27 protein-coding genes and 2 pseudogenes are annotated in these 43931 nt (G+C 46.7%); 16 read left to right on the forward strand and 13 right to left on the reverse strand.

The features are described from left to right. Positions 1-639: 639 nt before the first annotated feature. Entirely contained in the window at positions 640-3450 is a 2811-nt protein-coding gene (locus JGK14_RS21435; protein ID WP_293212561.1) for a TIGR03960 family B12-binding radical SAM protein, read from the reverse strand. Positions 3451-3605: 155 nt separating this feature from the next. Further along, positions 3606-3950 (reverse strand): STAS domain-containing protein, encoded by a 345-nt coding sequence (locus JGK14_RS21440; RefSeq protein WP_293174936.1) that lies wholly within the window; start codon positions 3948-3950, stop codon positions 3606-3608. A gap of 382 nt (positions 3951-4332) precedes the next feature. Between JGK14_RS21440 and JGK14_RS21445 the strand changes: the two genes are divergently transcribed. Together JGK14_RS21445 and JGK14_RS21450 are read left to right on the forward strand one after the other, a co-directional pair. Next, the gene (locus JGK14_RS21445) at positions 4333-4527 is read left to right on the forward strand and encodes a hypothetical protein (protein ID WP_293155487.1); all 195 of its coding nucleotides are present in this window, start codon (positions 4333-4335) and stop codon (positions 4525-4527) included. A 539-nt stretch (positions 4528-5066) separates the two neighbouring features. After that, positions 5067-5303: a hypothetical protein gene (locus JGK14_RS21450; protein WP_293174939.1), complete on the forward strand. Its 237-nt coding sequence runs from the start codon at positions 5067-5069 to the stop codon at positions 5301-5303. A 4-nt stretch (positions 5304-5307) separates the two neighbouring features. Here JGK14_RS21450 and JGK14_RS21455 read toward each other — a convergent pair whose 3' ends face one another. The 4 genes from JGK14_RS21455 to JGK14_RS21470 all read right to left on the reverse strand — a co-directional run bounded on the left by JGK14_RS21455 (position 5308) and on the right by JGK14_RS21470 (position 12422). Then, positions 5308-5571 carry a hypothetical protein gene (locus tag JGK14_RS21455; RefSeq protein WP_325315463.1) on the reverse strand — a complete coding sequence of 88 codons (264 nt, stop codon included), beginning with the start codon at positions 5569-5571 and terminating at the stop codon, positions 5308-5310. A gap of 138 nt (positions 5572-5709) precedes the next feature. Beyond that, the gene (locus JGK14_RS21460) at positions 5710-8532 is read right to left on the reverse strand and encodes a PAS domain S-box protein (RefSeq protein WP_293206672.1); all 2823 of its coding nucleotides are present in this window, start codon (positions 8530-8532) and stop codon (positions 5710-5712) included. A gap of 729 nt (positions 8533-9261) precedes the next feature. Beyond that, on the reverse strand, positions 9262-12060 hold the full coding sequence (locus JGK14_RS21465) for a Vgb family protein (protein WP_325315464.1): 2799 nt from the start codon (positions 12058-12060) through the stop codon (positions 9262-9264). 209 nt (positions 12061-12269) lie between these two features. After that, on the reverse strand, positions 12270-12422 hold the full coding sequence (locus JGK14_RS21470) for a hypothetical protein (protein WP_325315465.1): 153 nt from the start codon (positions 12420-12422) through the stop codon (positions 12270-12272). A gap of 359 nt (positions 12423-12781) precedes the next feature. Here JGK14_RS21470 and JGK14_RS21475 point away from each other — a divergent pair, with 359 nt between their 5' ends. The 6 genes from JGK14_RS21475 (at position 12782) to argH (ending at position 20580) form a co-directional block, all read left to right on the forward strand. Then, positions 12782-13507, forward strand: a complete 726-nt coding sequence (locus tag JGK14_RS21475) for a DUF502 domain-containing protein (RefSeq protein ID WP_293155504.1) — start codon at positions 12782-12784, stop codon at positions 13505-13507. Between the two features lie 508 nt (positions 13508-14015). Continuing rightward, entirely contained in the window at positions 14016-14648 is a 633-nt protein-coding gene (nusB, locus tag JGK14_RS21480; RefSeq protein WP_293174954.1) for a transcription antitermination factor NusB, read from the forward strand. Positions 14649-14844: 196 nt separating this feature from the next. Further along, positions 14845-16548, forward strand: a complete 1704-nt coding sequence (ftsY, locus tag JGK14_RS21485; protein ID WP_293174957.1) for a signal recognition particle-docking protein FtsY — start codon at positions 14845-14847, stop codon at positions 16546-16548. Between the two features lie 614 nt (positions 16549-17162). Then, the gene (locus JGK14_RS21490) at positions 17163-18650 is read left to right on the forward strand and encodes a PP2C family protein-serine/threonine phosphatase (protein WP_293174960.1); all 1488 of its coding nucleotides are present in this window, start codon (positions 17163-17165) and stop codon (positions 18648-18650) included. Continuing rightward, entirely contained in the window at positions 18640-18879 is a 240-nt protein-coding gene (locus JGK14_RS21495; RefSeq protein ID WP_293174963.1) for a hypothetical protein, read from the forward strand. The genes JGK14_RS21490 and JGK14_RS21495 overlap by 11 nt, the downstream gene beginning before the upstream one ends. Before the next feature lie 315 nt (positions 18880-19194). Continuing rightward, positions 19195-20580, forward strand: a complete 1386-nt coding sequence (argH, locus tag JGK14_RS21500; protein ID WP_293174966.1) for an argininosuccinate lyase — start codon at positions 19195-19197, stop codon at positions 20578-20580. Positions 20581-20684: 104 nt separating this feature from the next. Here argH and JGK14_RS21505 read toward each other — a convergent pair whose 3' ends face one another. After that, on the reverse strand, positions 20685-20876 hold the full coding sequence (locus tag JGK14_RS21505) for a hypothetical protein (RefSeq protein WP_194066729.1): 192 nt from the start codon (positions 20874-20876) through the stop codon (positions 20685-20687). An 885-nt stretch (positions 20877-21761) separates the two neighbouring features. On the opposite strand from JGK14_RS21505, the pseudogene JGK14_RS21510 reads away from it, so the two are divergent. The 5 genes and pseudogenes from JGK14_RS21510 to JGK14_RS21530 form a co-directional block, all read left to right on the forward strand. Then, positions 21762-21923, forward strand: a pseudogene (locus tag JGK14_RS21510) (peroxiredoxin); the annotation flags it as partial. Between the two features lie 239 nt (positions 21924-22162). After that, on the forward strand, positions 22163-23461 hold the full coding sequence (gene iscB / locus JGK14_RS21515) for an RNA-guided endonuclease IscB (RefSeq protein ID WP_325315466.1): 1299 nt from the start codon (positions 22163-22165) through the stop codon (positions 23459-23461). Between the two features lie 63 nt (positions 23462-23524). After that, a pseudogene (locus tag JGK14_RS21520) lies at positions 23525-23824 on the forward strand (peroxiredoxin); the annotation flags it as partial. Positions 23825-23893: 69 nt separating this feature from the next. Continuing rightward, positions 23894-24349: an NUDIX hydrolase gene (locus JGK14_RS21525; RefSeq protein WP_293185753.1), complete on the forward strand. Its 456-nt coding sequence runs from the start codon at positions 23894-23896 to the stop codon at positions 24347-24349. Between the two features lie 158 nt (positions 24350-24507). After that, on the forward strand, positions 24508-25314 hold the full coding sequence (locus tag JGK14_RS21530) for an alpha/beta fold hydrolase (RefSeq protein WP_293185754.1): 807 nt from the start codon (positions 24508-24510) through the stop codon (positions 25312-25314). A 433-nt stretch (positions 25315-25747) separates the two neighbouring features. Here JGK14_RS21530 and JGK14_RS21535 read toward each other — a convergent pair whose 3' ends face one another. Further along, positions 25748-26674, reverse strand: a complete 927-nt coding sequence (locus tag JGK14_RS21535) for a pantothenate kinase (RefSeq protein WP_293292988.1) — start codon at positions 26672-26674, stop codon at positions 25748-25750. A 291-nt stretch (positions 26675-26965) separates the two neighbouring features. Between JGK14_RS21535 and JGK14_RS21540 the strand changes: the two genes are divergently transcribed. From JGK14_RS21540 to JGK14_RS21550, 3 genes are all read left to right on the forward strand, one after another. Next, entirely contained in the window at positions 26966-29062 is a 2097-nt protein-coding gene (locus JGK14_RS21540) for a GAF domain-containing sensor histidine kinase (RefSeq protein WP_325315467.1), read from the forward strand. A 414-nt stretch (positions 29063-29476) separates the two neighbouring features. After that, a complete protein-coding gene (locus JGK14_RS21545) occupies positions 29477-31204 on the forward strand; it encodes a diflavin flavoprotein (protein ID WP_293185758.1) in 1728 nt (575 codons plus the stop codon). A 348-nt stretch (positions 31205-31552) separates the two neighbouring features. Continuing rightward, complete coding sequence (locus JGK14_RS21550; RefSeq protein WP_293199177.1) at positions 31553-33298, forward strand: diflavin flavoprotein; 1746 nt, start codon at positions 31553-31555, stop codon at positions 33296-33298. Positions 33299-33456: 158 nt separating this feature from the next. Here the strand turns inward: JGK14_RS21550 and JGK14_RS21555 are convergent, their stop codons facing one another. The 5 genes from JGK14_RS21555 to JGK14_RS21575 form a co-directional block, all read right to left on the reverse strand. Further along, complete coding sequence (locus tag JGK14_RS21555; protein ID WP_293185761.1) at positions 33457-34908, reverse strand: HAMP domain-containing methyl-accepting chemotaxis protein; 1452 nt, start codon at positions 34906-34908, stop codon at positions 33457-33459. Positions 34909-35543: 635 nt separating this feature from the next. Then, the gene (gene pgsA / locus JGK14_RS21560) at positions 35544-36062 is read right to left on the reverse strand and encodes a CDP-diacylglycerol--glycerol-3-phosphate 3-phosphatidyltransferase (RefSeq protein WP_293185762.1); all 519 of its coding nucleotides are present in this window, start codon (positions 36060-36062) and stop codon (positions 35544-35546) included. Between the two features lie 627 nt (positions 36063-36689). Then, complete coding sequence (locus JGK14_RS21565; RefSeq protein ID WP_293191465.1) at positions 36690-37400, reverse strand: sugar transferase; 711 nt, start codon at positions 37398-37400, stop codon at positions 36690-36692. 394 nt (positions 37401-37794) lie between these two features. After that, positions 37795-42135 carry a hypothetical protein gene (locus JGK14_RS21570; RefSeq protein WP_293233357.1) on the reverse strand — a complete coding sequence of 1447 codons (4341 nt, stop codon included), beginning with the start codon at positions 42133-42135 and terminating at the stop codon, positions 37795-37797. Between the two features lie 221 nt (positions 42136-42356). Continuing rightward, on the reverse strand, positions 42357-43529 hold the full coding sequence (locus tag JGK14_RS21575; RefSeq protein WP_293191469.1) for an RNA-guided endonuclease InsQ/TnpB family protein: 1173 nt from the start codon (positions 43527-43529) through the stop codon (positions 42357-42359). Positions 43530-43931: the final 402 nt, after the last annotated feature.

The raw sequence follows: 43931 nt of genomic DNA on the forward strand, positions 1-43931 counted from the left end.
GGAAAGCACTCGTAGGTGTCGTGACCTTACTAACGTAGCCTAGTTAAAGACTTAGACTGGCTATCTCGTCCACTTTTGTCCAGTGTTTAGCGGATAGCACTCAACAGACTCTACTCTTGGCATTCGACTGCAACCTCCGCCCCTGCCAACCCTAAAACCTGGTCAGTCGATTTTAGATTTTAGATTTGAGATTTTAGATTTACAAGCACAGATGACTCTGGGAGCTTGAACCTTGGTCTAAAATTTTGGGATCTCCACGAATTAAGTCCGGGCTTGTATCCGTTTTCGATCGAGGTCAAAAACATCTATTGTTGAATACCCGCGGGCTCGGCTTGAACCATGAGATTTTTGACTAAGCCGACGATCGACAACCACTCGATCGATCGAAATTAATCGATCAATTTGGTTCATGCTCCGCTCCTGCGGGTTTAGCGCTAGATTTAGCCCGTGAATGTACAAAAAGGCTTGAAGTTTTGAACAGAAGCAATTTGCACCCAGCCCGCGTTGCTGGTTGGCTCTTAGCGACGAGCGACAAAAGCGCTCAAGCCGCTGCGGCTTCCATAACAAGCAATTATAGCTTGACACGACACATCCCGATCGAGAGCCGAAGGTGAAATATTTCACCACAGCTTCCCTATTTTAACCATAACCCAAGATTAGCTGACTGCGCTGAACCTGCAAAAGCTGAATTTCCTGCTGGCTGACTTGTTCGAGCATGAAAACAAGATGTTCGGGCTTGAGCAAGTTGCCGTCGCTGCGACAACTGCCGGTATAGCGCAAGACGGCTGTACCTTCGGATTGCTGCACAAGTTCTAGTTTGTGCAGCCGATCGCGCAAATTGACATCCCGCGTCTTTCCCGACTTAGTAGTGTGCACCCGCCAAAAAGCCTCTGTTTCGGCGATCGCCTTCACCCAAGCTTCCCAATTGGCAGGATCTGCGACGGAGACAGGGGTAGAATTATCCCGGTCAGATTCGCCATTTTCGGTCAACAGGCCTGTTGCAGCCACAGTAATTACGTACTCCGCTGCTTCTAACAACTGACTGGCAGAAGGAGCTTTGAGGTCGATCGACTCAACCTTGTAAATCGGGATATTTTCCGGCAGAGTCGCGGCCAATTTTGCCCGGAAAATCTCAAGATCGATCGACTCAGTGAGTTCAAAATCAGCAATTTCCCCAGTGCTGGTAACGCCCAGAGGCAGAGCATTTGCCACAGAAATCCGAGGATTTGGGTGGAAGCCCCCGGTAAACGAAATGGGTAAATCAGCCCTACGGACAACTCGATCGAACAATCGCAGCAAATCCAAATGACCAACCAAAGCCATATCGCCCACCTTCCCAAACCAAACCCGAAAACGCTGTTTCCGTTCTGTATTCGGCACAAACTCCCCAGCAAAATCCGGAATTGGCAGGGCATCTACAACCACATTGTGTCCGAAATCTGTGCCGCAAACCCCGCAGCGCGAACACCCTTCAAAGGAACAGTCGGGAACCGTCGCTGCTTCTAAAGCATGAAGCAAATCAAGTTTTAGCCAGTTTTTATCAATTCCCGTGTCTAGGTGATCCCAAGGTAGCGGGCGATCGAGAAAGAGGGGGAGAAGAGGAGAGGGGGAGAGGGGGAGAGTGGGGGAGGGGGAGAGGGGGAGAGGGGAAGATGTGGGAAAATCTTGTTTATCTTCTCTTCCTTCTTCCTTCTTCCTTCTTCCTTCTTCCCTCTTCCTTCTTCCTTCTTCCTTCTCCTCTTCCTTCTCAAACAGATTCCATTCGCCGCTTTCAACTTGGCGGTATTTCCAGGTAAGTCCCGATTCATCGATCGCCCTTGTCCAAGCCTTGTATGCTGTATCCAAGCTTTCCCACCACGCATCCATACCAGCGCCAAGTTCCCAAGCGCGGTGGACTACAGCGCCCAAACGTCGATCGCCCCTACCGACAAAATCCTCCATTGCCGAAATCCGCACATCGGTATAATTCACCTTGATATTTCTCATCGCTTTGAATTCACCCTTCAGCAATTTTTGCTTGCGTGAAAACTCGGCAGTAGAAACCGAATGCCACTGAAAAGGAGTGTGAGGCTTAGGCGTAAAATTAGAAATTGTCAAGTTAAAATTCAGTGGCCGCCTGCCATTAAGCCTGCATTCCCTTTGCAGCCAGCGGACTGTTTCGGCGATTCCCAGAACATCAAAATCGGTTTCTCCGGGCAAACCGATCATAAAATACAGCTTGATTTTATCCCAACCGCGATCGACCGCAGTTTTGACACCCCGCAACAATTCTTCGTTTGTCAAACCTTTGTTAACGATGTCGCGCATCCGCTGCGTGCCGGCTTCCGGGGCAAAAGTCAAACCGCTTTGTCGCGTGCCGCCGAGAATGTCGGCAATATTATCGTCAAATCTGTCAACCCGCTGACTGGGTAAAGACAGAGAGATATTTTTGTCTTTGAGGCGGTTTTTGATTTCCATCCCCACAGCCGGAAGTGCTAGATAGTCGGAACAACTCAGGGAAAGCAGGGAAAACTCGCTGTGCCCGGTGGCTTTCATTCCTTCTTCTATCGCCTCTACGACTTGCTGCGGTTCCACATCGCGGGCGGGGCGAGTCAGCATTCCCGGCTGACAGAAGCGACAGCCGCGGGTGCATCCCCGGCGGATTTCGACTGTCAGTCTGTCGTGTACTGTCTCGACGTAGGGTACTAGCCCGATCGAATAAGCTGGTATGGGAGTTGCTACGCGGCGCAGAATTTTTTCTGGGACTTGCGGGCGGTTGGGATGAACAGAACCATCTGCCGCCATATCGTAGAATTGGGGGACATAAACGCCAGGAATTTGCGCTAAATCCAGCAATAGTGCTTCTCGGCTCAAATTATTAGTTTTGCCTTCTGCCAAAATCAAGCCAATTTCTGGCAGCAATTCTTCTCCATCTCCCAAAGCGATGAAGTCAAAAAAGTCAGCGTAGGGTTCGGGATTGGAGGTTGCGGTTTGTCCGCCAGCAAAAATTAGCGGCAAATCGCCGCCATTTTGGGCATTTGTCGCTCTTTCTTTCCAAGTTAGGGGAATGCCGGCTAAATCCAGCATTTCCAGAATGTTTGTTGCTCCGAGTTCGTAGCTGAGGCTGAAGCCGAGAATATCAAATTCTGTGAGCGATCGCCTGGATTCTACAGCAAACAGGGGAGTTTTGGTCGTTAGCGCAGCCCTCGGAGAGGATCGCAGTTTTGCTGCTAAGTCTGGTGCGGGCAAATAAGCTCGATCGCACAACTGTCTCGGCAAGGCATTCAAAATATTGTAAAGGATGATGTGTCCCAGATTGGAAGCACCAACTTCATACACTTCTGGATATGTGAGCACCCAGCGTACAGACGCCCCATCCCAAGGCTTGCGTACAGCCCCCAACTCGTTTCCTAGATAACGAGCAGGCTGATTGATTTCTGCTGTAAGTAATTCTTCGATTTTTACTGCCACGGCTCGACTCGCTCTCATATTTGCGACTCTTAAGCAGCCTACCTTAAAATCTGCCAATACGCCAACGGCAGTCCTATCTCTTTGGAGCCCTTTAACTCAAGTTGCTGTGTTTGCTTACTTGTTTTCACTGGTGAGTAGATTCTAGAAGTGCTTGTTTACACAAGACAAGAGTTTGCTGCTTCAAAGCTTTCGACATTTTCAAATATCTCAAAAACTCGATCGAGTTGGCTGAGTTCCAGAATCATTCTAATTCCGGCGGTAACTGAACACAGACTAAACCTGCGTCCCATTTTTTTCGCCTGCTTGAGGCCGGAAATCAATGCCATCAAACCCGCGCTGTCAATAAATGTTACTGCGCCAACATCTACGAGTACCGCTACTACTCCAGGGGCTGAAATTGTTGTGGTTAGTTGCTCTGTGAATTCTCCGGCTGTGGCTGCATTTAGGTGGTCTAGGGGTCGAATCACCCTAAGTGGTTTATGGGCAAGAAGTGTCTGCATATATCAAACCTATGGTTGCTACGTATTTTCAACTACCGTACTGGACGGAGGTAAGCCTAAACCTACTTGACACCTACGAGCGTAACCCTACCTGAGGAAAACCGATCGGTAGTTTTGAGTAGTTTACTGAATCTTTATTTATTTAGTCTTTTTTATAAAAGTTTGTGCAAGATTTACGGAGTAAAGGTAAGCTACTATACTATTTTTTATTTGTGCGACGAGGTTTAGTGTTGGCAATCGTAAAGATTGCGATCGACCTTATCCTAGCTGTTAGGTTAAACTGAGCAATGTAATTGAAATCACTGGTTAGTTCTGATTTGGATCACTCACTCCATCGACTGTTAAGATGACAATAATACTGTACGGAGTTCTCCGATATACTATGCAAGCAACTCATGCTATTCGTCAACTTGTAGAAAAAGCCCTCTACATTAAGCAGTTGACGCCTGACATTGAAAACGAAATCAACAACGAGCTCACCCGTTTGGGCTACATCTCGGATATTGATTATGAGGCTTTAGAGTTATTAATGGATGAAATGGATGCTGGCCGGGTGCAATTGGTATCTAGTAGATAGTTGGAACCGGAGAGCGCGGAAAAATCACAGATTGAAAAAAAATCCTTGCACGGTGGGAAAGACGGGAGTCTCAGAAGCATTTACCCCGGCACGGTACTTTTAAAAGCTCGCACCCAGTTGATGAGCTTGATATTTGAGGCGATGGTTTGTTCACCTCACTATCAAAAAAATACTTTTACTTCAATTAAATATATAACTTTTGGGGCTTGACAAATGAGGTGTAATAGTAATTTATTAATGATTACTGTTACCTAGCTGAGGTGGAAAACCGGTTTGGAACGATCGCAATTAAATTTGTTCGATCTTTCAGACTGAAGTCCTCATCAAACAAGAGAGGAGTTCAGTCCGAACGATCGAAAGTGATAACGGTTATTTTACCGGAATATATATAATCAGGCGCGATCGCCAGTTGTGTAAAGTTTTGTAAAAAGTATACGGGATTTGCATAAAAAAGAACAAGTTGCGCCGATAGCTCAAATAGAGAGGCTCGCGTCCTAGTGGCGAGAGAGTCTGTCAACTTGTATCTCAACTTATGTAATATGTCAAGAGAACCAGATAGCACGGAAACTTCAATCAACAGTCTATTTGCCAAAATCGAGACCTTGCTGATGCAGACTTGGCAAGAAACAGGCCACGGATGCCTAACTATTGAGAGCGAAAAAATCAGTCCGAAAAAAATCCAAGTAATTATTCGAGGCTCTACTTACTATCGCTATGTTATTTCCCCTGAAGGCATAAACAAGTGGGTTTTAAAGCAAATTGCCGAAGGGGATTGAGCGATTAACGGTTGGGTAATTGGTAATTGGTAATTGGTAATTGGTAATTGGTAATTGGTAATTGGTAATTGGTAATTGGTAATTGGTAATTGGTAATTGGTAATTGGTAATGTAATTGGTAATTGGTAATTGGTAATTGGGAATTGGGAATTGGTAATTGGTAATTGGTAATTGGTAATTGGTAATTGGTAATTGGTAATTGGTCGTTATATAATGAATTTGCGATCGCTCCTATCCAAGAAAATTGATTAGTCGTGAGGATTTCCATCCTTGCCGAGTCAATCAAAAAGGGAGCATCTCATTTTTGCAAAAAACATTTTTTTTACAGTGCGAGCGTCCCCGCTCGCGTGCTATATCAGCACGCGAGCGGGGACAGCACTACAGATGCAAAACTGAGATGCTCCCATCAAAAATCGATCGCCCGCGACACCAAACTTGCCACCACCGCCACCAACTCAGCAGGATCGAGAGGCTTGGGTAGGTGAATTTGAAAACCCTGTCGCAGCGCCCGCACCCGTTCCTCCAGCCTACCGTAAGCTGTGAAAGCCACCGCCGGAATTTCCCTGTCCCCCATTTGCTCTCGCACTTGCGGCAGCAGAGCCTCTCCTTCAGCGGTTTGTATGCCGAGATCGATCGCCAACACATCCGGATTCAGCCTAGAAATCGCTTCCAAGGCTTCCATTCCCGAGATAGCAGTCTCCACCTCAGCTCCGCAATCTTCGAGCACTGTACGCGCAAAATCCAAGGAATCCCCGTCGCCATCAACCACCAACACCCGCACTCCCGAAAGGTTGCTGCTAACAAAAGACGGATCTATAGGGGATCTGGCCGGGGTTTCTCGAACCACAAACTCCCCAGCCCCGGTAACAGAAAATCCGCTGTCGCCCTCTTGCTGTTTAATTGGCAATCTAACGAAAAAGCTCGCTCCTTGTCCTTGGCCAGCCGATTCTACTTGCACTGTTCCCCCGTGCATTTCCACAAAATGGCGCACGAGAGCCAAACCTAGACCCAATCCGTTGTACGATCGCGTTGTAGAGGTATCAGCTTGGCTGAAACGCTCAAAAACGTGCGGCAAAAACTCTCCTGGAATCCCTTGTCCCGTGTCGCTGACTTCAATTTCCACACTAGGCGGTGACAAATTTTCACAACAGGCGGATTGTCCGGGCATACTCGTCCTCTCCACCTTGTGCAGCGCCACCCTCACCTGTCCTCCGTCAGGAGTAAACTTAATCGCATTCGACAGCAAATTCCACGCCACCTGCTGCAAGCGGCCGGAATCGCCAAACATCCGCCCCGCAGTTTGGTCGAAATCCGTCACAATTTCAATATTTTTTGCCCCAATCGCCGGAGCGAGAGTATCGATAGCACCTTCAACAGTCGAAATCAAATCTACCCACCGCAAATTCAGCGACAGTTGGCCAGTCATAATCTGCGACACGTCCAACAAATCCTCAATTAGCGTCCCCAGCGATCGCGTATTGCGGTCGATCGTTTCCAGAGCCTTAACAGTCGTTTTTTCATCAAACTTGCGGTGGCGCAGCAGTTGCGCCCATCCCAGCATCGCATTCAACGGCGTCCGCAATTCGTGGGACAAAGTTCCCAGAAACTCATCTTTAATCCGGTTCGCCCGCGCCAATTCCTCAGCTCGATCGTGCAGTTCTTTTTCCAACTCCTTGCGAACCGTCAAATCGAGAATAAAAGCCACTGATTCTTGCCGCTTTTCCCCCAACAAAATATACCCCACCAACACCGGAATCCGGCTGCCATCGGGCCGAATGTATTCCTTTTCGTAGGGACTGCAAACGCCCTCGGCCTTTGCCTCTGCGATGCCGATTTCGTCCAGCGGTAGGTACTCCGGCGGTGTAATGTCAATCCAGCGGAGTTCCCCGCGCTGCAACTGTTCCCGCGTGTAGCCAACGAGGCGCAAAAATTCGTCGTTAGCCTCACTGATACCGCCGTCAACATCGCCGAAGAGAATTCCGATCAAGTTAGATTCTGCCAACATTCTCAGCTTTTCTTGACTAGCTTTGAGTGCTGCTTCTGATTGCTTGCGATCGCTCACATCTTGGATGTAAGCCGAGCAACCAGAATCGGAAGGATAAAAACGCACTTTCAACCACTTATTCCATAACGGCACGAATTCTTCATATTCGACTGTTACCTTGTCTGCTAATGCTTTGGTGGCGATTTTGTAAGACGGTAAATCCACGGCCCAGGGATATATTTCCCAAATATTTTTCCCGATCAGTTCTGCTTGTAAGTTGCCAAAAATCTCTTGACCTTTGTGGTTAATATAGGTGAATTTCCAGTTTGAATCGAAGGCGACAAAAGCGTCGGTAATGCTTTCGAGAATGTTAGTAATTCGAGCGTTTGCCGATAGTAGCGCTTGAGCTGTTTGTTCTGCTTGTTTGCGAGCTGCTTGTTCCCGGGACAAAGCCATAACACGTTCTTGTTCTGCCTGTTGGCGATCGCTAATATCGATGCAAGAACCGATGTAACCGGCAAAAGTGCGATCGGGTCTGTACAGGGGTACCCCTGTACTCACAACCCAGCGGTACTCCCCGTCATAGCGCCTCAAGCGGTACTCGATCCGGTACTCGCTGCGGGCGTCGAAGGCTCTCCGGTAAACATCCATATATTTTGGCAAGTCGTCAGGATGCAAGCTTTCCATCCAACCGATGCCGATTTCTTGCGCCAAAGTTTTACCGGTAAACTCCAACCAAACTTTGTTAAAGTAATCGCCAAGTCGATCGATATCCGACATCCAAATCATCACCGGCGCGGTATCTGCCATCATCCGAAACCTGGCTTCGCTTTCTTGGCGCTGTGCTTGAGCTGCTTTGCGATCGAGCCGTTCTTTAACTTCCCGCAGGGCCCGCTCGATCGACGGCACCAACCGCGTCAAACGCCGTTTGAGAACATAGTCTGTAGCCCCGCTTTTCAAAGTCTCAATTGCCACTTCCTCACCCAAAGTAGCCGACACAAAAATAAACGGCACTCCCGGACAAGTAGCGCGGGCCATTTCCAGCGCTGCTATCCCGTTAAAACAAGGCAGCATATAGTCTGCCAAAATAATATCAACACAGTGTTTTTCCAGCGCTACGGCAAAATCTTCCCGAGTTTCCACGCACAGCAAAGAAAAGTCTAGACCGCCATCCATGAGATATGCCTCAATCAGCTCGGCATCTAGGGGACTGTCCTCTACCAAGAGGATATTGAGCGTTTTCACAAAAATTCCTTAATATATTTTACAGAAAAATGCAATCAAAAATCCTTGAATACTTCCATTATTTACCTAATTTCCATCGCCATTCTAAAGAAAAGATAAAAAAATGCTCAGCTTACTGCTGGAACCTCTGCGCCAGGAAAGCGACTGCATCCTGAGTTCCGATCGCAAAACAACTATCTTTCTGAGTTCTGAACACAGAAGAACCCGATTTCTACCCAAAATCTGTGATACCTGTTTAAAAAAACAATGCAACTTTAGCCAAGCTGCAAACCCATACAGAATAAGTCATGACCCATCTCAAATCTCAAATTTCAAATCCTTTGAGCGATCGACCTTAACCCAGAAACCGGGTTTTTGACCCACCTAAGGCCCGCACTGTTTTATAGCAACTGCCTGAAACATACTCATCTATCCCAAGATAGATCTTTGCAAACTCGCTTTAATTCATAAACTCAGTTTCTTCAAAAAATTGTTTTTTGACCACAACAGACAATTTAAATGCGTTCGTTTTGGATGCACAAAAACTCGGTTTCTACGCAACCTACTGAATTACATATCACCTTAGCAAGGAATGTATTCCCTGTCAATAATTGTCCACAAAAAAAACAATTTGAAGCCAATACGCTTAACTTAAGAACAATCCGACTGGCAAATAATGCCTGTATTGCCTAGAAAATCGCGAAGTGAAATTCGTCAAAAATCGTTAAGTTAACCGTATTGAATTAGACGCTAAGCCAGCGACACAATACTAGCTCGTTCGTAAGGCAATTTGTTGGTCGGCAAAACCTCGATACTAATTTCCAGCGAATCCAAAGCCGGATTTTGTGCTAGCAGCTTTTCGGTCAAATTCTTATTCAAAATCTCCCATAAATCCGTTTCATTTGGATAATCAACCAAAAAATTGTCTATGCTTTTGTAAATCGGCACAAAGTCGGGATATTCAGCCTGCGTAATTCCTGGCTTGTACTGATACTTGACATCAATGTTCAGGTTATTCAAACCCTGGTGAGCGATCGAATAATTAGGAATCTTGAAATCCCAGGCTTCCCCTAATTTACCATTTGTAGTGCGACTAACGGTACTGCTGCGATCGTAAGGCAATTGGTTCGTCGGCAAAACATTCAAATCAACAGTCACCGAAGAAATTGCTGGATTTTCGGCAAGCACTTTTTCCGTCAAATTTTTGTTAACAATTTCCCAAAAATCAGTTTCGTTAGGATAGTTAACTAAAAAATCATCAACGCTCTTGTAAATCGGCACATAATCGGGATACTGATAATTTTGAATGCCCTCTTTGTACTGATAATTTACAGCAAAATTTAGGTTGTTTAACCCTTGATGGTTAATTGGGTAATTTGCCGCTGTAAAATTCCACTTCTCGGTCAGCTTACCATCGGAAGGAAAGAAAGCAATTCCTATCGGACGCTGTAACTTGCTGTCGGGAGGGACAAAAATAGAACTGTTACTCGACAAAGGATTGCTCGATATTGGCAGCGGTTCCCCAGTTTTGCCATTGTACCGCAAAACTGCACCAACATTGTTAGCATTGGCGCGGTTGTCAAAGCCAACTGCAAACAAATTGCCGATCGGCGAAAATGCCAAACCACCTACATAATTGCTACTGGGGGAAGTATCAGTATAATTGGTAGATAAAACCTTGACCAAATTCCCACTTTTTAAATTGTAGCGCCTGATATCGTTAGCAAAATCGCTCACGTAAAGGTCGCCGTCAGCGGGCCCGATTGCCATGCCCAAAAGACTCACAAATCCCTGACTCCGAGGCGAAGGATCGGGGGAAGCAAAGATACTTGACTGCCCAGTTTGCGGGTTGTAAAGCAGCACCTGGCTGGCGAAACCTGCACTAAAATCAGCTTTGCCATCACGAGCAACACTCCCCTGCGTTGTCACGTACAAATTGCCGTCAGGAGCAAACAGTAAATTGTTCGGCCCATTCAATCCTCCCGCTTGCTGTTTGCCCGTTGCAAATACATCTATAAATTGTCCTGTTTTGCCGTTGTATCTAAGAATTTGATCGGTCAAAAAACTGCTGACATAAAAATTACCGTCGGCACCAAAAGCTAAACCGTAAGGACGAGATAATCCGCCAGTTTCATCAGCAGTAGTGTTCGGATTGTCGCCGACAAACTTATCAATAAATCTGCCACTAACTCCGTCATATCGCAATACGGCAGATGCTGTCGGCTGTCCGGAATTCCCTGGCTTGTCACCGCTGGCAATGTAAATGTCCGGCTTACCGTCGCCGTTGCCATCTGGGCCAAAAAGAATTGTATCTGGACTAGACAAACCGCCGCTGCCCGCTGGGATAAATTCGCTTAAAAGATTGCCCGTACTGCCGTCAAACCGCAGTACATTATTGCCTCTGGTATTGCCAACTAGGAAAGTTCCTTGAGGATTGCTTGGTTGAGTGCGAGTAACTTTGCTGGTGCGGTTATAGGGTAATGTTTGGCTTGGCAAAACGTTCAAGTCGATCTTAATTGCTGCCAAGCTAGAATTTTCGTTGAGGATATTTTGAGTTAATTTTTTGTTGACAATTTCCCAGAAATCTGTCTCATTGGGATACTTGCTTAAAAAGTTATCAATTCTCTTGAGAATTGACAGGGAATCGGGATATTCGTTTGGGGGAATCCCCGGTTTGTACTGGTAATCAACATCGAAATTGAGCTTGTTCAATCCTTGGTGATTAATTGCGTAGTTTTTCAAGGAAAAGTTGCCATTTTCTTTTGGTTGACCGGCACGACTGCGGAAAACTGTAGTTGCTCGTTCGTAGGGCAATCTGTTCGTTGGCAAAACTTCGATTTGGATGGTAACATCGGTCAGTGCCGGATTTTCGTCTAGCACTTTTTGACTGAGATTTTTGTTGATATTTTCCCAGGTGTCCGTTTCGTTGGGGTAGTTAACTAGGAAGCTATCAATACTTTTGTAGATTGGCACAAAATCGGGATATTCATTTTTGGTAATTCCGGGTTTTAAGCCGTAACCAATTTTGATATTGAGGGTGTTTAAACCTTGGTGGTCGATGGTATAATCTGGGAAATTGAAAGCCCATTTTTCTGAAGGTAATAGCGCAGCAGTTCGGGATTGCGATCGCTCTGGAACTATACCAGTATCACCGATAGCAAAATCCATGCCTGTAAGTTCGTCTCTGTGAAGTGGAGTGGAGATATCGGTCTGGGATGTTAGACTGCGATCGACTTTAAGATTGTCGTCTGGTGAGTGCGGGAGCCGGAAGTCGGTGATTTGGTCAAAAAGGTCGTTAGCGAAGCCCTCGTAGAGGATCGCACTACCAGTCGCACCGGCAACCAAATCGGATGTTTGAGTTAAATCGGATCTGGTATCAAATAAAACATTAGTATCCCCGATCGCAATTTGGGTCAATCGATTTAGGCGATCCTCTACGAGGGCTTCGCTAACGAACTTACTGCCAAATAAGTCTGGTATTTCTGCTGAAACACCCGCAATATTTCCCTGAAGAGGTTTTGCTTCAAACAGTCCGGCTGTATTCAACATAAGCTATTATTGGCGAGATTCCCGCGATCGCAGATAAATTTGACTATATTTTACGGTTTTTCAAAGAATAGTCAACCAGTTTGAGATTTGAGATTGGAGATTTACTCGCAGAATTGAATTTGGGATTATGAACTTTGGTGTAATTTTTTTGACCTTCCAATCAGGAGTCTACGTGGCACGGCATCCATTTTTTAGGGGAGTCAAATAGTTTAAGAAGTAGCTGGCATTTGAGAAACATTTAATCTAAAGTCTCTCACCTTTCTCGATCGCAGTTCTGTCAAGTTCTCAAAAAATAGATTGTCCGATGGGAGTGGGCGCGATCGCGGTACGATCGCCACTGGCATTGTTCTAGCCCGCCTCATCCTAAAAATTTATCAATTGTGGAAGCAGCCCAAAAGCCCTCTACAGGAAACACCCCGACTCCGGCCACCTCAACACAGCGATCTGATTGGTTGATTCCGAGCTAAAATGTCTTAAAATATACAATAGGGTGAGCTGTTGCACAGCCCGCATATATTAAAATCAGGCGCTTTGCCTGCAATAATTCTTTAAAATATAGATACAGCACCGCCGATCCCTAACTCTTCCGCGCTCGGCAAGCGTAGGGTTTGGCAGCAGAGAAGACGATCCAAAATGGTCAATTCCAGTAAAGCCCGTGCAGTTGCTTTATTCTCAGGTTTATCAGGTGATTGCAACCAGTTACGAGGAGATTTGAACCGCCGTGCTCCAACGCATCAAACAAGACTTAAAAAATGACCTGATCGCAGGTCTGCTGGTAGTGATACCTTTAGCTACCACCATCTGGCTGACAATTACCGTCGCCAGTTGGGTAATCAATTTTCTTACCAAAATTCCCAAGCAGATTAATCCTTTTGACGGACTCCACCCGATTTTGGTCAACCTGCTAAATCTGTTAGTAGGGCTGGCTGTACCCCTGCTGAGCATTTTAGTCATTGGTTTGATGGCCCGCAACATCTTCGGGAAGTGGCTGCTAGACTTTGGCGAACGCCTGTTACAGGCAATTCCCCTAGCGGGTTCGGTTTACAAAACCTTGAAACAACTGCTGGGAACTATCCTCAAATCTAATGATAAATTTCGCCGGGTGGTGTTGGTAGAGTATCCCCGGCGGGGAATCTGGACTTTGGCATTTGTGACCGGTACGATCGAGAGTAACGACATTCCGTCTCATTTGTCCGGCGAAAGCCCGATCGGCATTTTCATCCCCACCACTCCCAACCCCACCACCGGATGGTACGCTATAGTCCCGGAAGCAGATGTCGTTAATTTGTCAATGTCGATCGAAGATGCCTTTAAAGTGGTGATCTCCGGCGGCATCGTCAACCCCAGCAACTCAGTTGCGGTCACCGCCGACAACCCCCCCGGCAAAACACTCGAACCCTTGCTATCCGAATCAAGATACCAGCCTGTACCAGTCGAAGAAGATTAGACAAGGCTGTAAAAGTCCTTTTAATCTTTTAATCAAATTTTCGGACGGGCTAGAAGCCCATCCCACAAAACAAAAAAATTGTGGGATGGGCTTCTAGCCCGTCCGAATTATTTTTGCAACTCACGTATATTGAACCAACTGGAAGCGCAGAAAGCCTACACTCAGAAACCGGGTTTCTCTGATACATCTTGGGTTTCAAAGCGAAGTATCTCCTAAGAAACTCGATGGGGAGAGGGGGAGAGGGGGGAGAGGGGGAGAAAGAGTTTCTTTCATCCATAACGGGTGGGCAGCCTCCGTGGGACGCTCCTAAGAAACCGGGTTTCTAGCCAGTAAATTTTCCCAATAATAATTGATCCTAGGTATCTAAAACCTGCCCAGAAACAATCGTTACTGAGGGCAGGTTTTTTTGGGAGTTTTTCTGCTAAAGTCCAAGTCTATGCTCTGAACCAGCGCTTAGCAATCTCAACAATTCTGAAATTCCTAAAATCCCAATTCCTATCTAAAAAATATGAAAAAAGCACGCGAAACCTCACGCGAACTCGCACTCCTCGGCATCAGCCAACTGCCGACTAATCCAGAACTCTTAGAAGCTAAGAAACTGCAAGATGTTCTCCTCGCAGCCATCCGCACTCTGACGACAGAAGTTCAAGAATCCCTAGAAGCAGCAGCTTCGGAAGTACAGCGGGGTAGCGACAAACTCCTGGCTAGCGAAATCCGCGCTGCTGATATACAAAGTGCTAGAGCGATGGTGCGCGAAGCACTCGAACTCACCCAAACGGCGATTAACCGTCTCGGTTCATCGATGGAGTTTCCAGAACTGCTTCAGCTTGCCAACCAGCAAGATGTCCGCACCTATGCTTTGCAAATCCTGACCAAAGTCAGCGCCAACCGCGTTCAAATTGATGAATTGCTCTCGGAAGCCCTGGTAGACTGGCAAATCGATCGCCTGCCCAGGATCGATCGAGATATCATGAGAATCGCGATCGCCGAAATCCTCTATCTCGGCTTACCCGAACAAGTCAGCGTCAACGAAGCCGTCCAACTGGCAAAACGCTACAGCGGCGACGAAGGACATCGGTTCATCAACGGAGTCCTCCGCCGAGTCGTCGATAAAATCAATGCAGAAGTTGTAAGTCAGTAGTCAGTAGTCATTGGTCATTGGTCATTGGTCATTGGTCATTGGTCATTGGTCATTGGTCATTGGTCATTGGTCATTGGTCATTGGTCATTGGTCATTGGTCATTGGGCGATCGGCAATCCGCAATCCGCAATCCGCTCTACACTAAGGACTGATGGCTAAATGACTAATAACTATTCTCTATTCCCCATTTACTTCTATGGTATTTAATTGGTTTCGTCGCCAGTACAGCGAAAGCGGATCTTCTGAACCAGAAACTCCCCCCGAACAGCCCCAAGATGAGGCGGCAAAATCCGCATCGGTTGAGCCTCAAACAGATGCAGCAGTTGAGGAAACTTCCCCCGCTGTAGCTGAGGATTATCTCAATTGGGCCAAAGCTGCTTACAAAAATATTCAAAAACAGCAAAAACCTGAAACAGAAGTTGCCCAGACAGCATCGGCGGAAGTTCCAGCAGCCGAAACAGAATTTGTAGAAGTTGCAGAAGCCGCACCAACTGTTGCAGAAGTTTCAGAAATTGCACCACCACCGCAGAATGAAAGTACCGATGGTCAAGAACCAGATGCAGCCATCCCAGTAGAGATTCCCGAACCTCTGCCACCATCATCCGAGTCGATCGCGCCTCAACCTGTTACTCAAAAATTAGAAGTTACAGCAGAAAATATAGCAATTGCCCAACCTGCAACTGAGCTTGCAGACACAGAATCGATCGCATCTGAGGACTCTACAGCCGAAGCCCTGCCGTTTTGGGCCCGAGCTGGGGCCGATCGCATGGATCGCATCGAACGCCTCAAGGAAACCGCCCTTGAGGAACCAGAAGTCATCGCCAACGCCGCCGAAAGAGCCGCAATAATCGAAGAAATTCCCGGTTTTGCCTTTGACGAAGGCTTCCTCTGGTCATCTGAAATCCTAGCCAGTCAAGGGCGCCGGCCAGATCAAGTATCCGTCGAGGAAATCAGTTGGCTGCAAAAACTGCGGAAAGGTTTGGAAAGAACTCGCCGCAGCTTAATTAATCGACTAAAGGCGATCGTCGGTCAAGGCCCGCTCAATCAAGACGCGGTAGCCGAAATTGAGACTTTGCTCCTACAAGCCGATGTCGGAGTCGCCGCCACCGACATCATTATCAACCGCCTCCAAGAAAGACTCAAACAAGAAGTCTTGCCGCCAGAACAGGCTCTAGCCTTTCTCAAAAGCATCCTGCGCGACATTCTCGACGCTCCGACAGCCGAAACCGCCGCCGGCAATCCCGCCTACAGCCTGACATTTGCCCCAGAAAAAGACACCTTCAACATCTGGTTAATTGTAGGAGTCAACGGTGCGGGCAAAACTACGACGATCGGCAAACTAGCCCACATCGCCCAAAAATCCGGCTACAAAACCCTGATTGCCGCTGCCGACACTTTCCGCGCCGCCGCCGTCGAACAAGTCAAAGTTTGGGGTTCCCGCAGCGGCGTGGAAATTATTGCCAATCCAGGGAAAAATACCGATCCGGCTGCTGTCGTGTTTGATGCGATCGCCGCCGCCAGCGCCCGAGGCACAGAATTGTTGATCGTAGACACCGCAGGCCGCCTGCAAAACAAAAAAAATCTGATGGACGAATTAAGTAAAATCCGTCGCATTGTAGACAAAAAAGCCCCAGGCGCTACCGTAGAATCTCTACTGGTCTTGGATGCCACCCTAGGTCAAAATGGTTTGCGACAGGCAGAAGTTTTCGCAGAATCGGCAAAATTAAGCGGAGTAGTATTGACAAAACTTGACGGTTCTGCTAAAGGTGGTGTTGCCCTAGCAGTAGTGCAGCAGCTAGGTCTGCCAATCCGGTTTATTGGAGTGGGGGAAAGCATCGAAGATTTGCGCCCGTTTTCTAGTTACGAATTTGTCGAAGCCCTACTCGATTTTAGATTTTAGATTTTAGATTTTAGATTGATGAGGTATCTCTAGCCGTCCCGATTTTTGGAGGCGGACACAGATATTCAAAATCTCAAATTATTAACCTCAAACTACCATCGCAGGACTTGTGCCGATCGCCACCTGACGGTCTGTGGAAAACTAAATATCTAGAAACAATACCTTAAAACCTTCTGTTATTGCTTGCTTGCGATCGACGAAGCGCCATCAATTGGTGTCAACTTAAGGTCTCAGGTAGTAACGTTTTACTCTCTGAGGCTTAGGCCCGCCGATCGGCCTGGCGCCCCCTTAAAAAGCAGTGTGGTTTTATTGTCATCAGATAAATTAGGTACGTAGTTGGGATGCGAGCCCTCTTTATCTATACGCCTAAAGAGGGCTCGCATCCCAACTACATACCTTGATTAAGTAGTTTCAGAAGGGCTCAAAGTCTCCCTTATTAAGGGGGATTTAGACTCAGCTATAAACGAGATTTCTTGAGGATTTCAGGCTTAAATTCACACCAATGACCTACTGCCCAAACTACTTGCTCCAAAAACAACCGGATTTCTGTTCGTGTGGTGCGTAATTCCTCACTCAATCAATCTCCTTTTAAGATCGAAAATCACCAATCTAAAATGACTGCTGTGCCCTTGCCTCGCCCCTCACCTCAACCTGCTGACCGCCCTACGGGTCGCAATTCCACCGACGCGACGCCAGTATTTGCCCTCAAAGAACTGGTAGCGCGCTTGCACCGATACCAGCACAACGTTCAAGATATGTTGGGCTCGCTCGGATTTGCCCTGCGTAGTTTTAACAATCTCAACCAATTTTTGGAGTTGGTGCCTTTGGTGGCAACTCGCGTTACCGACGCCGACGGGGGAGCTTTAGTGCTGTTCAAACCCAACGGTCAAGTCAGGTTCCAGCAGTTGCACTGTCAGGAAGGACGGCAGTGCCAAGATATGCGGAAAGCGCTGGAAATAGCCACCAGGCAAGCTACAGCAGGTGCGGGCGCGGCTGGTGAATCTTTTTCTCAAACCTCTGGGCAAACTTCTAGTCTTGACTTGCAAGTCGGCCGTTATTTGGGCCCGGATGTTCATTTGTTTGGGGCGCCAATTTTAGTCAAGAATTTGGAACGCGGACGGCTGTTTGTTTTTAGCAGTGACCCACAATATGTTTGGACTCCGGGCCGACAGAAATTAGTTCGGTTGGTGGCGGATCAAACCGCCGTGGCAATCTGCAAAGACGAACTGACGGTGAAGTTGGCCGAAAAAGAACGCCTGGACAGAGAGTTAGAAATTGGGGCGGAAATTCAATTGCGGCTGCAACCCCGCAGTTGTCCCACAATTCCCGGTCTTGATGTGGCCGCGCGCTGCCAAACTGCTAGCAGAGTCGGCGGTGATTATTATGATTTTATTCCCGCTGACTATGACCCGATCGGCAAGGAGAATGAGGGGGAACACCCCCCATCCCTGATTAAAAATCTCAAGTCCAAAATCGACAAGGGTCGCTGGAGCATCGTCATTGGCGATGTGATGGGCAAAGGGGTACCGGCTGGCCTGTTGATGACGATGACGCGGGGTATGCTGCGGGCGGAGGTTTTGAACCGCCATTCGCCTGCGAGAATTTTGCAACATTTAAACCGGGTAATGCACGCGGATTTGGAGAATTCTCACCGTTTTGTGACTCTGTTTTATTCGGAGTACGATCCGAAAACTCGCATTCTGTCTTACAGTAATGCTGCTCACCACCCGCCTTTGCTGTGGCAAGCTGCAACTAATTCGATTGTTCGGCTCGATACTTTGGAGGGAATGTTGATTGGCCTGGATGCTGATTCGCACTACCAAGAAGCCCACGTGCAATTGCAGCCTGGTGATACTATTATTTATTACACAGACGGATTTACTGATGCTGCTAATCAAAGGGGCGATCGCTTTGATGAGGATAACTTGACCGCGGCTTTTCAGTGGGCTTGTCAAAATTATCAGCAGTCTGAGGAAATTCTGGATTATTTGTTCGATCGCGTTCACCAGTTTATCGGCATCGGCAACCGCAATGAAGATGACATGACACTGGTTGTACTTAGGGTAACACCGACCACAGGAGAAAATCACCATGATAGTTAATTTAATGCCGGAAATTATTACTGGATTTACCAGCTCGATTCATTGGCATGACGCCGTTCATTTGTTAGTTGTGAAATCTCATTTGAGTTCGCCTGTGATATTGGGTCAAAGCTACGAGATTTTTACTAATTTCCAGAAAGCTTGGAACAATTTTGTTTCGACTGGTCAGATAGGAGCTTTTTTTATAGGTATTTTCATTGGCTGGTTCATTAAAGGGATTATTCCTTAGAGTTATTCTCTAAGAGGTCGTCAGGAAGGGATTTCAAAGGTTCGCCGTCAGGACTTCAGTCCTTTCTGATGCAGCAGCATAATTTTAATAATTTTGTAGTCTAGAATTCAGTTTTTTAGTGTCAATACAGGTATACAAAGTTTGTAGTAATTACCTTAGTCCTTTCTTGCCGAATTTGGGACGAAGGACTTGCCTTATTTACTGCGAACCGGAGGACTCAAATCCTGAGTGCGAACCGAAGGACTAAAGTCCTTACTACGAAACAGTTTTTAGAGAGTTCTGCAAGAGAGATATAATTTAGTTTTACATTCAGCAATGACCACACAACCGAAAACTTGGAGTCAAAGATTTGAGTCGGCGCTGCACCCAGCGATCGCCCGATTCAATGCTAGTATTGGCTTCGATATAGAACTGATTGAGTATGACTTGACCGGTTCTATCGCTCATGCTAAGATGCTCGCCAAAACTGGGATTATTTCCGCATCAGAAGGCGAACAGCTAGTCAATGGTTTGGAACAAATCCGCCGCGAATACCGCCAAGGTCTTTTTGTGCCGGGAGTTGATGCAGAAGACGTTCACTTTGCTGTAGAAAAGCGCCTGACGGATATCGTCGGGGATGCGGGCAAAAAGCTGCACACGGCCCGATCGCGCAATGACCAAGCCGGCACCGATACTCGTTTGTATTTGCGCGATCGCATCGCAGAAATTCGCGAGCAATTGCGGGAATTTCAAGGGGTTTTGCTCGAAATTGCAGAACTCAACGTCGAAACTTTAATCCCCGGTTACACGCACTTACAGCGCGCTCAGCCAATCAGTTTGGCTCATTACTTGTTAGCTTATTTTGAAATGTCCGATCGCGATTGGGAACGCCTTGGCGATGTCTTGAAGCGGGTGAATATTTCGCCTTTGGGTTGCGGCGCGCTGGCGGGGACGACTTTCCCGATCGACCGACACTATAGCGCAGAACTCTTGGAGTTTGACCAGGTTTATGCTAATAGTTTAGATGGAGTGAGCGATCGAGATTTTGCGATCGAATTTCTCGCAGCCGCCAGCTTAATTATGGTACACCTGAGCCGCTTGTCAGAAGAAATGATTTTGTGGTCTTCTCACGAATTTGGATTTATTACGCTCAAAGATAGCTGCGCTACGGGCTCTAGCATCATGCCCCAGAAAAAAAATCCCGACGTGCCGGAGTTGGTGCGGGGCAAGGCGGGGCGGGTTTTCGGTCATTTGCAAGCCTTGCTTGTAGTAGTGAAGGGATTGCCTTTGGCCTACAACAAAGATTTGCAAGAAGATAAAGAAGCTTTGTTTGATACCGTCAAAACTGTACAAGGTTGCTTGGAAGCAATGACGATTTTGCTGCGGGAAGGAATCGCGTTTAACACCAATCGCCTTGCCAGTGCCGTTACAGAAGACTTTTCTAACGCTACAGACGTAGCAGATTATTTGGCTGCTAAGGGCGTTCCCTTCCGGGAATCTTACAACCTTGTGGGCAAAGTTGTGAAAACTTGTCTGTCGGGGGGCAAACTCCTCAAAGATTTGACACTTGAGGAGTGGAAAGACTTGCACCCAGCTTTTGATACAGACATTTATAGCGCGATCGCACCGACTCAAGTGGTCGCTGCTCGCAATAGTTACGGTGGCACCGGATTTGAACAAGTGAGAAAATCACTGATTGCTGCGCGCGATCGGATCGCCTAAACTATCCTCGTTGAATTCTTAGGCAAATTCAGAATGGCTATCTCTCCTTAGAACGATCGTGTTTTGCACTCTCGGTTCTAAGTTGGGCAGATAGCCTGACTATATTACTCTTCAGCAGCAGCCATATCTTTGTCCCGTCCGCCGCCGCTCATGGCGCCCATCCCGCCGCCGTTGCCGCCGTCAAATCGCCTTCTCTTGTTGGAGAACATATCTTGATTTCTCCGCTTGCGAAACTTGCGAGCGTATGCTTGATTTCGTTGTGCCTTCTCTTTCTTGAGATTGCGGCGCTTAGCCATTCTGACCTCACTAATAAACATTGACATTCCCCAAGCTTTCGGCGAGGGGATTCTTCAGGTTAAAACTCTCAGCACTTGCTTGTGACTGAGATTCTGGCTTGGGTGAAGTCACTTGTTTCCGACAGGATTGCTCCAGCGGCTTTAGAGGTGTCTTCTCCCCAAGCGTGAATTCCGGTATACCCTACCGTACTCGATCGATTCTCTTTAATGTAGTTAGGTTTTGTTCAAATTTAGCTTTCCTAAACCGCAACACCGATCGGTGTGACTGCGAACTCAACTAATTGAGTGCGAGTTTTTACGTTGTCTAGTTATACTCAATTTTAGACCGATGACGATTATATCACACCCGGCACTATTACCGATCGACAAGAACAGTCCCTCGACTGAGAGTCTCTTGAGTCGCTCTTCATCAGCGCGCGATCGGGACGCAACATTTTTTACTTGCGAAAATATTCTAAAAACTCTTGACCGAGAAGCGGGGCCGGGGCCCCTAGCTTCAGATATGGGGCCCCGGCCTGTAGCGGCGACCGCCGCCTAGAAACGAGTGCGCGGCCCCGGCCACCGTGATAAAATAGTAGAAGCGATTAAGAATCACCATCTACACGTTGAATCAATCTAGTACGGAGAAATCCCGGCAACCGAGATATCTGGCGCGAGATCCAGAATACTTAAAGGGCAAATAAAGGCAGATTGAGGAGTGTACCTAACTGGCAAAAGTGATGGACTCAAGCAAGCAAAACATACTAAAAGTAAGCCCAATCGCAACATCTTCGGATAGTTGATCTTGAGGGTCTAGAGGGACACTTGAATGTCCCGCTGTCGCCTTTTCTAGGTGGGCAGGAATCCCCGTTGCTTCAGCGCTGGGGAGGTTCAAAAATATCACAAATGACACTCAATCCTGGTGACCTAGCCCCTGTTTTCAGCCTGCCCGACGCTGCCGGCCAACTTGTGGGCCTCGCAGATTTTCGAGGCCGACGAGTTGTACTTTATTTTTATCCTCGGGATAACACCCCCGGCTGTACCAAAGAAGCTTGTGCCTTTCGCGAGTAGCAAAGAAATGGAGTAAATCGGAGTTTCCAGTTTACCCCAGGGATAAAAACCCTGCTACACCAGAATAAGATCCTTGAGATCTACGCTACCTGAGGTCAAAACCCCAATAGAATTCGCTAGTTCTAAGCGGTTTGGCAAATAGAACATTGCCTAGTTTTTGAAGGTGAAACACTATTGCCAGTGACAAGTCTCAGGAGCATTTTCAAAGCAAACATCACCCGAAAGGCGAAGCAGAAATGCAACCAACCAAACAACAGAACTGGGTATTTCAAATCAACGGAGATAAGCAACCGTTAGATATGATTAACCCCGGCAGATGCCGAGAATTACAAAATCGTGGGAAGCTTGCCAGTTTTCGCAGATTCCCTTATGTCGTAATCCAGCAACAAACTATCGAAAATCCCCAAACAAAGGAATACATCCTCAAGATTGACCCAGGTAGTCAGTGGACAGGGTTTGCCATTCAATGTGGTAATGATATCTTGTTTCGAGCAGAACTAAATCACCGAGGAGAAGCAATCAAATTCGATTTAGTTAAACGGGCAGGGTTTAGACGTGGAAGACGTTCGCGCAATTTACGCTATCGCAAGAAACGATTGAATCGTGCCAAGCCAGAGGGTTGGTTAGCTCCATCAATTCGACACAGAGTGCTAACAGTTGAAACTTGGATTAAACGCTTTATGCGGTATTGTCCAATTGCCTGGATCGAAATTGAACAAATTCGGTTTGATACCCAAAAGTTAGCTAATCCAGAAATAGATGGAGTTGAATACCAACAAGGTGAATTACAAGGATACGAAGTGCGTGAATACTTGTTGCAAAAGTGGGGTAGAAAATGCGCTTACTGTGGCACAGAAAACGTACCGCTAGAAGTTGAGCATATTCAATCTAAGTCGAAAGGGGGGAGTAGCCGCATTGGAAATCTAACTCTAGCTTGTCATGTCTGTAATGTCAAAAAAGGTAACTTGGACGTTCGCGATTTCTTGGCAAAATCACCTGACATTTTGAATCAAGTTTTAGAGAATTCCACAAAACCGTTAAAAGATGCGGCTGCGGTCAATTCAACCAGATACGCAATAGTGAAAATGGCTAAATCTATTTGCGAGAACGTGAAATGCTCCTCAGGTGCAAGAACGAAAATGAACCGAGTGCGTCAAGGTCTTGAAAAAACTCACAGCCTTGATGCTGCTTGTGTTGGCGAGTCTGGGGCAAGCATTCGAGTTCTCACCGATCGACCTCTATTGATTACCTGTAAAGGTCATGGCAGCCGCCAATCCATTCGAGTTAATGCTTCTGGATTTCCGGCAGTGAAAAACGCTAAAACTGTTTTTACTCACATTGCAGCAGGTGATGTAGTCAGGTTTACTATCGGCAAAGACCGGAAAAAAGCTCAAGCTGGAACTTATACGGCAAGAGTTAAAACACCTACTCCAAAAGGGTTTGAGGTTTTGATCGATGGCGCAAGAATAAGTCTCTCAACCATGAGCAATGTAGTTTTGGTACATAGGAGTGACGGCTATGGCTATGAGCTTTAATTTGCTCGCATTGACTCGGAATTACTCCAATAAAGCGATTTCTAGCGATCGGACTACGAGTCGCGAAATATTGCAGTGATCGGTGTCAGTACAGACGGGGCAAAATCTCACACCAAGTTTGCAGCTAAATATCAACTGCCTTTTCCCTTGCTGTGCGACTCAAACGCCGAAGTGGCAACCGCCTACGGTTGTTACGGACTCAAAAAATTTATGGGCAAAGAATTTATGGGCATTACTCGATCGACCTTCGCGATCGACCCTAATGGTAGGATTGAAAATGTTTGGCGCAAAGTCAAACCAGAATCTCACGCAGCGGAGATTTTAGGACAGTTGCCGGACATTTTGCCTGAAAGAAGAATATAATAATTCTGACCCCAAATCTGCGAGATAGCAGGTCTAAAATTACTTTCCCCTAAACAAGCTTTTGAGTGTATGCGTAGATTGTGGCAATTTGTACAGACTGTGCTGGGTCTGATTTTTCGACATCCCGTCACTGGTACCGCCGTGATTCCTGTGTTACCTGACGGGCGAATAGTGTTAATTCGACGCCGCGACAACGGTCGCTGGGCACTTCCGGGAGGTATGGTGGATTGGGGAGAGGATATTCCGACAACAGTGCGCCGAGAATTGGCGGAGGAAACAGGACTCGATTTAGTCAAAATTCGTCGCTTGGTGGGCGTTTATTCGGCTGCCGATCGAGATCCTCGCTTGCACTCGATTTGTATCGTGGTGGAAGCAGAGGTGCAGGGCAAGATGCAAGTTCAGGATTCGCTTGAAATCAGCGAGGTGGAGGCTTTTTTGCCGACTGCGCTGCCGGAAGACCAGCTTAGCCATGATAATGGCGAACACTTGCAGAACTATTTTCAAGGCCTGACAACTTTAGCGTAAATTCTCAGGGCATCTACATTTGAGCAACGTTGGGAATTACCTCACCTTAACAAGCTACCTTTTATTAGTAGGGAATTAATTTTTAATGTTTCCATGCTTTAATTTATGATATCTGAACATTAATTTAATAATCTTTTTATTGCTGAATATTAAACCGGATGTACTCACCGTTACGCAATTCTCGGGTCAAACTCTCTTTAGGACACATTTTCTGGCGCGAAGTCGGCAGAGGCCCAAATTTAGTATTTTTGCATGGTTCTTGGGGCGACGGCAGTCAGTGGCTGCGGACGATCGAGCTTTTGAGCCCGGACTTCCAATGCTTCGCACCAGATTTGCTGGGCTTTGGCGACTCGGAACACCCAAATGTTAATTATTCGATCGATCTGGAAGTAGAATGTCTCGCCCAATACCTCGATGCTTTGAACCTGCAAGAGGTTTATTTAATTGGTGACTCTTTGGGCGGCTGGGTGGCTGCTAGCTACGCCATCAAATATCCCGATCGAGTTCAGGGTTTAGTGTTGTTAGCCCCAGAAGGCGTCAAGGCTGGCAACCAGGGGGGGCGGTGGCAGACGGCTAGCTGGCTGATAGCTCAACCTCCGTTGGCATACTGGTTGTTGCGATCGATCTATCCAATTGCTAAGTTGCTGGGGGGTCAAAAGCAGATTGACAGACTGCTAAACTTGAGACAGCAGTTGATGCAGTCCCCAGTTGCCGTGCAGTTGCTGTTCGGGCGGCGGCGGTCTGAAATTATAGCAGAGTTAGTTGATGAGAATTTGGCCTTGCTGAAAGCGCCTGTTTTGGTTTTGCAAGGTTCTGAAGATACCCCCGCAGCTTTGTCTCTGTGTCAATCCTATGCCGCTCTGGCTCCTAATGCCGAACTGGAATCTGTCAGTCCGGGAGACATCAATTTGCCGCAGGAAGTCCCGGATATTGTTGCTCGCTATATTCGCCAGTTTGCCAAATGAATTGGTCATTGGTACACCTTTTAAAAAGGTATGTTGTTGCGCTTGAGCGCTCTTTATATGCAAGAGCGCTTAAGCGCAACAACGTGCCTAATATGCAAGAGCGCTTAAGCGCAACAACGTGCCTAATATGCAAGAGCGCTTAAGCGCAACAACGTGCCTAATAAACATTAACCTGCATAATAGAGCCAGTTGCTGCGTTTAACACTGTGTTGATTGAGGCAGATTTTTTCTGTTCTTATTATTCCCATTCCGATTGATTGCAAAGAATTGGTCGCCGTCAACATTTAACAAACTAATATGAATTAAAAAAAATACAACTGTATGCCCCTGTTCCCAACCTGTACGGAATCAATCATTACCAATTCTTCAACATCAAATCTCAATCAATTGGTCAATCCCCCAATCCCTCAATCTAAAATCTAAAATCTAAAATCTAAAATCCCACGGTTCCCCAAAAAATAGCCTCTGGTGCGTCAATTACCGAGGAAGCCGTATCGGGAAATAGTGCGGTGAGGTATTTCAATAACAAAATGCGATCGCCCCCCGTGACTGCAATTTTGCTATTCGGAAACAACCTCCGCCAATCTTCAATAAAATCCCTAACTCCTGCCACCGCCGCATATACAACCCCGCTTTGAATTGCCCCAGCAGTATCTGTAGCCCAGCGACGCGGCAGATTTTCTGGTAAGCCTACTGAGGGCAATGCAGCGGTTTTTTTCCCTAACGAGGACAACTGCAAACCCAAACCCGGTAAGATGGCACCCCCGACTAAATACCTATTGACATTAGCCCCAGTAAATGTTAGAGCTGTACCAGCATCTATCAGTAAAATTGGCCAACCCAATTGGTTGCCAGCACCCAATAAAGCTAAAGCTCTGTCAATCCCCAGGCTAGGATAGAGTCCCCCGATCGGTAACTGGTCTAAAGTAATAATTCGGACTTCAGGATAACTCTGCCAAATTGCTGTTTGCTGGGGAACTACTGAGGCCAAAACTAAAGGTGGCGGCACTACAGAAAGTGTGTGAGGACTAGACACAGCGGGAGTAGCAGGAAGACAAAGCAGATTTTGAGCTGATATTTGCTCGATCGACCTCATCACCGTTTCCACCAAATATTCCGCTTTTTCTGCCTCACAGAGCCGGGAAACAGCATCAGCTTTGAGATGCTCAGTATCCCATGTTCTCTCCAAAGTTCTGCCCTTAAATAATCCCCAGTGCAACCGCGAATTGCCGATCGCCAAAGCTATTTTAACCAGGCTTTTACCTGTCAATCCAGCGATCGGGTTGTCAGTGCCAGATCCCGGACAAAAATTGTCGGCAATTGAGTTTTTCATGTTCATCGATCGATCGCGCGCAAACATTATCACTAAAGATAGATTTTAGATTAATTTTATTCGCTTAGGGGGACGGTTAACTCTAATTGACATCTGACGAAAAAGATGGCGCGTGCCTCATTAGTATTGTCGGCTCCTTGACCATAATTATTATTTATAAATATTTGTAAAGCAAATAATTGCTATGCTCGGGATATATCATTTATAATGTTTTAATATCGTCCTAAATTCGTGGTAGCGACGATCTGCTGTTGGCGGGGTAAGCAAATGTGTAAACAACCAGAGTCTATCAAAATACTGTACAAGTGCTGAGTAAATATGTCTTTAAAAATACAACAACAAGAAACCCCCTGGCAGAGACTGACTGCGCGGTTGCCTGAATCAGGTAACTGGAATCAAGAAGAAGGTCTTTCGCTGCCGGAAGTAGACCAACAAAAAGCCATCATCGTGCAGATGCAGCAGCAAGTTCAGCTATCAAACTTGCTCAACGAAATTAATAACGAAATTCGCAGCACCCTTGATATAGAACAGATTTTAACATCGGCGTGCCGATTGCTGGGGCAAGCGCTACAGTGCAGCCGCGCGAGTATTTTAGTCAAAGAATCCAATACAGAAAAAACGTTAGTCACGCGGGGAGAGTACAACGCGGGAGACTATCCCATACAACTGGGGATGAAAGTACCGATTACTGACAACCCGCACTTGGCCGCAGTCGTGTCTGGACAAGAGTCGCTAGCATTGACGAAGTTTCTGGATTTTCCGGGGTTAAATGCACAAACCCGAAAAATTGCCGAGACTTTGGAAATTAAGTCAATGCTGGCAGTCGCTACTCGCTATCAAGGTGAAGTGAATGGCATAATTGGCTTGCATCAGTGCGATCGCGAACGGGAATGGACTGATTGGGAACGGCAACTGTTAGAAGGGGTAGCATCGCAATTGGCGATCGCGATCAATCAAGCCAAACTCTACAGCAAAACCCGCCGTCAAGCCGAACGAGAATCTCTGCTGCGACTGATTGGCAACCAAATTCGCAGTACCCTGGATCTGGGAACTATCCTGCAAACAGCGGTGAGAGAAGTCCGCCAATGGTTGCAGTGCGATCGGGTAATTATCTACCAGTTTGAAGATAACTGGCAAGGAAAAGTTGTCGTTGAAGATATGACAGTTCCTTGGCCTTCTATTCTAGGAGATATGGGGGAAGATAAGTGTTTTAGGGGAAATTACGCCGATCTTTACCAGCAAGGGCGAGTCAAAGCAATTAATGATATTTTTAATGCCGGTTTAGAGCCTTGTCACGTTGATTTCTTAGACAGCTTGCAGGTAAAAGCTAATCTGATCGTACCCATTGTTACATCCGGTAGCGAAGAAAATTTACTCGCTACAGCCGGAAGTCCTGTAAAATTTCCCGGTAAACTGTGGGGTTTGCTGATTGCTCACGAGTGCGGCGATACGCGAAATTGGCAGCGCCAAGAAATGGAGTTGCTGTCGCAGCTAGCCGACCAAATGGCGATCGCGATTCAGCAAGCAGAACTTTACAGCCAAGTCCGAGAAGCTGCGGTCAAATCTCAAGCTCAAACCCAGCAATTGCAAGCCGCAATGCAAGAATTGCGATCGACTCAACAGCAATTGATTCAAACCGAAAAAATGTCTGGATTGGGGCAAATGGTGGCGGGAATTGCTCACGAAATTAACAACGCCAACAATTTTATCCACGCTAACTTGTTTCACGCTCAAGAATATTTTAAAGTCTTGAACGAATCTATAGAATTGTGCGGAAATGCCTGCCCGGAAGCAGCGGAAGCAATTGTCAGAATCAATGAAGAATTAGAACTCGACTACATTCGAGAGGACTTTGGCAAAATGCTCAATTCGATGCGGGAAGGCAGCGGCAGGATTCGATCGATCGTGATGACGCTGCGAAGTTTTTCTCGCTTGGATCACGCTGAATTTAAAGCGGTGGATTTGCATGAAGGTTTGGAAAGCAGTTTATTGATGCTGCAAAATAAACTAAAATCAAATATAAAAATTGACAAGCAATACGGAAATCTGCCGCCAGTCAAATGTCATGCCGGTCAAATCAACCAAGTATTTTATAATTTGATTGACAATGCCTTAGATGCGATCGCCTGGGCCGACAAACCGGGAGAATTAACGATCCGCAGTTGGCAAAGCGAGCCGGACTGGGTAACAATCTCTGTGCGCGATACAGGAAGTGGCATTCCGGCGCACATTCAAGACAAGATTTTTGACCCGTTTTTTACGACTAAACCTGTAGGAAAAGGTACTGGTTTGGGGCTTTCAGTGTGCTATCAGGTAATTGTACAAGCTCACGGCGGGCGGATTCGGTGCGTCAGTCAGGTTGGTGAAGGCACTGAGTTGATTGTGGAGTTACCACTTACTAATCAGAAGGGATAAGATTTGTCATATTATTTCCTCCGAGAACTCCCACAATAAAATTCGATCGTTGGCCCCAACGTAACAACACTTCGGAGAGTTTCAGGGCCGCCCTATGAGCGGCTAGAAACCCGGTTTCTACGAGTTTTTTGTTGGGAACGAGAAATATACGAAGAAACCGGGTTTCTGAGGTCGCGGGTGCGTGTATTTTTTTTTAGCTCGATCGGCAAAATCATAATTTTGTCAAGACCCGATCGGTAGATTTGTGCAAAAACTGGCGTGAAGCGAATCTATCGGGTAGGGAATCGCCCAACTCAAACATTAATAACTTTGAAGTTACTTAACAGCATCATAAGAAATTTTATGAAGATTTACAAAAGAAACGTGTCAGAATGGAAACAATAAGGTAATGGATAACAGACAAGGAGGCAGAGTATGGTAGCCCTGACTGAACGAGTCCAACGCAGATTGACGGTGGAAAAGGTCGAAATTGCCTCTGATACAACGGCAATTCGATGCCTGGACTGGGATAGAGACCGTTTTGACATCGAATTCGGGCTCAAAAACGGTACAACTTACAACTCTTTCATCATTCGCGGCGAAAAAACAGCCCTCGTAGATACCTCGCACGAGAAGTTTCGCCAGCAATATATGGACACTCTGAAGGGGGAAATTGACCCGAAAGAGATTGATTATCTAATTATCAGCCACACTGAACCAGACCACAGCGGTTTGGTGAAAGATGTGCTGGCTTTGGCACCCCAGGCGATTGTCGTGGGGGCGAAGGTAGCAATTCAATTTTTAGAAAACCTGATACACCAGCCATTTGAGCGACTTGTAGTCAAAAATGGGGACAAACTAGATTTAGGAAACGGCCACGTTATCGAATTTGTGTCGGCGCCGAATTTGCACTGGCCTGATACTATTTTCAGCTACGACAGCAAAACTCAGGTGATGTTCACCTGCGATGCTTTCGGGATGCACTACTGTTCTGACAGTACCTATGATGACGATTTAGCGGCGGTTGAGGAGGATTATCACTTTTATTATGAGTGTTTGATGGCTCCAAATGCTCGATCGGTACTGAGTGCAATGAAGCGGATGGCCGAGTTGGGAGAAATCGGTACGGTGGCAACCGGTCACGGGCCGCTGCTCAGGTACAATGTGGTGGAACTTACCGGACGTTACAAAAAGTGGAGCCAAGAACAAGCTAAGGCAGAAACCACTGTAGCGGTATTTTACACTTCTGATTACGGATTTAGCGATCGCCTCGCCCAAGCCATTGCCCACGGGATTACCAAAACCGGTGTCGCCGTAGAAATGATGGACTTGAAAACCGCCGAATTGCAGGAAGTGCGGGAACTTGTCGGTAGCGCTGCGGGGATTGTGATTTGTTCGCCACCGAGTAATGGCGCTGCTGCGGAGAATGCCGAAGCTGCTATTAACACAATTTTAGTTGCAGCTAACAACAAACAATCCTTCGGTTTGTGCGAATCCGGCGGTGGCGATGACGCATCGATTTATCCGCTGCGAAACAAGTTCAAAGAGTTGGGTTTGAAAGAAGCATTTCCCAACATTTTGATTAAAGAAGCGCCGACGGAAGCGATTTATCAAGTTTGCGACGAAGCCGGTACCGACTTGGGACAGTGGCTGTCGCGGGACAAGGCTGTCAAACAGATGAAATCCCTGGATAGCGATGTTGATAAAGCTTTGGGACGCATCAGCGGCGGATTGTACATTATTACTGCTCAAAAAGGCGAGGTTAGCAGTGCGATGTTGGCTTCTTGGGTGACGCAAGCCAGCTTTAAACCGCTGGGTTTAACTATAGCAGTTGCGAAGGATCGGGCGATCGAATCGATGATGCACGCGGGTGATAAGTTTGTACTCAACGTGCTGGAAGAAGGCAATTATCAAAGCTTGATGAAGCACTTTTTGAAGCGTTTTGCCCCAGGTGCCGATCGATTTGCCGGAGTTAAAACTCAACCTGCTACCAACGGTTCTCCGATTTTGACCGATGCTTTGGCCTACATGGAATGCGAAGTGGTCAGCAGGATGGAACTTTCGGATCATCATATCGTATATGCTACGGTCGATAGCGGCCGCGTCTCCAATCCCGAAGCACTGCCGGCAGTTCACCACCGCAAAGTCGGCAATCACTATTAGTCAGTTGACAGTTGACAGTTGACAGTTGACAGTTGACGGTTGTCAGTTGTCAGTTGACTGTTGAGTGTTGTCAAAAGCAAGAGAGAAATTAAACCCTCGAGTTTTTTGTCTTTCTTGTCTGAGTCAACACACTCCAAAGGTATTAGTAAGGTGCGTCAGCCGAAGTTTTATTCGAGTTAATCATCAACTATCTGCTGACGCACCCTACATTTAAACACAGGACGATGCTACTGTATTTCTTCCTTTCTCCCTCTGCGTCCTCTGCGTCCTCTGCGGTTAATAAAAAAAATCTCATTCACAAAATCAACAGTTTCCCCCTTGCAAACTTAATATAGATAGGTGCAATTAATGACTAATACTTTGACTCCTAGACTCGCATCTAATACCAAACCCCGCGACGTGCAGTTTGTCCCAATTGCCACAGATACCGCAGCAGTGCGATCGCGCACTTGGGACAGACTAAAATTTGAAGTAGAATATTCCCTGCAAAGGGGGACAACAGCCAACAGCTATCTCATTCAAGCTGACAAAACTGCTTTGTTCGACCCGCCGGGAGAATCTTTCACCCAAAATTATCTGGAATCTTTGCAGAAACGGGTGGACTTGAAAATGCTGGATTACATAATTTTGGGGCATTTCAATGCTAACAGATCCGTCACGATCAAAGCTTTGTTAGAATTGGCTCCACAAGTAGCTTTTGTTTGTACGAATCCGGCGGCTATTGGTTTGCGATCGGCTTTTCCCGAACAAGAGTTAAACATTATGATCGTTCGGGGTGAAGAAACTCTTGATTTAGGTAAAGGTCACAAATTAAAATTCCTGGCGACTCCGACTCCGCGCTGGCCTGATGAACTTTGCACCTACGATCCGCAAACTCGAATCGTGTTCACTGACAAATTTTTTGGTTCTCACGTTTGCGGCGATCAAGTATTTGATGAAGGCTGGAGCGTTTACAGCGAAGATCGGCGCTATTATTACGATTCCCTGCACGCATCTCAGGCGAAACAAGTGCTGACAGCAATGGATAAATTAGCTGATTTGCCAACAGCATTTTACGCTCCCGGTCACGGCCCGATCGTCCGTTACGGCCTCCACGAATTGAGCAATTTGTATCGGGAATGGAGCCAACAACAAAATTCAAAAGACTTGACAGTTGCTTTGATTTATGCTTCGGCTTACGGCAATACTGCTACTTTGGCGCAGGCGATCGCCAAAGGGATTACGAAGGCCGGTGTTGCTGTAGAAAGCATCAATTGCGAATTTGCCGAACCGGGAGAAATTCAAGAGGCGATCGAGAAATGTGCCGGATTTATCATCGGTACTCCGACGCTAGCCGGACACGCACCGACGCAAATTCAAACGGCTTTGGGAATTGTGTTGTCTACAGCAACTAAAAGCAAATTAGCGGGGGTTTTCGGTTCTTTTGGCTGGAGTGGCGAGGCGATCGACTTAGTGGAAGGAAAATTAAAAGATGCTGGCTATCGGATTGGATTTGAGCCGATTCGAGCCAAGTTTAAGCCGACGGCTGCGACGATTCACGAGTGCAAAGAAGCGGGAACGGATTTTGCTCAAGCCTTGATTAAGTCGCAAAAATTGCGGGCGCCGAAACCGCAGTTGACTGGTGGGAGCGATCGCACGGAACAAGCTGTAGGAAGATTGGTAGGTTCGCTGTGCGTACTGTCGGCGCGGCGCGGGGATGTCACGAGTGCGATGTTGGCTTCGTGGGTGTCGCAAGCCACGTTTAGCCCTCCGGGTTTGACGATTGCGGTGGCTAAAGATCGATCGATCGAAGCTTTGATGTACGCCGGAGATAAATTTGTGCTCAACATCTTAGCAGAAGGGCGACAGTTGCGGAAGTATTTCATGAAAAACTTTGCTCCGGGAGAAGACAGATTTGCCGGAGTTGAAACAACAGAAGCTAGCAACGGCTGTCCGGTTTTGACTGAAGCTTTAGCTTATCTCGAATGCGAAGTGATCGGTCGGATGGAATGCGGGGATCACTGGGTGGTTTATGCGGCGGTTGAAAGCGGTCATTTGTTGAAAAATGACGGGGTGACAGCCGTGCACTACCGGAAATCGGGGAGTCATTATTAAGCTGCATAGGTACGTTGTTGCGCTTCAGCGCGCTCTTTCCTAAGATCCGGAAAGAGCGCTGAAGCGCAACAACATACCTTAGCCAGCCTTTTGGTAGTTTTATATATGCTATCCTGACAATTAAACCGCACCTTACAGCTTTTTACTTCTTCCTTCTACTAAGCCATTTTATTTAGTTCTGCTGCGGTTTGGTTGAGCAGTTCCGTACAAACTTTAACTTGAGCAATGCTAGTAGCAGTTTCTGTTGCTCCTAAATTAACATGGTTCATTGCTGCGAGCACTTGTTCAATTGCGATCGCCTGTTGGTTAGCATTTAGAGCAATTTGTTGATTGTTCAAAAATACCTTGTCTATCGCCTCTGCTACACCAGCAAAAATTTCTGTTGTCCCCCTAGCTTGTGTAATTCCTTGTGCTGCGGTTTTTGAACCTTCATCCGTTACCATCACCGTGTAGCCGATCGCAACTTGAATTTCTTTAGCTAGAACATTAATTTTATCGGCTGATTGTTTACTTTCATCAGCTAGTCGCCGAATTTCTGTCGCGACAACAGCAAAACCCTTGCCGTTTTCCCCAGCACGGACTGCTTCCACAGCAGCATTAAGAGCTAACATATTTGTTTGGTTAGCGAGATCGGCTACCAGGTCAGAAATCCCACTAATTTTAACAGTATTTTCGTTCAAGTATGTAATCTGTTTGGCGATCGCGTCTACTTTTTCTTGCAGAGTTACTATTCCCTTCATCGTCTTTTCTACAGATTGATTTCCAGACTCAGCTAGGGTTAGTGCTTGATGCGACGAGACTGCCGATGCTTCTGCTTGCTTGGCCGACAAAGACGATGCAACACTTAACTCGTTCATCGTCGCAGTAGTTTGATTCACAGCATTAGCTTGCTGAGATATCGTGTATTCTTGTCGCTCGACTGCGGCAGTAATTTCCATGGAAGAAGAAGCAATCTTCTTGACAGATTGCACTATGGGGTTAACAATATCGCGGCTGACGATCGCAGTCAAGATTACTGCGGACAACAAAGCAAAACTCAGAGTACAGACTAGCAAAACTGTCAAACCCTGAATATTGGCTTCAATTTCCTGATGTTTTGTTTCGCCAACTTTTCGCTGGAGTTGGATTAGTTCTGAAAAAGCCTCAACTGTTTCGGCACCAAAAGGAGTTGTCGTAGCTGCGCGATACTCTGCTGCTTCCTTAAGTTTACCTGCTTGCTGCAACTCAAACCACTTAGGTCTGGCCGCAATATACCTGTGATAAGCATCTTGCAGCTTATGGAAAGCAACTTGCTCTTCTGCGGTGAGTTCGCCTTTGGCATATTCTCGCAGGTTATCGTCAATTATTTTGTATAATTGTGGCTCTTCGGTCAAAATGTCCGATCGCTTGGATGGTAAAACTAGAAACTGTGGGAAGCCGTAACGCAGCTTCCACAAAGCTGACTCTGAGTTGGCTAGAGCCACCGTCCCCTTAACTTGATATGCGTACATTTTCTCCGCATCTTGTGCTAATTCAACAGTATTCCGCCAACCCACAAATCCGACTACTGCGAGTAAAGCCGTCAAAGCTCCAAAGCTAGCCAACAATTTAGCCCGAATTCCTAAGTTCATTATTTTTGCTAATTTGCAATAGAGTATTTCCTAGCAGCGCTATTAATAGCAGTTATGGACGCACCAACATTCAATAGACTTGCATGGCATTCATTAGCTCGCTTTTCTTTGAACGATCTGCGTTCATCTGCGTCGATCTGCCTTACATCTGCGGTTGACTGATATGTTAACCGCAGATACAATTCCAGTCTAGTCAACTACTGTTTCAATTGTGGCGATCGCAATCCAGGATATTTTTGGGTCAATTATGGACGCAAGAACGCCACAGATTGGCTCTTCCCACATTGGGCGCCCTCGGTTTTTACTTGTTTTTATAGAGCTATTAAGCTATAAATTATACTTTTATACCGCGTGTTAAGTAATGAAAAACTTTTTTAAAGGCATAATTTATTACTGTAAGGATGGATTATTCTCAGTAATTATACTGTGTGAGCCTATTCCTAAGCGGGTGCGGAATGTGCGATCTCAAGCATGGCAATTTGCCATACCACAAAGTGCTTGTATAGCAGATTAGTGCATCCAGAATTCTTCGTCAAAAACGTTTTTGTGTACATTCCAGCAAAGTTCGATCGCCCGTTGCGACCTTAGCTAGCTAGAATATCCAATTTGTATTCAAACCAATAACTTGCTCATCCTTACTTTTCCTCAGCAGTCTTGGACGGCCAGAGATAGATAGCGCCAGAAATTAAAGTTAAACCCACAGAAACCCAAAACGCAATTAATGCCGGAACGTTCCAGTCTTCGGAGAGGGGAGCGATTAAAAGTGCGATCGCCACAATCTGACTCACCGTCTTCAACTTGCCCCAAATATTAGCTCCCGAAATCGTAGTTTTATTAACACGCCACCCCGCAATTGTCAACTCCCGCCCCAAAATTAAAAACACTGCCCAAGCCGGGACTTTACCCAACTCAATCAATACTAAAAGCGGTGCGAGTACCAACAATTTATCCACCAAAGGGTCGAGAAACTTACCCAAATCGGTAATTTGGTTCAGCTTTCTAGCCAAATACCCGTCCAGCCAATCAGTAGCCGCCGCTACCACAAAAATCGCGGTACAAATCCAACGGCTTTGCGCGCTTGGGTCGTACAAACCGTAGAGCAGAAACGGCACTCCCAATAAGCGAGAAAAAGTAATCAAATTAGGCAAATTCATAAGACAGTTAATAGTTGACAGTTGACAGTTGACAGTTGACAGTTGACAGTTGACAGTTGACAGTTGACAGTTGACAGTTGTAGGGGCAGTGCCCCCGTGCCTGCCCTCTTAGTTGATAGTTGACAGTTGATATCAAATCCGATTGCATTGTCATATATTTATCTCTATCTTTTCTCTCTGCGCCCTCTGCGCTCTCTGTGGTTAAATCATTCCGACCGATACAACCGGAAACGATATGACAGTGGATCTGGGAGAGTTGTAGGGGCAGTGCCCCCGTGCCTGCCCTCTTATGACAGTTGACAGTTGATATATAGCAATCCTCGCATCATTTGCATAATTTTTGTAGGTTCTTGAATAACCCGGTTGCCTCCATAGATAAGGGGTAGGCACGGGGGCGCTACCCCTACAACTCTTCATGAATCGTTTAGGATTGCTATAGTTGACAGTTGACCGAAATAAGAAAGATAAAGGAATAGAAAAAAATTAAGGGCAAGCTTGTAAAAAGCTTGCCCTTAATTTAGCATTTTTTGGTAGCTGTTTAACTTTGAGCAAAACAGCTTTTAACTTAATATTCATCTAATCGAAGCTCACAAAAAACAACCCAAAACAACCGATCGACTAAATCAATTAACACGCACCGTGTTTATTCAATACAACCCAAATAGTTTTGCAAATCAGGCTGATGTCGTAGACAACAGACCACTTGCGCTGATAGTCTAGATCCATGTGCACAATATCGTCAAAGTCTTTAACTCCAGAGCGTCCGTTGACTTGCCACTCCCCAGTCAGACCGGGTTTGACATTTAAACGCTGCCAGTGAAAGTCCTCGTAGCCTGCGACCTCATCGGGAGTTGGCGGTCGAGTTCCCACCAAACTCATGTCCCCGACTAGCACGTTCCAGAATTGAGGCAACTCGTCCAAGCTCGTGCACCGCAAAAAGCGACCGATGGGGGTAATTCGCGGGTCATTATCATTCTTGAAAATGTGACCCTTGGCTTGGTTGGTAACTAGGTGTTTGAGATTTTCTGCACCTACAACCATCGATCGAAATTTCCAGATTCTGAAATGCCGTCCTTTGAAGCCACAGCGAACCTGACTGTACAGCAGCGGGCCCCGACTGTCCAAAAGCATCACTAGCGCTACCGGCACGGCTAACGCCACAGCAATTGCCAGTCCTAACAACGAGCCCAAAATATCGATCGACCGCTTGACCTTACTTGTTACGGATCGGTGAAGTGGCTGTTTTGATACACAAACTCTGTAAGTAGGTTTCGGAATAAATAACGAAAGCATTTCTGATAACACTGATAATTTAGAAGCACCCATCACAAATTTCATCTGATTAGTCTCAAGATTTAACAAGATGATCTCACGTCTATCTTATGAGACTCTCCCGATCGCGAGAAGAGGAACTCCAGGGCTTTGCACAATCTTTAAAAAGCTGCTACTCTTTTATAAAGTTTGTGTGTATTTATTTTAAAAATGTATAAATTTTAGGTAAAATTAACTAGATTCAACAAAAAAAGTGAGTTTTTGAGCGCCACAAACCCGGTTTTTATAAGCAATATTCGGGAAGAAAGGGATAATTCGCCTCAGAAAACCGGTTTTTTGCAGTTTACCAGAAAGAATCGGTTGAAAGCCCGCCCGCCTTCGAGAGAGAAATTAAAATCAGACTATTCATTACTCCAATCCTCGGACTTAAGGGTAGAGTTCGCTCTCCTTCGGTCAACTGTCAACTGTCAACTGTTGAACGATCGATATCCGTGGGAATATCCCAAGCAATTGTTAGTGGCTCCAACAATTTTTGCTGGCTGCTAGAGGCAAGTTTGCCTAAATATTCGCGAACAACAGAGGCGTGTTCCACATTCAAACGATAACCCCGCGAAACATCTTCAAAGAAAAGCGGCTCCGCCAAAATTGCTTGCCAATCCGGATTTTGCCTCGACTCCTCGGCTAGCAGCATGAAATCTTCCTCCTCTGGCAAAAGCCCCGCCGGCAATCTTCCTTCCAAAATCCCCAGAATTCGGGGCTCGCAGGTGCGGGTGTTCACGCCCTGGCGTTCGAGCAACTGCAAAATTTCCTCAAAGCTCAGAGTTTTCTTACCCAAAACCTGCATTAATTCCCACAGCAGAAAAAAGTCGCTGTACTGTTGCTGTCGCACATCCAAAATTTGAGGATAGAGAGCTAAACTTGCCAACCCGCAGGCAACTTGACCGCTTTTTTTTGAAGAGTTTGTGCTTTGAAATACGGAATTTGAGGCGAAATTGTAAATTTCCGAAATATCTCGATCGCTCTCCAATTCGCGATCTTGAACCACGATCGCATTCGGCAGCTTTTGCCGCAACCAGCGGGCGATCGCAGGCCAACCACCCATGCCCCCAGTACAAATCGCCTGATTGATTCGGGCAGGCGACATTCCCGCACGGCTGAGCAAAGCATTCAATTCACGATTCAACTGCTGTACAAAAGGCACTAAAACTAAACTTTCCAAATCTCGACGCTTCACATCCCAATGCTGCTGGTCAATATCAAAAACACAACTTTCTTGATGTTGCAAAATAACTTTCAAATGCCTTGCAGCCTCTAACAATTGCAGACCAAAATCTGAACCTTGCAACCGCTGCTGCAATTGATAGCGACTCGGCAAATCTGGATGCCCTGGACGCGGCAAATCGATCGACATTCCCCAAGTTTCATTCTTAGCCAACAACTGACAAATAATATCTTGATCGAAAGCATTGCCAGCCGCATCAAAACTTTGGCAAGTAAAATCAGCACGAGTTAAATTTTGAAGATTTTCCTGCAACTCAACTACAGCTAATTCCACCGTGGCAGCCCCCGCATTCACAATCAAAGTTCCCCCGCTAAAAGAGGAAGCATTGACAGTTAGCGGTGCAGCTTCTGCAAGGGAGCTTTCAATAGTATCCATTGCCGCAGATTGCACTCCTGTGGCATTTTTTATAGGAGTTACAGCAGCAACCAAAGTGGCGATCGCATCGGGAACCACAAAAATTTGCGCGCCCGAAGCCACCAGATCCGCGCCCAAAACAGCCTCCCGCAGGTTAAACCCATAGGCCTGAGACCAGCTTGCTGGAGTCCCCAAAATCACGCCCTGCAAGTCTTGCAGCGCCGCATCCAGAATTTCTGGCGTCAGTCCCGAAGCTTTACAGATTAAATGGGAAATTGGCAATAGAGCAGAATTCGCCTCCGGGCTGGCAGAATCCAAAACTTCCGGCGATGTGCGAAATTTTTTCCCCTGGTGCTTTCGATTCAAAGTAGCCAGCAGCGCCCGCACAGCGTGCAGCGGTAGGGCGATCGACACAGCCAGATCGGATGACCACTGCAACAGCGGTTCGTACATCCCACCAGTTGCCCGCTGATAAGGAATGCCCACCTTTAAAGGCAATTTAAAATTTTGCAATAAAAATTCTCCCGCACGCAAATCCAACTGCGGGGATCCCACTGACTTGACTGTCACCTGCGGGCCGCTGGTGGCGGTTGGGGCTGTTTCCTCGATCGCCGCGACTGAGGGAATCCGAAAGCTCGCGCTGGCTGCGGAAACCTCAGCCTGGGCTGTTTCCCAGTAAATTGGGTGCAACTGGCCGCTGGCGCGATCGAGCAAAGCCGCCGACAGCCCGCTGGAACCAAAATCAAGGCCCAAATACCAGAGAGAATTCGGGCGTTTTTGGGATTGAGAGGATGAAGGGGCGATCGCACCTGGAACAGAATGTAGCGCTGACTCTTGCTGCTGCCCAACAGCAAACTCTCTAGATTCGGTTATCTCCTCAACAACCCCGGCTTTACTCTGTCTGGAAATTAGGTTTTTTTTTTGACTTTTTGGAGGATTTGACGGCAGTTCCTCGGTTTCCGGAGTTTGGGCCACTTCTGGATCGGTATCCTTCAAACTCGCCAAAATCTCGTCTAGCGTCAAATTCGATTCATCTTCACCAGCAAACAAATCATCCTCAAGTTCATCCTCCAAAACAAAGGGTTCATCTTCAGATGAAAGTTCCAACTCATCGGAGAACAAATCCTCCAGCGATCCGAGTTCTTCCTCCGCCGCTTCCGCAAAGGGATTGTCTGCACCGTCGTCAGGGGAACTCCCCAATAAATCCAAGTTGTTAGAAGCACTTGAAGTCGATCGCCTTGGAGCATTATTATCCGAACCCTCGAGATTGTAGAGGTCTGCCTCCAACAGTTCCATCGTACTCACATCCAACTTGAGAGCTCGATCCAGGTCATCTTCTAATGCCTCAACCGGCAGCAAATCCTCCTCCGGCGAAGCTTGGATGTAAACATCGTTGAGCCCTTGGGACGAGCTTCCAAAATCTCCAGTTTGAACATCACGGGCACTGGGTACACGGGTGTTCCTGGGTTGGTTCGAGCTAATTCGATCGCCCGCGCTCGCAGTCGGGGGCCCCTGCTCAGGACGCGGCCCCGGCACAGCAGCAGTGTCGAAATGCTCGCCTAGGTTTTGAGCCATTTCTAGATTTTCTCGATCGTCCAACTCAAGTTGAGGCTCGATCGAACTTAAGGCTGACGGTGCTGAAACTTCAGCTACTGTTGTAACTTGCGGTTCAAATAAATCTTCAGTATCTAAAGTTAGAGCCTCTACAGAATTACCGATTGCAAATTCTGAATCTTCATCTGCTAGAACATCTTCCAGCGATTCGCCTTCATCCAGTAGATTTGCAAACAAATCTTCCGCAGAATTTAGGGGTTCTGTAGTTTCACGCTCTGCCACTGATGGAGATAGTACCGCTTCTGTCGCGGCAGCACTTTCCGTATTTTCGATCGTGAAATCTTCCAGTTCTAATTCTAGTTCTGCGACTGTTTCTCCCGCGAACAAACTAGCGTACAAATCCTCAACATTTTCGTCATTTTCTGCTAAGAAATTTTCCGAATCAGCACCCGAAAAGCGAGTTGGCTGTGGAGGGATTTCCGGTGAAGAACCGAACAAATTATCTTCCAAATCCGGGAGCGAGAGAGGAGTTTCAATGCGATCGCGATCGCGCCTCAACTTTCCGAATTGCGAAGAAATTTCTGTCCCGGCGTAGGGCAATCTGTCTTGTTCTGGGAGTTCGCCACTGCGCTCTTCACTTTCGGCATCGGCTGATGAGTGGATCTTGGTATTTGAGAAGCCGCCAGTAGCAACAGAGCGATCGGATGCGGTTGGGGAACCTGTTTGGACATTTGCCAGGGCGATCGGCTGCTGCACGTAGGAAGAGGCTTCTCGTCCCAACTGTGCGACCAAGTGATTAACAAAAGTCGCGAACATTGCCTCGCTCTGCTGGCTCAAACCATGCATATTTTCAAGTCCTTGGGACAAGGAAGCTTGATAGCTTTGCAGATTTGCTTCCAAAGCCTCGAACACGATACCCATCGTAGAATCGAGCCTCATCAGCAGACTGTCAGCACTAGCTTGGAACCGTTGCATTTGCTCCAATCTCTGAGCCGGTGTTAGCAGCGGGAGTTCTTCTGAGGTTTGTGCGCTTAAAGCCGATTGCTGCGATTGTGCAGCAGTGCTTGGTAATAATTGATTTTCTAGGCTACCAAAAATTTGGGATAAATCGCGATCCAAGGTTTCTTCCAAGCGCCCCGTCAGTACCTGCAAGAATTCAGAAATGATTTGCTGTTGGTTTGCTTGTTGCTGAGCTAGGGATTGTTGTTGCTGCCGTTTTGCTTCTAGCTGTTTGATTTCTTGAATGAGGGCTTGTTGCTCTTGTCGCAGAGCTACTATTTCTTCTTGGAGCGGCCCCGTCAAACCCGATCGCAGGTTGGTGATTTCCTCAGTGACGGCAAGCATAATTTGCTCTGTTGCTGAGGGGCGATCGATCCTCGGGGGCATTTTGGGTACTGGAACTGGTTCCGGGCGGACAGTTGGGCTGGCGGGCCCCTTGCGGGCAGCTACCTTTGACTCTGAGGAAACCAGATAAGTGCGAACTCGCTCTAAAAGTTGGCGCTGGTGGACAGTATCGATCGAACCCGTCCAAGGCAAGCGGGGTGCGGGCTTGCTGAGTACCTCATCAATCTCAGCAATCAGTGCTTGAATTTTGTACTTCTGAGAATTCAAGGGCGGAACCTCTGGGAATGCGGCTAAGTAGAAACTTTATTGAAAAAAGATTGAAGTCAGGCGGCAGCTATGCCAATAGATAGAATAATCTGAATGTGAGTCCGTCAATAATTGACTAATATTTGCTGACAACTTTGAATTAACCTTTTGCTTTTGCCTTCGGTTGACTTCTATTGCCTTGACATCCACCCCGTCCTCTTATGAGCGGGGATTCCCAATCGTCACCGATCGGGTTTCTGCTTCATAGCACCCGCCCTAACAGACTTGCTCTGTTCGGGTCTTACGGTCGCTCCACAGACTGCAACGGCTAGCCCAGCCGCCAAAATATTTTTTGCAGCGTTAATATCGCGATCGTGGTTTATCCCACACTTAGGACATTCCCATTCTCGAACATTCAACGGCAATTTTTCAACAATGTGACCGCAGTTTCCACAGCGTTTAGAACTAGGAAACCAGCGGTCTATTTTTACAAACTCTCGCCCATACCACTCGCACTTGTAACTTAGTTGGCGAATCAACTCACCCCAACTAGCGTCACTAATAGCAAGAGCTAATTTATGGTTTTTCACCATATTCTTGATAGCTAAATCCTCAACTACAATCGTTTGGTTTTCACGAATAATTTGAGTTGTCAGCTTGTGCAAGAAGTCTTTGCGAATATCGACTATTTGTGAGTGGACTCTAGCCACTTCCAACTGTGCCTTGTATCGATTGTTACTTCCTTTTTGCTTTTTGGCTAGGGCTTTTTGCTTTCTTTTTAATTTTTTGCGAAGTTTTTTGAATTGTTTGGGATTAGCAATCTTGTCGCCATTACTGGTGGTAATCAGGCTAGCGATCCCTACATCCAATCCGATAGTTTTATCGGTTTTAGGAAGCGGTTTAATCGTATAGTCATTTACGAGTATGGAGACATACCAACGTCCAGCGGGTGTTAGTTTTACGGTAACAGTAGACGGGATGCACCCTTCGGGAATTTGCTGGCTCCAGCGAATAGGTAACGGATCGTTACACTTTGCGAGAAACAGTTGGCCATTTTTCCAACGGAAAGCTGATCTAGTAAATTCAGCGCTACCGCCGCTGTGCTTTTTCTTGAAATTAGGATATTTAGCTCGTCCTCCAAAGAAGTTGGTAAAAGCTGTTTGAAGGTGTCTAAGTCCTTGTTGAAGGGGTACACAACTAACTTCGTTCAGGAAATCAAGCTCTTCTTCTTGTTTCCAATTTGTTAGCATTGAGGAGGTTTCTTTGTATCCAACCCTCTCTTGACGCTCATACCAGGCTTCCGTGCGAGCGGCTAAAGCCTTGTTGTACACTAACCGAGTGCAACCCATTGTCCGTCGCAAGATATTTTCTTGCTCGGTGGTTGGGTAGAATCGGTAGCGGTAGGCTTTTTCCATCTTCACATAGTATCAGGTCTTTTGTAAGGCAATCGATTTGTTTTGTATATTTTTGTAAATCCGTTTTATAAGGACGGGGTTTCTACCCATTTTTCTGATGATAGGTTAGGCGGTACTTCCGCATCAAATGCCCGCTTCTGTTGACTGCAAGCGCTCTCCAATTCTGCGGCTGCTTTCCTTGTTTCCGGACACAGACAGGCGATACCCGAAGACGGATAGCAGCGATCGCCCGAACTGCCACTGCCTCACCCATAACCGCTCGTAAAAACATGGACAAAGCTACCCAAAAGTAGTCAATGTTATACATCTACGTTAGTAATTTTAGTCCACAGTCCTAAAACTACAGGAATAAACGGCAATCCCTCTATTCCCTTCATGAAGTCGGGAATTACTTTTCTCGCT

Source organism: Microcoleus sp. PH2017_28_MFU_U_A, assembly GCF_020738035.1.
Classification (GTDB): domain Bacteria; phylum Cyanobacteriota; class Cyanobacteriia; order Cyanobacteriales; family Microcoleaceae; genus Microcoleus.

What these genes read in the sequence shown, in the direction of transcription:
- JGK14_RS21440 (WP_293174936.1), bottom strand. Translation starts at nt 3,950, where the DNA reads ATGCAGACACTTCTTGCCCATAAACCACTTAGGGTGATTCGACCCCTA.
- JGK14_RS21445 (WP_293155487.1), top strand. Translation starts at nt 4,333, where the DNA reads ATGCAAGCAACTCATGCTATTCGTCAACTTGTAGAAAAAGCCCTCTAC.
- JGK14_RS21450 (WP_293174939.1), top strand. Translation starts at nt 5,067, where the DNA reads ATGTCAAGAGAACCAGATAGCACGGAAACTTCAATCAACAGTCTATTT.
- JGK14_RS21455 (WP_325315463.1), bottom strand. Translation starts at nt 5,571, where the DNA reads ATGGAAATCCTCACGACTAATCAATTTTCTTGGATAGGAGCGATCGCA.
- JGK14_RS21465 (WP_325315464.1), bottom strand. Translation starts at nt 12,060, where the DNA reads ATGTTGAATACAGCCGGACTGTTTGAAGCAAAACCTCTTCAGGGAAAT.
- JGK14_RS21470 (WP_325315465.1), bottom strand. Translation starts at nt 12,422, where the DNA reads ATGAGGCGGGCTAGAACAATGCCAGTGGCGATCGTACCGCGATCGCGC.
- nusB (WP_293174954.1), top strand. Translation starts at nt 14,016, where the DNA reads ATGAAAAAAGCACGCGAAACCTCACGCGAACTCGCACTCCTCGGCATC.
- ftsY (WP_293174957.1), top strand. Translation starts at nt 14,845, where the DNA reads ATGGTATTTAATTGGTTTCGTCGCCAGTACAGCGAAAGCGGATCTTCT.
- JGK14_RS21490 (WP_293174960.1), top strand. Translation starts at nt 17,163, where the DNA reads ATGACTGCTGTGCCCTTGCCTCGCCCCTCACCTCAACCTGCTGACCGC.
- JGK14_RS21495 (WP_293174963.1), top strand. Translation starts at nt 18,640, where the DNA reads ATGATAGTTAATTTAATGCCGGAAATTATTACTGGATTTACCAGCTCG.
- argH (WP_293174966.1), top strand. Translation starts at nt 19,195, where the DNA reads ATGACCACACAACCGAAAACTTGGAGTCAAAGATTTGAGTCGGCGCTG.
- JGK14_RS21505 (WP_194066729.1), bottom strand. Translation starts at nt 20,876, where the DNA reads ATGGCTAAGCGCCGCAATCTCAAGAAAGAGAAGGCACAACGAAATCAA.
- iscB (WP_325315466.1), top strand. Translation starts at nt 22,163, where the DNA reads ATGCAACCAACCAAACAACAGAACTGGGTATTTCAAATCAACGGAGAT.
- JGK14_RS21525 (WP_293185753.1), top strand. Translation starts at nt 23,894, where the DNA reads ATGCGTAGATTGTGGCAATTTGTACAGACTGTGCTGGGTCTGATTTTT.
- JGK14_RS21530 (WP_293185754.1), top strand. Translation starts at nt 24,508, where the DNA reads ATGTACTCACCGTTACGCAATTCTCGGGTCAAACTCTCTTTAGGACAC.
- JGK14_RS21535 (WP_293292988.1), bottom strand. Translation starts at nt 26,674, where the DNA reads ATGTTTGCGCGCGATCGATCGATGAACATGAAAAACTCAATTGCCGAC.
- JGK14_RS21540 (WP_325315467.1), top strand. Translation starts at nt 26,966, where the DNA reads ATGTCTTTAAAAATACAACAACAAGAAACCCCCTGGCAGAGACTGACT.
- JGK14_RS21545 (WP_293185758.1), top strand. Translation starts at nt 29,477, where the DNA reads ATGGTAGCCCTGACTGAACGAGTCCAACGCAGATTGACGGTGGAAAAG.
- JGK14_RS21550 (WP_293199177.1), top strand. Translation starts at nt 31,553, where the DNA reads ATGACTAATACTTTGACTCCTAGACTCGCATCTAATACCAAACCCCGC.
- JGK14_RS21555 (WP_293185761.1), bottom strand. Translation starts at nt 34,908, where the DNA reads ATGAACTTAGGAATTCGGGCTAAATTGTTGGCTAGCTTTGGAGCTTTG.
- pgsA (WP_293185762.1), bottom strand. Translation starts at nt 36,062, where the DNA reads ATGAATTTGCCTAATTTGATTACTTTTTCTCGCTTATTGGGAGTGCCG.
- JGK14_RS21565 (WP_293191465.1), bottom strand. Translation starts at nt 37,400, where the DNA reads ATGAAATTTGTGATGGGTGCTTCTAAATTATCAGTGTTATCAGAAATG.
- JGK14_RS21575 (WP_293191469.1), bottom strand. Translation starts at nt 43,529, where the DNA reads ATGGAAAAAGCCTACCGCTACCGATTCTACCCAACCACCGAGCAAGAA.